Below are 57,671 nucleotides of genomic sequence, written 5' to 3'. Positions count from 1 at the left end.
ATGCTCAGATTAACTATCAAACTTTTGGCAATAATACAAAGCCAACCTTGATATTTTCAAACTCATTAGGCACCAATTTTTCGATGTGGAAACCGCAAGTTGATGTGCTGAAAAAACTATTTTATATCATTTGTTATGACACCCGTGGTCATGGTGAATCAACTGCACCCAAAGGCCCATATACATTGGCGCAACTCGGCCAAGATGTTATTCACTTGATGGATCATCTCTCCATTAAAACGGCATCATTTTGCGGTATTTCTATGGGTGGGCTTACAGGCCAATGGTTAGCCATCCATCATCCTGAACGTTTTAATCATGTGATTGTATGTAATACGGCAGCCAAAATTGGGCAAGAACACGCATGGACTGAACGCGCAAAACTCGTGCGTGAACAAGGCCTAGAACCGATAGCTAGTACAGCTGCATCGCGCTGGTTTAGTGAACCCTTTATCCAAAGTAACACAGCAGTGATTGCAAAACTTTCTAACGACTTAGGTGCTGGCAGCCCTGAAGGTTATGCAAGTTGTTGTGAAGCTTTGGCTAAAGCGGATCTAACGACAGAGATTTCACAAATACGAATCCCACTTTTAGTCATCGCGGGTACGCTCGACCCCGTAACAACTGTTGCAGATGGACAATATTTAGTGAATCAAATTCGTAGTAGCGCACTATTTGAAATTGAAGCTTCACATATTTCAAATATTGAACAAGCACAGATCTTTACTCAAACAATTTCAGAATTTTTAGAGCAAAGTTAAATACAAGTTCATCTAAACACAATATAAAATGCCTGCTTAAAACAGGCATTTTTTTAATAAAAAATTAGATTAGAAAGTACTAAATGCGTTGTAACTCATTAACAGATGTACCACTTTGCGCTAACCATGTTGCACGGCGTTTAAACAGTTTAGGTGCAGCCATATTTACGTCATCAATCAATTTTTGTAAATCTGCATTCAATAACTGGCCATTTTTAACCAATGTTTGCCCTGCTACCATCGTCATGACAACATCTTGACCTTGTACAGCATGAACCAAATTGTGATGTAGGTTAAATAATTGACCTTCTTTAATCAGTGGCGTCATACGTGGTGTTGCCGTATTTACCACAATCATATCTGCCTGTTTTCCCGTCTCTAAAGAGCCAATTTTGTCTTGCATACCTAAGGCTTTCGCTCCTAAAGAAGTGGCCATTTTGCACACAGACCATGCGTCTAAAGATGCCGCATTTAAATTGGAGAATTTTGCCAATAAAGACGCTGTTTTCATTTCTTCAAACATGTCTAAATTATTATTCTCTTTTTCACCGTCTGTGCCTAAGCCCACGGCCAAACCTTTGGCCAGCATTTGCGTAATAGGTGCTGCACCAGAAGCCAACTTCATGTTTGAAATTGGGTTATGTGCCACACCTACACGGTAATTTTTTAAAATATCTATTTCTGTCACATCTGCCCAAACACAGTGTGCAAGTAAGCACTTAGGTACATCAAATAAGCCTAACTGCTCCAGAGTTTGGATGGGGCGCACACCATAACGCTTCAAATTTTCTTGCACATCAAACTGACTTTCATTGCTATGGGTATGAAATCCCGTTTGATAATCCTGACAGAGCTTTTGTATGCGATCTAATGCTGGTTCTTGTGCATAAAATAAATGCTCTAGCCCCACCCACACCTCTATACGACCTTGTGCGCTTTGGTGCCAACGGTTGAGTAAAGCCTCATTACTTTTGAGCGTTTCAAAGTAGTTGTGGTCAGGGTGCTCTGCCACATAAGGCACCAATACCGCTCGAATGCCGAGTTCTTTAGCCGCTTCTGCACTACCATCCATAAAACGCCACATATCAACTATTGTGGTCGTACCCGACAGAAGTGCCTCTGCATAACACAAGTAAGAGGCAATTTTGGCATCTTCAGGCAGAAGTACGCGGTGCATTGGATCAATAAACTGTTGCAACCAATCCCATACGGCCAAGCCTTCTGCAGTCCCTCGTAAAAAACCAGAGTGACAATGTGTATTCACTAAACCTGGCATGAGTAAGCCATTTGCATAATGTTCAACTATTGCGTCTGGATACTGCGCTTGAAGTATTGCTAATGTCCCAACTTGCTGAATGATTTGACCATCGATGAGCACTGCCCCTTGTTCAATACAGTCTAATTGCTCATTCATAGTCAGAACATAATCTGCACTGATAATTTTCATTCGTATCTCTATTGTTATAGCTGTGGGAGTTATGGCGTAAATGTCTTACCTAATGATGCAGGTAAGTTCATTTTCAATAATTTTTTGTCACGTGAAATTATGACGAGCACGACAATCGTAGCCACATAAGGCAATGCAGAAAGCAGCTCATTTGGCACGTTTAAACCCAATGCTTGCGCATGAAATTGTAAAATTGTGACGCCACCAAATAGGTATGCACCCAACATAAGACGTGTAGGTTTCCATGTCGCAAATACGACTAAGGCAATTGCAATCCAACCACGTCCTGCCACCATGTTTTCAATCCACATTGGTGTATATACCGTTGATAAAAACGCACCGCCAACGCCTGCCATTGCACCACCAAACAACACGGCACAATAACGAATGGCCAAGACGTTATAACCCATTGCATGTGCACTTTCTGGTGACTCACCCACTGCTTTTAATAGCAAGCCTAAACGTGTTTTTGCCAATACCCACCAAATCACGACAAAGGCCAAAATCGACAAATACACCACATAGTTTTGCTGAAATAGCACAGGGCCTATAAATGGAATATCTGCTAATCCAGGAATATTCATATTTTGTAAGCCGGGTAAAGCCATGCTCACGTAGTTTTGACCAATAAATGCCGAAATACCAATCCCAAAAATGGTCAGTGCCAAGCCACAAGCCGACTGGTTTGTACTTAAGGACAGGGTAAAAAATGCGAAGATGAGTGACATAAACATGCCCGCCAAAGCCCCAACCAATAAGGCACTGGCAACGCTTGCTTCATAGTGCGCAGCAAATGCAAAACCTGCGATTGCACCTACTAACATCATGCCTTCTACACCAAGGTTAATTACCCCTGTACGCTCAGCAACTAATTCACCTAAACCTGCAAAAATCAGAGGTGTTGCAGCTGCAATCGTTCCCGCTAAAATCGCGGTCATTTCAATACTCATGATTTATTCCTTTTGATTTAAGCCACGCCAGCATTTGGTACGGGTGCAGTTTTCTTTTTGGCAAAACGGTAGCGCTTTTCAATTAGCACATCCGACGCCAATAAGAAAAAGAGTAATAAGCCTTGGAAAATACCGGTAATTGCGACAGACAGTTGTAATTGCATTTGTGCCATTTCACCTCCAAGGTAAAGTAGTGCCATCAATAGCCCTGCAAGTACAATTCCGATCGGGTTTAAACGGCCTAAATACGCCACAATAATGGCTGCATAGCCATAACCTGGGGAAATATTTGGATTTAACTGACCAATTGGGCCTGCAACTTCACAAATACCTGCAATACCTGCCATCAGTCCAGAGATCCCTAAACTTAACCACACGGCTTTTTTAGATGAAAACCCTGCATATTGTGCAGCCAAAGGCGCCTGACCACTGACTTCAAGTTTGTAAGCCGTCATGCTTTTTTTAATAAAAAACCAAAATACAATCACGGCTAAAAGCGTTAAAAAGATAGAGACATTGACACGTGTGCCTTCCACAATAAAAGGCAAAGTGGCACTTTCACCAAACATCACAGACTGTGGAAAGTTCATGCCATCTGGGTCACGCCATGGTCCATTCACCAAATACAATAAAACAAACAAAGCCACGTAATTCATCATGAGCGTAGTCAATGTTTCTTCTGCATTAAAATGTGTTTTTAAAAATGCAGGAATGAGCCCCCAAAATGCACCACCAATCGCACCCATCACAATCATGAGGGGTAAAATCCACCAGCCCATTTGGTCATGAAATAAAATGGCAATACCACCACCAAAAATGGCGCCCATGGTGAGCTGTCCTTCGGCACCAATATTGAAGAGCTTGGCGCGAAAGCCAATGGCAAGGCCGAGCGCAATTAATATGAGCGGGCTGGCTTTAATCACCAATTCACTTAAGCTATAGAGCGAAGTTAAAGGCTCAATAAAAAAGATATACAACGCTTTAGCGGGGTCTACCCCCAAAATAAAAAACAACAAACTTCCAACAACCAGCATGGCAATGAGTGCGATGAGTGGTGACAACCATCTCATCAGTTGTGAGGGCTTTTCCCTCGGTTTTAATAAATACATGGATTCACCTCTATGCCTTGCTAAGCATGTAATTCTGGCTGTTTGCCATCATGTACATCGGATTGTTCTGATGCAATGCCCGACATGAGCAAGCCAATTTGTTCCGCATTTGTGCTTGTAGTTGCTTGTGGCGCCGAAAGCTTGCCTGAAGCAAGCACACAAATTTGGTCACTAATTTCGAATAACTCTTCCAATTCTTCTGAAATCACTAAAATAGCCACGCCAGTGCGCGACAGATCGATTAAAGTTTGTCGAATAAACATGGATGCACCAACATCTACGCCCCAAGTTGGCTGAGAAATAATTAAAAAATTGGGTTGTTGTAAAATTTCACGACCGACAATAAATTTTTGTAAATTACCACCAGACAGTGATCGTGCTTCTGCATGTGCACCAGCAGCCTTGACGCCAAATTTTTGAATACAATGCTCTGCAAATGCTTTAGTTTTCGAAAAATTAATAAAGTTAAAACGCGTCAACCCATGACGAAATGCCGTGAGTAAAGCATTTTCCGCTAAGGTCATCGCAGGGACTGCACCTCGGCCTAAACGCTCTTCTGGAACAAAGCCCAAGCCTAAATCACGGCGCTCACCCGCATTTAATTTGGTAATATTTTGACCCTTTAGCCATATCTCACCTTGCTCAGAAAATGATTCGCCAGAAAGCAAAGCCAAAAGCTCAGCCTGACCATTGCCCGATATTCCCGCAATCCCCATGATTTCGCCTGCTTGAATATTCAGGTTAATTCCAGCTAAAGACACGCCAAAAGGATCATCAGAAGTTTTGGATAAATTAGAAACCTCAAAGCAAGTAACTTTCTTACCTTCATAATCAGCATGTACATAGGTCGGCAATTCACGCCCAATCATCAGTTTGGCTAAATCACTGGTCGAGTTATTTTCGGGTAAAACATGACCTGTCACTTGACCATTTTGGAGAATGGTCGCTTCGTCACAAAGTTCTTTAATTTCATGTAACTTATGACTGATATAAAGAATAGATACACCTTGAGATGCTAAGAGTTTTAGCGTTTTAAATAACTGCTGTACGGCTTGTGGTGTCAGGACAGAAGTTGGTTCATCCAAAATAATTAACGATGGGTTTTGCAGTAGGCATCGGATAATTTCTACACGTTGTCGCTCACCTACAGATAAAGAATGGACTTCACGTCTTGGATCTACAGGTAGGCCATATTGCTTGGAAACCTCTAGAATTTTTTGATGTAGGTCGTCCAAATCAATTTTATCGTCCAGACCTAACAAAATATTTTGTGCAACGGTTAAGGTTTCAAACAAAGAAAAATGTTGATAGACCATGCCAATACCTAGCTTACGGGCCATCGATGGATTATCAATTTTTACTTCTTTACCATTCCAAATGATTTGCCCTTGATCAGCTTTGGTCGCACCATAAATAATCTTCATCAAGGTACTTTTTCCAGCACCATTTTCACCCAATATTGCGTGAATATGTCCTGCTTGTACTTTCAAGTTAATGTTGTCATTGGCTTTCAATGAATTGTAATTTTTACAAATATTGAGGAGCTCAAGACGAGGAATGGCTGTACTTGGTGCTCGATTTAGTTTTATGTCAGGTTCATGTTGAAATGCATTCATACCTCAAGCTCTCATTTTTAAAATCTAGGGTGTATGGCTTGAGCCTAGATACTGCGTATCTAGGCTAAATTCGGCTTTATTTAGGTAGAGCGCCTTCTACACCTTTAACATAAAAGTTCATTTTGCCAAGTTCAGCATCAGTCATAGACTTACCTTTAGCCACGACTAGACTGCCATCTTGTTTATAAATAGGGCCTGTAAATGGGTGCAATGTGCCTTTCTGAATCGCACTTTGTACGTTAAGCGCTTTTTGTTTTACATTGGCTGGGACAAAAGGTGCAAAGTTTTCAATTTTTACAGCATCTTGTTTTACGCCATACCAAATTGCGCTCGGTTTCCATGTTTTATTCGCCACTTGTTGCATGACAGGCGTATAAATTTTTTCCCAATGTAAAACCGATGCTGCCAGTTGCGCTTTGGCACCAAATTTACTCATGTCCGAATCCCAACCAAAGGCATAAACACCTTTTTGTTCGGCAGCTTGCACCACCGCTGGTGAATCTGTGTTTTGCATGAGTACATCTGCATTTTGCGCAATGAGCGCCAAAGCGGCATCACGCTCTTTACCAGGATTAAACCAAGAGTTCACCCAAATCACTTTGGTTTTAATTTTTGGATTGACACTTTGAGCACCTAAGGTATAGGCATTAATGTTGCGTACCACTTCTGGAATTGGGAAAGACCCCACTACGCCTAGGGTATTCTTTTTAGTTTGTTGACCGGCAACCACACCTAACATATAGGCACCTTCATAGGTACGTACGTCATATACCCCTAAATTTTTGCCTTGCTTATAGCCAGTTGCATGCATAAATACAGTATTAGGAAATTGTTTCGCCACTTTCTCCATTTGGTTCATATAACCAAAGGACGTCCCAAAAATCACTTTATTCCCTTGCTGTGCCAAATTTCGAATAACACGTTCTGCATCAGCAGTTTCAGGAACATTTTCAATATGAGAGGTTTTATATTTTCCAGCCAATGCTTTTTCAGCTTTAATACGGCCTTGGTCATGTGAATATGTCCAGCCATGATCACTGGTTGGACCAATATAAACAAAGGCTGCTTTATCCGTAGCATTGGCAGCAGTAATAAACGAAGTCCCCAAAAGCGTCGCTGTACTGAGTGTTAGAACGATTTTTTTTAACTGTGTTTTAAAGCTATATTCTTTTGGCATGAAGCTGCTCCTACTCATTAAATGCATTTCTAAATTGATGTAATTACAAGGCATTAGAAATATAAAAATTGAACATCGGTTTAAATGTCTGTGTTCACTTTCTGTTAATTAGCAAGTTCCATTCCAAAGTTAATAAAAATTAGAACATAGACACTTTGTTCGATTTTTTAGAACGCATATATGAATTTTTAAACAATAAATACAATGACTTATGATTTTATAGACAATGTAATTTGTGAGTTTTTCGTATCCATTTCAAAACACTTTTTTTAAATTTTAACGATTAAAACAAAAGTGCATTTTTTTAGCGCAAGTGCTTTTTTGTATGCACCCAAAATAAAAAAAGCCCTGTACCATCAATCGTACGGGGCTGTTTTTAAAAATTTTTAGTTAGATTTGTTCTAGTATTTTCTGTTCATCTTGGCTTAAGTCATAAGCTTTCATATACATTTCTTCCATGTGTTCACCTGCCGTACATGGGCGGTATCGATATACCTCGCCATCATTCAATGTGCCGGGTAGCGCATTAATCGCAGTCATATAATTTGGCCCATAAAAAAATGGAATTGAATAACGAGACTGCCCACCAGCATATACATTACGCACCCGATGTGGATTAGATTTAAATAAATCATTACTCCAACGCGGAATAAGATCTCCTAAATTCACCACAAATGTTCCATCAATGGGCGGTGCTGTCACCCATGTGCCATCAGGTAAACATACTTCTAAACCACCACAACTGTCTTGCGCTAAAATGGTAATTGAACCCCAATCTGTATGTGCCCCCACACCATAACTATCAATATCAGCATCTGCAGGATGTGGCGGATAACGGAGCATTTTTAGCGTGATCATTGGATCATGATAGCTTTCATCAAAATAATGCTCATCTAAATTTAATGCTAAGGCCAAAAGTTGCATAATGCGTTTGGCTAATTCGCTTAGTGCCTGAATATATTCCTGACAATGTTGCTCCATTTCTGGCACTTCGGCATGTGGCCATTGGTTAATTCCATAACCTTGATAATGTGCCAAAACGTAGGGATGATCACTGGCATAATTTTTCCCGCAGTAAAATCCTTCCTTAAGATCAGGTTTACCACTGTAATCGGACTTTTGCGCAGCGAATTGTTCGAATCCCAAATGACTAGCATTTAAACTTTGGTCATATTTCAGTTTTGTAGCTAAGGGTAAATCGAATATTTTTTGACAGAGTACAAATTGGCGCTGAATAATTTCAGCAGAAATGCCATGATTTTTAACATAAAAAAAACCGGAATGCGTGGCTGCTTCACGTAGTAAAGCGACAACTGCATGGGCCTGATTTGAATCAGATACAAGCGCTTCACTCAAATCTAAAACTGGAATACTGGTCATGTTTTTATTACCTGTAAAAATCAATGTGCGCTTGGAACAGCGCACAAAACAATATTGAAATTACGCCCGAATAGCTGATCTATTTGTTTTATTTAGGAAATGTTCCTTCTACACCTTTAACGTAATAATTGGTTTTCGCTAAATCTGCATCTGTTAAAGACTTCCCTTTTGCAATCAACAAACTGCCATCTTGCTTATAGATTGGGCCACTAAATGGATGTAATGTCCCTTTTGCAATCGCATCGCGTACAGCCAAAGCTTTAGCTTTCATTTCAGGTGTGGTATTTGGGCCAAAGTTTTCAATATTCACAGCGCCTTGTTGAGCACCATATTTTATAGCACTACTTTTCCATTTATTTGCGAGTACATCTTTCATCACAGGCTCATAAATTTTTTCCCAATGTAGTACTGCGGCTGCCAAGTGTGCTTTAGGGCCAAACTTAGTCATATCGGAATTCCAGCCAAAGGCATACACGCCTTTTTGCTCTGCCGCTTGGACCACTGCAGGCGAGTCCGTATTTTGCATGAGTACATCTGCTTTTTGAGCAATCAGTGCCAAAGCAGCTTCTCGCTCCTTACCAGGGTTAAACCACGTATTGGCCCAAATCACTTTGGTTTTTACTTTCGGGTTTACGCTTTGTGCACCTAAAGTATAGGCATTAATATTACGTACAACCTCAGGAATAGGAAAAGAAGCCACCACACCAATGGTATTGGTTTTGGTTTTTTGCCCAGCCACTACGCCTAACATATAAGCGCCTTCATAGGTACGTGTTTCATACACACCTAAGTTTTTGCCCTGCTTATAGCCCGTTGCATGCATAAATACAGTATTTGGAAATTGCTTTGCGACTTTTTCCATCGCATTCATATAGCCAAAGGAAGTACCAAAAATAATTTTATTGCCTTTTTGTGCCAAATTTCGAATCACACGTTCTGCATCTGCAGTTTCAGGTACATTTTCGATATAACTGGTTTGGTATTTACCCGCCAAGGCTTTGTCTGCTTTTATACGTCCTTGTTCATGTGAATAAGACCAGCCATGATCACTGGTTGGACCTAAATAAACAAAAGCTGCTTGCTCTTTGGCTTGGGTTAAACTCGAAATGCCAATAGCTAAAATAGTTAAAGCCCCCACAAACACTTTCTTGTTAAATTGCATACAGACCCCCCTCACCTTTTATGATTGATCACTTGATTTTTGACTTTCTAGACATTTTTTAAATATGCAATTAGCATTCCAAATACAATTAGGTTTGATTATTTTATTAAAATATTAAAAGTTACCAATAAAATAATTTAGTTCTATTATATTTAAGTGATTAAAACCCATTAAAAATATGAATAATATAAAATTAAAATAAACCTATTTAACGATTTGACCAAAATTCAGCTTGTACTTGTATTATTTCTGGCTCTAATTCTTCCATAGGACCAATCAATTCAATGTCTTTTTGACCATGTGCAAATACATAAGATGCAGGAATGCTCAGGGTTGGATTTTCATGATGATTTCCAGTGCATGCCAAAAGTTTTTCTTCAGTCATGGCAAAAACCACACGCCCAATATTGGCCCAATAAATGGTTCCTGCACACATACAGCACGGTTCTACGCTGGTGTACAAAGTACAATTCCATAAATATTCAGCTGTATAATTAGTGCTGGCGATACGTGCTAAAGTTGATTCCGCATGATTAACACTGTCAATATTACACTGAGTGAAAAGCACCGTTTCGTGATCTGGCGCAACCAATACTGCACCAAATGGGTGATGCCCTAAAGATATTGCACGCTCAGCGACATCATTAGAAAGTTTTAAAAAATTAATCATCTGTTCATGAGTCGGTTTATTCATCAAAATGACCCCAAATAAATATATTTAAATTTAATAAATAATCAAAAATACTGTCTAAAAATAAAAAAGCACTTTTAAATAAAAGTGCTTCATATAATCAAATTAAACAGTATATCGTTTACTCAATCCCCATTCGGCTAATATACGGCGATATGTTGTCGATGAGCGATCAGCTTCAAAATGCGCCTCCATACTAATGTCAAGCGGAAGCTCCTCAGGTTTTTGACTTTCAACCATGTCTTGATCTTCAGCAAAAATCTGTGCATTAAAGTCATATACCGCTTGCAAGTCGCCTGTGGTGTCAAAATTACGTGTAAGTGGTACAAATAATCGGGTTTGATTATGTGAAACAGGACAGCAAGCATTTAAAATTTTCAAAATGCCATCATTTGGAAAATACACCGTCAACGTTGCTGAAAATGGCGGATAGACATCAAATTCACGCGTCCATAAAAAGTCTTCTGGCGCTAAATGTTGCATCCCATGCGGATAATTGCTGACATCAGAAATATAGATGCTTTTCAGTCCATAATCAGTTCGCTCAGTGTGATATTTGGGTACAACAGGATTATCACGCGTAGCAAAAGCTTCATGATGCACCCATGCAAAATGCGCTACATCAATAAAACCTTCTAATTGACGGCCACTTGAACCTGCAATATCAACATAAGGCGGCAAAATAGCTTGATGATCGGCATCATCCCAAGTTTCAAGAATTGGAAAATTGGCTTCGCTTTCATTTCGGCTAAATAAACTGGTCCAAATCAGGCCATATTTTTCTACAACTGGAAATTTCGTTAAGCTAAAACGATCTGATATTTTCGTTAGTTCTGGTTGCGCAGGAATTTTGCTGCATTTACCATCGGTGTTATAGCGTAAGCCATGATATGGGCAAACAATCTCTTCACCTTCAACCCAGCCTTTACTGAGCGGTACACCACGATGTGGACAAATATTTCGTACCAGATGAATTTGACCACTTTCGGTTTTGTATAAGGCCATTTTCACATCAAGCAAAATAACTTGTTGAGGCTCAATCGTGACATCTTGAACACGTGCAACAGGATACCAGTGCTGTGCCAAAATATTCCAATCCGATGCTTCAAATTGGCTACATTGCGGTTGGCTAAATAAATTGAGGACTGGAATAGCGTTCATAATAGACTCACGAATAGCATTAATTTTGCAGAAATTCTGATGTAAAACGAAACATACTGACTTCTGCCTGATGCTTTTAAATTAATGTTTTTATTAATTTTCTGTCTATTAGAATGTTTCTAACATTTTGTTCTAATAATTAGAACATCTGAGTATTCACTTCATTTTCTGCAACATTGCTTCAGATACATTTTTAGCTGTGAAAAAAATTGCTCATTCCAAATAATAAGTTGTTCTATTTTTGACAAATTTGAATGGCTGGTACAAAAATTGTATGCATGCACGTCATAATGATTTGTGTATGGTTACTTTATGACAACGCTTTGGATTAAAAACCCCATGGCTATTTTTACCGCCAATGATCAAGATGCACGTGGCGGTCTGCTTATTTCAAACGGTAAGATAACTGAACTGGTTGCGCTTGGACAAAGCCCTAAACAACCTTATGACACTTTTTTTGATGCATCACAGTTGGTAATTACTCCGGGTTTAATTAACAGCCATCATCATTTTTATCAAACCCTAACACGTGCTTGGGCACCCGTGGTCAACGCGCCACTTTTCCCTTGGTTAACCACTTTATACCCAGTGTGGGCCAAGCTAAATCCTGAACAACTCCATTTAGCCACTCAAATTGCCCTTTCAGAGCTTTTGCTTTCTGGCTGTACATTTGCAGCTGATCATCATTATTTATTTCCACAGCAATTAACAGATGCCATAGACATACAAGTCACTGCCGCTAAAGAAATTGGCCTTCGCGTGATGCTCACGCGCGGTTCAATGAGTTTAGGTCAAGATGCAGGTGGTTTACCACCACAACATACTGTGCAAGATATTGATATTATTTTAAAAGACTCAGAACGCTTGGTGAAAAAGTATCATCAGCGTAGCCCTGATGCGATGGTGAATATTGCGCTGGCACCGTGTTCGCCTTTTTCAGTCACGCAAGACATAATGAAAGAAAGTGCCCAATTAGCACAGAATTTAGATGTCCGCTTACATACGCACTTGGCTGAAACCATAGATGAAGAAAATTTCTGCTTAAATATGTTTGGCATGCGCACGGTAGATTATTTGGAAAGCGTCGGTTGGCTGAGTGATCGTACTTGGTTAGCACATGGCATTCATTTTAATGCTGATGAAATACGGCGTTTAGGACAAGCCAAAGTAGGCATTTGTCATTGCCCACATTCCAATATGCGTCTTGCTTCTGGTATTTGCCCAACCATGGACTTATTACACGCTGGTAGCCCAATTGGTTTAGGCGTAGATGGCTCGGCGTCGGGTGATGCGTCTAATTTAATCCTTGAAACACGCCAAGCAATGTATTTACAGCGCCTCAAATATGGTGCAGAAAATATCACACCTGAGCTTGCATTGAGCTGGGCAACCACAGGTTCCGCACAGCTTCTTGGTCGTGAGCAACATTTAGGGCAATTACAAGTAGGCTTTCAGGCGGACTTAGCCTGCTATGCATTGAATGATGTGAAATTTTCAGGTGCACATGATCCAATCGCTGCTTTGCTACTGTGTGGTGCAGACCGTGCTGAACATGTCATGGTAAACGGTGAATGGGTCGTCAAAGACCAAAGCTTAGTCAATGTTAATATTGATGAACTGCAAGCTAAACACCGCGTTGCTGCCAAAGCCTTACTGGCAGCATGATCAAAAAGACCGAAGTCATGTGCTTCGGTCTAAATTTTAATTCTAGCGATACTTTTAAAGCCCATATATTTCAAGATTAAATGAGGAGATATTAAGCTACAGGATGATTGAGTTGATCAATGATACCTTGTGCGGCCAATTCATTTAATTCAGATTCAGTTCTAAATTGGGACAAAATTTCTGTCGTGTGCTGCCCTAACTGTGGTGGTGCATGACGGTATTCCACTGGTGTATCAGATAATTTCATCGGTGATCCAATCACTTTAAAATCATGATTTAAAGCATGTGGAATATTTACCACCATTTGACGATGTTGAATTTGCGGTTCATTTAATGCGTCTTCTACAGAGTTGATTACACCCACTGGCACTTTTACCGCATGAATCGCATCAACCCAAACTTGAGCATCTTGAGTGAGAAAATAAGCACTCAATAATGGAATTAATTCTTCACGGTGTTTCACTCGATCTTGATTACGTAAATAGTTCGGCTGATCTAGCAGTTCTGTATAGCCAATCGCAATACACAAGTCTTTAAATTGTTTGTCATTACCACAGGCAATAATAAATTCCTTATCTTTGGCTTTAAAAGTTTGATACGGCACAATATTCGGGTGATTATTTCCCATACGCTTAGGTGCTTTACCTGAGGTCAAATAGTTCATACCTTGATTGGCTAAAGTCGCCACCTGTACATCGAGTAAAGACATATCGATATATTGACCACGTCCAGTATGCTGCCGCGCCAACAATGCCGCCTGAATAGCAATGGTTGAGTACAATCCCGTTTGAATATCGACCACAGCGACCCCCACCTTTTGTGCTCCGCCACCCATCATATCATCAGCTTCACCAGTAATACTCATCAGACCTGACATGCCTTGAATAATAAAGTCATAGCCTGGTTCTTCTGCGCGAGGCCCATCCTGACCAAAACCTGTAATTGAGCAATATACGATATTTGGATTTAGCGCACTAAGCGATGCATAGTCCAAACCATATTTGGCAAGTGAGCCTGCTTTGTAGTTTTCAATCACGACATCTGCCGTTTTAGCAATTTCACGGACTAGGGCTTGCCCTTCTTCACTAGCAATATCAATGGCTACAGAATATTTATTACGGTTCGCACATTGGTAATAGCCTGATTCTCTCGTCGCTTGACCTTGCTGATTTGGCATCCAAGGTGGTCCCCACATACGGGTATCATCCCCGACTTTAGGACGCTCAATTTTGATTACCTCTGCACCTAAATCAGCCAATATTTGACCGCACCAAGGACCCGCCAAAACACGGCTTAAGTCTAATACTCGAATTCCTTTTAATGCACCCATAGTTCACTCCAGATGTGCCATAGTATTGAGCTATGGCACAGATCTTTTTATTTATTTTGCTGTTGCAGTTTTTGCATTAGTTTTTTGCGCTGCATCAGCAGCATGTGTATCTAAACTTAAACTGGTCAGTTTTTCTTTTTCCGCATCTGAAGAAAACGATGCTTGCTGCGGGTCATATTGGCGTTCACGGATAAACAAGCCAGGAATAACACCTGCAATAAAGTACGCAGCTCCCATTACAATAAAGGCCATGGTGAACGATCCGCCAGCGGCAATCATACCAATGGTTGCTGGTGCAATGGCTGCGCCCAAACGTCCCATATTGTAAGCCCCACCAATAGCTGTACCGCGTACATCCGTAGAGAAACTTTCTGCCATATAAGTTGCATTTACCCCGTATGGAATACCGTATAAGAAACCGAAAGTTACGAGTAAATAGGCGATATTGGCTGGTGTGTTATAGAAAATGATGATTGGTAAGAAGGCTGCCGTGGCTACCGTACCAAACACAAAGGTAATACGACGTCCGAACTTATCAGCAGCATAGCCTGCTAAAATTTTGCCCAGAATCATGGCGGTATATGCACCTACCATATAGCCAGTCATGGCTTTAAAGTTCATGCTGAGTTCGGTTTCTAAATACGTCGGCATCCAGTTGTTAACACCGTAATAACCGAATTGTAGAAATGCAGCGGTCGACATCCAAAGGAAGAACATTTTGCGATGATTGGTATGGCCAAAAATACGTTTGTAAATACTTTCAGAAGGCGCGTTTTGAGTGGCTGCAGCATGTTGCTGTACAGGCTCAAGTTTTAATTCACGGCGTTTTAGCTGCTCAATTTTTGCTTCCTGCCAAGATTTTGGTTCAGGAACAAAACGCATAAAGATAAGAGCAAAAGCAGCAGGAATAATGGTGACATAAAATAGCATGCGCCAGCCATGATCTGGAATAATGGCACCCGCCATCAGCGTTGCAACGATATACCCCACGGTTTGACCCGTTTGCAAAGTCCCGAGTACTGTTGTGCGGTATTTGGTTGGTACATATTCTGCCATCAGCGTATTACACGCCATATAAAGTGAGCCCAAACCAAATGCGCCAATAAAACGTAAAATTAAAAATTGTTCATAGCTTTGGGTAAAGCCTAAAATACAGGTCATGATTGAGAAAAATACTACCGACCAAGCAATAGTTTTCACACGGCCGAATTTATCGCAGGCCCATCCACCAGAAATACCACCCAGCGCCATCCCTGCTAAAGAAGAGCTACCAAGCATTCCTGCTTGAAATGTACTTAAACCAAACTCAGCCTTTAAACTGGTGAGGCTGAATGACAGCAACATAATGTCTACACCATCAATCACCAAAGAAATAAAGGCAAAAATAAAGGCCATTTTCCAAGTGTTGCTGGTAATACGATGCATCGTGCCCACGTTAGAAGGCAATTTGAGCGTTCCTTCTCCGTTTTGCATTTCGTTATTCATTTCCTTGTTCCTCATTTTCCCAAATGAGTCATCGGCATTCCTATGTCTGCACATTTGCCTTTTTTATTCTTTTTATTTCATCACTGCTCAGGCTATTGCACAGAGTTACAAGAGTGTTTCACGATGAATCCTTTATTGATTAAGTTTATTTTTGCACAAAAAGTCTCTAAGGCACTCTATGTAGAGCACCTTATGAATATATAATTCAATTAGTTACAAAAAGACGCGATGCCTGTTTGCGCACGACCAAGGATCAGCGCATGTACATCATGCGTTCCTTCATAAGTGTTGACGACTTCGAGGTTAACCAAATGGCGGGCAACACCAAACTCATCAGAAATGCCATTTCCGCCCATCATGTCACGCGCTACACGGGCAATATCTAAAGCCTTGCCACAGTTGTTACGTTTAAAAGGTCGGCCAAACTGTTTACGGTCCATGGTGTATTGGTGTGCTGTATGCCAACAGAACTCAGCTGCGCCCATTGCACCCCAAGCGATACCATAACGTGCACTATTTAGGCAGGTAAATGGACCTTTTAAACCACGTACTTCTGGAAAAGCGTTTTCTTCAGGGACAAAGACATTGTCCATGACAATTTCACCGGTAATCGAGGCACGTAAGCCAACTTTACCGTGAATTGCTGGAGCAGATAGACCATCCCAGCCTTTTTCCAAAATAAAACCGCGAATGTCACCCACATTGCCTTCAGCCGAAACCTCTTTCGCCCAAACCACAAAAACATCGGCAATTGGGCTGTTGGTAATCCACATTTTTGCGCCCGTTAGACGGTAGCCACCATCCACTTTTTTTGCACGCGTAATCATGCTGCCTGGGTCAGAGCCATGATCAGGTTCAGTCAGGCCGAAGCAGCCAATGTATTCACCCGTTGCCAGTTTTGGCAGGTATTTTTGTTTTTGCTCTTCCGAGCCAAATTCATTAATCGGCACCATCACCAAAGAACTTTGCACGCTGGCCATTGAACGGTAGCCAGAATCAACATATTCAATTTCACGTGCAACTAGTCCATAGCTAACATAGTTTAAACCTGCGCCGCCGTATTGCTCTGGAATGGTTGGGCCAAGTAAGCCCAGTTCACCCATTTCACGGAAAATTGAAACGTCTGTTTTTTCATGACGAAATTGTTCGAGTACACGTGGTTGCAAACGCTCTTGGCAATAAGCATGTGCAGTATCACGGATCATGCGTTCTTCTTCTGTTAATTGCTGTTCCAAAAGAAATGGGTCTTGCCAGTTAAATTGTACTTTTGCTTTTTTTACATTGACCATTTGATTCATCGCATCCTCTGCTTTTTCGGGTTTTCGTTGTTTTATTTGATGCTATGTGTGAAAAGTGATTCATTCAAACGATTAATTTGCATGTAGATATGCACCTTTCGCATACCTGAACTTGACCCACAGTGCGTTAAGCACTTTAGCCACTGATTTAAGCGATGGATTGTTTTATTTATAGACTATAGTGGTATATGAAAATCATTCTTATATGCCATTTTGTGATACCTATCGATAAAAAGGACTTTATCTATGCGGCGCAATATTCCGTCATTGCAAAGCTTAATTTGCTTTGAATCTGCTGCGAAACACGCAAGTTATACGCATGCTTCTCAAGAGTTATTTATTACGCAAAGTGCCGTGTCGCGCCAAATTCAACAGCTTGAAGAATATTTAGGTGTAATGCTATTTAGCCGAACACGTCACGGTGTAGATCTCACAGAAGCAGGCAAGCAATATGCAAAAAGTATTAAACCATTTTTGCAAGGCATCGAAAAAAGCACCTCAGATATCATGACGCACAAAGGCTTGGGCGGTACTTTAAAGCTGGGCGTTGTGCCAACCTTTGCCACACGTTGGCTGTTGCCAAAATTACATAAATTAAATGCGCAACATCCTGAAATTACAGTGCATTTGGAAACCAGTACCAAACCTTTTTTGTTTAATGAAAATGTCTTTGACGCGGCGATTTTTGCAGGAACGCAACAGCAAATTGAGCATTGGCCGGGCATTCAAGCACATTATTTAATGGATGAAGAAGTGGTTCCCGTTTGTTCCCCCAAATTGATTGAAAACAACTTTCCACATGCGGAAATGACGGATGATCACAGTTTTAATTTAAGCGATGAAGAGTTACTTCAATTGCCCTTATACAGCAAACCACCCGTCCAAGTATTTGGCAAGAATGGTTTCAAGCCCATCAGCTTCAGCATCCCAAACCATTTGATGGTCAGCGACATGAACTATTTTCTATGCTTTCTGTAGCAGCCAGTCATGGCATGGGTATGGCACTGATTCCACAAATGCTGATCGAAGCAGAACTGAGAAAAAAAGAATTGGTGATTGCATCAAATAAAAAACTGCACGGTAGCCGAAAATATTATTTAGTCCACTCGAGCCAAGACAGTTCACCGCAAATACAAAAATTTGTCGATTGGGTGCTACAAGAATTGAATCAGCTAAGTTGAAGTAGTCGCTATATTTTGAGTACAGTAAATTCGCTGAATCATCCATTCAATACATGCAACCGTACGCATTGGACTCATCAATTAAAATATAAGGCTAAATATCTATGCAAAAAATTGTGGTGTTTTCAGGTGCTGGCATGAGCGCAGAAAGCGGCATCAATACCTTCCGTGACAGTGATGGTCTTTGGGAACAGCATCGTATTGAAGATGTGGCCACACCTGAAGCTTGGGCACGCGATCCAGCTTTAGTACAGCGATTTTATAATGAACGCCGTAAACATATTTTAGCCGCAGAGCCAAATGCAGCGCATAAATTAATTGCTGAACTCGATGATTTTTTTGATGTTCAAGTCATTACACAAAATATTGATGATCTACATGAACGTGCAGGTAGTCACAATGTACTACATCTGCATGGCAATATTCGTTACGCAAAAAGCTCTGGCCCTCAGGCGCAATATACGCAGGAATTGTTTCCCATTGAATGTGCAGATTTAAACTTAGACATCGACAAATGCCCTGATGGATATCCTTTACGTCCACATGTGGTTTGGTTTGGCGAAGCAGTTCCTGCCTATGAAGATGCCAGTGTGAGTGTGCAAACAGCAGATATTTTTATTGTGATTGGCACAAGTCTGGCTGTCTATCCTGTGGCAGGATTGATTCACGAAATCCCTGCCAACTGCCGTGCATTTTATATCGATCCGAAAGCAGACTATCAACGCGTACCTGAGCAGTATCAATTGATTAAAGCAGGCGCGAGTGAAGGAATGAAAAAACTGTTTTTGCAATTGGTTGCGCCATAAAAAGACATTTTGGCATCAGTATCGATCAAAAAAACTAATATTGCCTGCTTCTTTTGCAGGCTTTTTGCTGTTTATAGCCTATCTAACTTGGCTTAAGTCCAATAAATCACGCCATACACGTGTTTGGCATTCAAATTGCTTAATAGTATTACGTTTTATTAAAAAAGTAATATTGGGGCTTGGTCAGTATGGGTTATGTCGCAAGAGAGCTCAGTCCGAAAAGCAAGCTATTGCTCGGCTTCGGATCATTTTTAATTCCTGTGCTTATTTGGTGTGCAGTGAGTTATTTGCCATTTTTATGGCATCCACAGGTGCAAATTACTCAGTCTGGCAGTGTGTCGTATTTGCAAGTCGATAGCCGTGTAGACAAAGCGGTGTTTTATGCCGAAGCGCAATCTGCGGTCAATGCAGGTGCAGAACCACCGCAAGGTAAACTGGTCAATCCAATCTATCTACCTGCACCGCATGAAGTGGCAAAAGCGCTGGTCACAGCCTTTATTACCCCGCCAGCCCAACCAGATGCCCCATGGTTTCATCAAAGCTTATGGCACAGTATTAAAATTGTGTTCAGCGCTTTTTTTATCGCCTCTCTCATCGGTATTCCGCTGGGTATTCTTTGCGGTTTTTCTCAAAAAATATCTCAACTGACAGAACCCTTTGTTGAGTTTTTCCGCTACTTGCCCGCTCCTGCTTTTGGTGCCTTAGCCGTTGCGATTTTAGGCATTAATGATGCACCTAAAATCGCCATTATTGTGATTGGTACGCTATTTCAGCAAATTCTAATTATTGCGAATACCACACGGATGGTAGACCGTGGCCTGATTGAAGCAGGTTTTACGCTAGGTACCAATAAATTAAAAAGCTTATTTCATGTGGTGATTCCAGCGGCGCTTCCCGACATTTACCGCGATTTACGTGTATTGTTGGGCTGGGCTTGGACTTATCTGATCGTATCTGAACTGATTGGCACAACCTCTGGGATTACGTGGTTTATTACTCAACAAGCGCGTTACCAAAACTTTGACAATGTCTATGCCGCGATCCTCATCATTGGAGTGATTGGTTTGGTGTGCGATGTGGTGCTAATGAAACTCGGTCAACGTCTATTTAAATGGAAAGCAGGAGCAAAATAATGAACAGCACAGAGTTTAATGCCACCACTTATTTCGATGCAATTTATGCACGCCCTGTCATTTTAGAAGCAAAAAAACTTACACAAAGTTTTAAACACGGCAAGACTGAGCGCACTATTTTAAATCAGTTGGATTTAAAGATTCATAAACGTGAATTTATCTGCGTGATTGGCCCATCGGGTTGCGGTAAATCGACCTTTAGCCGAATTGTGGCTGGACTTGACCCTTACAGTAGCGGTGAATTGCTGATCGATGGCCAAGTCATTGAAGGACCAAGCCCTGAGCGTGGCATGGTGTTTCAAGGCTACACGCTTTTTCCATGGAAAACGGTCAAAGAAAATGTGATGTTTGGCCCTTTAATGAAAGGTGCCAGCAATGCCTCGGCTGAATCCAACGCCCGCGAATGGATTGATATTATTGGTCTAGAAAAATACCAAGATCAGTACCCGCATCAGCTGTCTGGCGGAATGAAACAGCGCGTTGCTATTGCCCGCGCATTGGTCAATGAACCAAAAATATTATTGATGGATGAACCGTTTGGCGCGCTTGACCCGCATACCCGTCAAAAAATGCAAAAACATTTAATGGATCTTTGGCAAAACATTGATATCACCATCATTTTTGTGACCCACGACATGGATGAAGCCATTTTATTAGCGGATCGTATTGTGGCGCTCAAAGCCAATCCTGGTGAAATTAAAGAAATAATTGAGGTCGATTTACCCCGTCCTCGTAATCCTGAACTCATGCTGAGTCCTGAATTTAAACAACTGCGCGAACGGGTGGATTTCTTGGTGCATGCGCAGGAAGACGAGCTCGACCCAGCGATGGAAAACCTACCGAAAATTCCGCGTATGACCCAAGTCAGTACGCAAAAATAACTGGATTAATCCCTCTTCATCTTTAGGACGGCCTAAATGATGTACTACAGCGTTGGACGGCCAACATTATAGGAATTGAAGATGAATGAATCTTATGTTTTGCCACTTGTTGATATTTCAAAAATGCAAAGCACGGAATTGTCAGAACGTTTAGAAGTAGCCAAGGCACTAGATCAAGCCTGTAAAGATGTTGGTTTTCTATATTTAAAAGGTGATCAGTTCAATTTTGATTTTGCTACATCACTGATTCAGGTGGCAAAGCGCTATTTCCAACAAGATACCGCCAGTAAAATGCAACACTATATTGGACTGTCGAAAAATCACAGTGGCTATGTGCCAATTGGTGAAGAACAATTTGCAGGTAACAGCTACGACTTAAAAGAAGCCTATGACGTTAATTATGATTACCACGGCGAAACGACGGCATTTCCCTTGCTGGGCCCTACGTTATGGCCAGATGATGCCACATTTAAAAGTACGGTCAGTGATTATTATTGCCATTTACGCAATATTAGCGAGCAGATTTTTCAGGCCTTTGCTTTAGCATTGAATGTAGATGAGCATTTTTTTGATCGCAAAATTACCCATGCGACCAGTCAACTGCGTTTAATCCATTACCCGTATAACCCTGAAGTGAAAGATGCTGAAGGTATTGGCGCACATACAGACTATGAATGTTTTACACTGCTCTTGCCGACGGCACCGGGTTTACAGGTACTCAATAAACAAGGTGAATGGATGGATATTCCATTGATTGAAAATACTTTGGTGATGAATATTGGCGACATGATGGAAATTTTGTCGAATGGCAAATATTTGGCCACCAAGCACCGTGTTAAAAAAGTCTCTGAAGAGCGCTACTCTTTCCCTCTGTTCTGTGCCTGTAATTACGACACGATCATTGAGCCTGTACATTCTACTGAAGCGCCCAAATATCAGCCCCTAATTGGTGGCGAACATTTATTTAATCAAACCGCGCAAACCTTTAGTTATCTCAAAAAACGTATCGCTTCAGGAGAGCTGAGTCTAAGAAATGCTGTGCCATTGTCATCATTTGGTATGGATGAAAATACAGAAGCACAAGGAGCAAGCGCATGAATCTATTTCAGGCTTTAGCACAGCTTCCAGCCAGCCAAGAGGTTTCAGGTCCTATTCCAGACTATTTATATGGTGCTTTTCGCCGTAAAAGCATTAGTTTTTCGAATGGATTAACGGATGAAAAAACCATTGTGTATTGGTTTCAGTCTCGTAGTTTCACCATCGATCTACGTTTTAAAAGCCGTGAAAATACGCCAGTGAATGAACGTCAAGGCTGGATTGGCAACACTCTTTGGGATGCTGAACAGCAATTATTGTCTTGGGATGTTGAAGCACACTCAAATTATCAAAATCATGTGCAATGGCCAGAGCCTGCCAAGTTGCATGCGATTGGCAACTGTATTTTAGAATTCTCTCCAAGCAATGCGTATGTCGAAGACTGGCGTCAGCAAGTTCATGAAGGGCTATTTTTAGGCCTGCGTTTGAAGTCAGCCCTCGATGTAGAAAGTCATCAACCATTGCCGATGGATGGCGGTTTAATTATTTGTGATAAGCATGTGGCCTTCGCACTGAGCCGTTTACCTACAGATCAGCAAACAGTTGCCAGCATCAACATATCATCTGCACCTACTATATATGAAAAGGTGATTGAAAGCTTTGAAGTATCCATCGCTGTAGATGGTCTGCATAAGTACTATACAACGACTTCCTCTCAGCAAGATCAATCACTTAATTTTGATCATTTTGAATTTATTGATGAAACACATTTAAAGCAAAACCTAATTATTAACGGTCAAGCAATACAGCTGATATTTGAGGTGGATATTTATGTTCCACATTATGCATTTCAGCATCACACTGATACCACGACAGAAAGTACAGATTGGTTACGAAATGAAAAACAGCATCTCATGCACCATGCAATAGAATGTCTATAGGAAATCAATGTCGTTTATATATTTGCTCATTGCAATCATTGCCGAAGTGATTGCTACATCCGCCTTAAAAGCCAGTAATGGCTTTACTGAACTTGTGCCGATTATTTTTACCGTATTGGGCTATGCCATTGCGCTCTTTTTTTTAGGTTTGACCTTTAAATCGATTCCTATGGGATTGGCCTACGCCATGTGGTCCGCTGCAGGCATTGTGCTTATTTCATGCGTGGGCTGGGTTGTGTTTAAACAAAATTTAGACCTACCTGCCATGATTGGTTTGGCCTTTATTTTATTGGGCATTGTGATTATCAATGTTTTTTCTAAAAGCACAGAGCTTTGAGATGTCAGTTTTGAAATGTAATTTTTAAATAATATCTTTGAAATTTTAAAGACTTAAATTGCTATAGATAAAAATGCTCTCGCTTGCTGTTGCACACTAGAGCATACGTTTCGAATGAATTAACTGTGATCAGTCGGCTTCTATAAAATGCCTTTCACTAGAAAAAAGCATCCAACAATACACAACAGCACCGCGAAACATTTTTTCAGTACTGCTGGTGAAAGCGCATGCGCAGTTTTCGCGCCATATTTAGCCGTAAAGAAACTCATCACACTAATGCCCAAAAAGGCATAAATATGAATAAAGCCAATGGTATTTGGAATTTCAACTTGCTGTTGCATACCAAAAAACATAAAGCCTAATGCACCAGCAATGGCAATAGGTAAACCGCAAGCGGCAGACGTCCCGACTGCTTTTTGCATCACCACGCCATTTGCCGTTAAATACGGCACTGTAATACTGCCACCACCAATACCGAAGATGGCAGATGCAACGCCAATACCCGAACCCGCCACAATTTGCTTGCCTGTAGATGGCAGTGTTTTGTTGGGATCGACTGGCTTTTTTGCACCCATAAACATGTTATAAGCCACCCAAAGTAAAAACACACCGACAATCATTTGCAGATGCAAACCTGACAGCCAGCCTGCAATGCCCGCGCCTGCAAAACAGCCAATCGCCATTGGCGGAGCTAAATTTTTAAATACAGGCCAAATCACAGCGCCATTTTTATTGTGCGCCATCAAGGAGCTGATCGATGTCACAACAATCGTAGCCAAAGATGTACCAAGCGCCAAATGCATAATCACATCAGGGCTATAGCCCATTTGGCTAAAAACAATATAGAGCAAAGGCACAATGATGGTGCCACCACCGACACCAAACAGCCCTGCAGCAAAACCAGCAAATGCACCAATAATTAAGAAAGTAATGAGTTCCACAATATACCGATTTAAAATGAAGAGAAATCTTATATAAATCAAATATGTACTATCATTTGGTGAATAATGAATGTTCCCTCTCTTTTTTAAAGGATGAGGAACATGCTCCTCATCACAAAGGGAGAAGCAACTTTTAGTTACTCATTTAAAATCACATTCTGAATGTTTTTTGACTTTGGCAAGAAATCTAATATTGATTAAAAATAAATCACGAAGTGATTAAGCCAACTCCACTTGACCCACAGCATGATAAGCACGGTTGAAATACACCAAGCTTTCCTCCTGCTGACTTTGCTTGATTGCGACCACACGGCACATAAACACGCTGTGCGTACCCACTTCTTGAATCTGTTCAATCTGACAGTCAAAACTGACCAAAGCATCTTTGAGTATTGGTGAACCTGTTTCTAATGTGGTCCAAGAACCCAATTTAAAACGCTCTTCCGAATTGAATTTGCTTGAAGCAAAAGCATTGGAAATTTGCTCATGCTGTGCGCCTAAAACATTAACAGACAGAACTTTATTTTCAAGAAAATGCGCATGAGAACGAGATGATTGATTCATACAAACCAGCAAAGTTGGCGGTGTATCTGTCACACTGCATACTGCTGATGCTGTAAATCCATGCATGCCTGCTTCACCCTCAGTCGTAATCACGTTGACTGCAGTCGTCAATAAAGACATTGCATTTCTAAAATCAGTTGCTTCAATCATCTCTTCAATCTCAATGGTCTATATGGCTTATCTCTTTCTCAGGTTTGGGCAATAGCAAATTTAATTTCCTTATTGCCCTTACATGAAATTGAGTCAGCTCGAATTTATGCGGTCAATTCTTGGCGAATAATGGCAGCGCCTGCGCTTAACGCATTTAGTTTGCCTTGCGCCACTTGGCGAGGTAAAGGCGCCATACCGCAGTTTGTTGAAGGATATAGCTTGTCGGCATCTACAAACTGCAATGCTTTGCGTAATGTATTAGCTACTTCTTCTGCTGTTTCAACCTGATTGGTTGCTACATCAATTGCGCCAACCATCACTTTTTTACCGCGAATCAGTTCGATTAAATCCATCGGTACACGAGAGTTTTGGCATTCAAGCGAGATAATATCGAGCTTAGATTGCTGCAGTTTCGGGAATGATTCTTCGTATTGGCGCCATTCATTACCCAAAGTCTGTTTCCAATCGGTATTGGCTTTGATGCCATAACCATAGCAAATGTGAACAGCAGTTTCACATTTCAAACCTTCAAGCGCACGCTCTAAGGTCGCAATACCCCAGTCATTGACTTCATCAAAAAATACGTTAAACGCAGGCTCATCAAATTGAATGATATCTACGCCTGCCGCTTCAAGCTCTAACGCTTCTTGATTCAGGATTTTAGCAAATTCCCAAGCCAATTTTTCACGGCTTTTGTAGTGACCATCATACAAAGTATCAATCATCGTCATTGGGCCAGGCAGTGCCCATTTGATCGGCTGATTGGTTTGGCTGCGTAGGAATTTTGCATCATCAACAAACACTGCTTTCTTACGCGATACTTCGCCCACCACAGACGGGACACTTGCATCGTAACGATTACGAATACGCATCGTTTCACGCTTTTCGAAATCTACCCCTTCAAGATGTTCAATAAATGTGGTCACAAAATGCTGACGGGTTTGTTCGCCATCGCTGACAATATCAATGCCTGCATGGATTTGTTCATGCAAAGATAATTTCAACGCATCACGTTTTGCATCTAATAATCCTTCACCTTCAAGTTTCCATGCTGACCACAGTTTTTCAGGTTCAGCCAGCCAAGATGGTTTAGGTAAGCTACCAGCAGTTGAAGTTGGGAGTAAAATGGCCATATTCGATCTTCTATCTCTATTTTCTTTAAAACGAGTGTTTTAACTCACCCGTGTTTCATCTATTTGCGTGATTTAAAATTAAGCTGCGTCTGCATTTTCAATACTGAAATTAGCCGCCCACTCATTCAGAATGTCTTTATATGGCTGGATAAAGTTTTCTTCCGTCCATTTGCCCTGTTTAACCGCCAACTGACCACGTTCAACACGGTCATACACAATACGGGTTAATGAGTAATCGCCAAAGCTTAAGCTTGGTTGATAAACTAAACCTGCTGTCGCATTGGTATTGTAAATTTCAGGACGGTAGATTTTTTGGAAACTTTCCATGGTGCTGATCGCGCTGATCAGTTCGAAATCTGTATAGTCGCTGAGCAAGTTATTTGCTGAATAAAATGCCAATGGCGCAGTCGCATTTTCAGGTTTGAAGTAACGAACGCTTAAGCCCATTTTTGCAAAATAATCATCGGTACGTGAATAGTCATCATTGGTATATTCCACACCTAAGATCGGATGCACATTTGCAGTACGGTAATAGGTTTTTGTCGTCGAAACACTTAAACAGATGACAGGCTGTTTTTTAAATTCAGCTTTGAATACGTCTGAATTGATCAAATGTTGATACAGCTTGCCATGTAAATCGCCAAAATCTTCAGGTTTTTCATTGAACTTGCAGCCGAGTGCCGGTAATACCACACTGAAGTCATAGTCACGTACATACGATGAAAAACTGTTGCCGATCATGCCTTCAATGCGTTCATTGGTTTTATGGTCGATGATGGTGCTTTTTAAAGTTTCAATAAACGGGAAAGTTTGACCATTGCCTTCTACATCGAGTTCAGCAGAAATAATGTCAATTTCAAGTGAATAACGATCCGCATTTGGGTTATCACAGCTGGCCAAAGTGTTGAAGCGGTTATTAATCATTGCCAAGGTACGGCGTAAATTTTCTTCACGGTGCTCGCCGCGCGCCAAGTTAGCAAAGTTCGTTGTTAGACGTGTATTGTCAGCTGGTTTATAGTTTTCATCAAAGCGGATTCGTTTGATTGAACATGCAAATTTATTACTCATGGAGATTCACGACCCTAAAATTAAAATAATCAAAATTTCTGTATGGAGTAATTTATACGTGAATCTTAAGATGAATAAAAATGATTTAACCTCAATACAAAGTGAGTGAAATTCATGTTTGGTAATTTTATAGGATGAATCTATTTCAATTTAGGTCAATGCGCGCATTTTAAAACTGACTAACCCATAGAATAATCTCAAATTAATATAAGTATAAACAACACTTTATGATTTTATTAAATGCATATTCATATCAGCATTCTGCTGATTTTTTGATGTAAAAATGAAGCTGATTGATAAGAATGTCCACTTTTAGAATGTGGCTATTTATTATTCTAAGTGAATTAAACTCAGCTTAAACTGAGAAAAGATCAAATTATTAACTGGATTTTCATTTCTTATATTTAGGTCCAAGTATCCAAATTTATCATTTAGATACTTGCCCTATATTTGTAAATTGCTATGCCAATACTTTAAAAAATAAAAGATTTATGCACGACAATCCCTGTCATTGCTCCATCACCCACGGATAAAGCAACTGAACCGCCTGAACGTGTGACATCACCGCAAGCATAAATTCCTTTAACATTTGTTTCTTTTGCAGGCGAAGTTTTAATGGCCTCGCCATATTCATTGCAGTCTATCTCTAAACCTAAATGATGAATCCAGTTCGATTGCAGACGAGTAACGGTTGAAACAAATAAACCATTCAATTGAATTCGTTCACCATCTGCCATTACAACGTCACAATGACCTTCAATATGGTCAATTTTACGCGTTTCGATCTGAATTTGACGTTTAGAAAGCTTCGCTAATAACTCATCATCCAATTGATCTACAGCAATTGCATCATTTAAAAATAAAGTAGTATTTCCCCAATCTGGCAACATCAACGCCATGTGCAATGAATGCATACCCGAAGCCAACATGCCAATTTCACCTAAGTTCAGTTCATAGCCATCACAATATGGGCAGTGATAAATAGATTGCCCCCAACGTTCAGCCAAACCATTCACTTGAGGCAATTCGTCACGTACGCCAGTGGCAATAATCATTTTTTCAGCCTGAATGTGCTGATTACCTGCAACAATTAAATATTTTCCATCAAGCACTTTTACATCAGTAACCGTTTCAGCAAGCCATGAAATCGTGGAATACTTTTCTAATTGTGCTTTGGCTTCTTCTGCAATAGCACTAGGTGATCGGCCATCTTGCGTCAAAAAATTATGTGAATGTTCAGCAAAACGATTACGACGTTGCCCAGCATCAATAATTAAAATACGGCGGCGCGCACGTGCTAAAGGTAAAGCAGCAGAAAGTCCTGCATAACTACCACCAATAATCACAACTTCATAATTCATATTCATAATGCCTATATGTAACTTTGAAAGTTACTATATCACTTAACATGTTTATAAGAAACTTTTAATGTTACAATCTATCAATTGCCCTAATCATCTATTTCCTCATGCGTAAAGACAGTAAACTTTCAAGAATGCTACATGTTCTGTTGCACATGGCACGTGAAAACAAGCCTTTTACTTCCGAGCAAATCGCTGAAATGCTGGAAACAAATCCAGTTGTAGTGCGTAGAACCATGTCAGGATTAAAAAAGCATGGATTTGTTGATTCTGAGAAAGGCCCTGGTGGCGGCTGGAGTTTGATTAAACCTTTGCATGACATTTCGCTGTATGACATTTACCTTGCTGTCGGTGAACCTTCAATTTTTGCGATTGGCAATGAAAATATGCAGCCAGATTGCTTGGTAGAACTGGTGGTCAATCGGGCGCTTGATCATGCCTTTTTTGAAGCGCAAGAAGTGCTGATTAAAAACCTTAAAGCAACTCAATTAGACCAATTGGCACATGATTTTCAGATTGAATGGAATCAGCAGATTAATGCGAAATAAAATAAATGCATCTTCAAATCTGTTTCAATTTTAAGTCTCTGTACTGAATCTGTCTCAGCTCAAACTTAGAAAAAATCAGCATATTCGAAATTTGATATTTCCATGAATCGCTAAAATATAAAGTTTATATTTATAGCTTATGATTATGTCAAACAAACTTGACCGTCAGAAACTGATGCTCCCAACAGGTCATGACAAGCTTTTATTGCATTCTTGCTGTGCACCCTGTTCTGGCGAAGTCATGGAAACTTTAATTGAATCTAGTATTGAATTTTCGATCTTTTTTTACAATCCAAATATTCATCCAGTCAAAGAATATGAAATCCGTAAAGAGGAAAATATCCGCTTTGCAGAAAAACACAATATTCCGTTTATCGACTGTGATTACGACACAGACAACTGGTTTGAACGTGCCAAAGGCATGGAAAATGAGCCTGAAAAAGGTATCCGCTGTACCATGTGTTTTGATATGCGCTTTGAACGTACAGCATTATATGCAGCAGAACATGGCTTTAGCCTGATCAGCAGTTCACTGGGAATTTCACGCTGGAAAAACATGCAGCAGATTAATGACTGCGGGCATCGTTCGGCTTCACATTATGACGGAATTACATATTGGGACTATAACTGGCGTAAAAATGGCGGCGCTGTACGCATGCTGGAAATCAGTAAGAAAGAAGAATTTTATCAGCAGTAATACTGTGGCTGCGTCTATTCACTGCGCGATACCAATCGCTGGCGCATGAGCCAAGGCCGTGACCGAATCAAATTAGGGGTGAAGTTTTATTCCAATGCGATGGATGAAGGAGATTAATTCCTTTTATGAATTGATGTTACGCAGTAACATTTATAAATTTTAAACTTTGTAATAAAAATTGATACACGAAAACGTCATCCGCAATTGTTTGAGACAGGACTACATCTAATTGATAAGGTTTCTGTGATTTATTGGTTATTTTGATGAAAGTGAACGAGTTCTGTCGGTGAGGAGTAACGCTCCGCAAGATGGTTTCCTTGCGCAGTTTCACTGCTCATTTTGCCGAAACAAAAGTACTTCGAGCCTGAGCAAGTTAAAGCAAGGCTTTAACGAAGCGCAAGACGCAGTGGCTATTCCCTAAATTTAAACTTTTGATGTAAGACTCCAAAGAGCAAGCCTATATTTTCGTCATTGGTAAATTAAATCCATACTCAGTGCGTAACATCAGTTATTAAGCTTCTGCCGCTAAATACCAATTTTTCCAAGAACTAGTGCCACGAACCTCAATAGGTACAGTGGGTATCAGCTTTTCTTTCAATACTTGTGTTTGCTGCACTGCTTTGGCAAGGCGCGCTTTCACAGAATGAATGCATTCGCGGTCACCAAATTCACAGCGGTCTAAACTTGTGCCACCACATGGCCCATTGGCGAGGCCTTTGGGGCATGTTTCTGGGCAAATATACAAAGTATCGCCCAAACGGCATTGTCCACAGCTTTCACAGCCTACAACACCATGTTTACTGATGTATTCAGTTTTTAACAAAGTTTTTGCAGCCGTGGCTTTTTGCCAAATTTGCGCTTTAAAAATAAAACGCCCTACACCTTTGCCAAGCTTTGAATCAAACAACGCATCATGCATTAAATGCAATTGATGATATTTAAAAAGCTGTCTGGATGATGGCGGACGGGAAAAATAGCTCAATTCAGGCTGAAACTCTGCGCCAGTGTGTATCTGCCAAAGTTCATTCCACAATTTCTCAAGTGCATCCAAATTTAAATGTCGATATTGCTCTATATAGCTTTCCAGCAGTGCCTGCTCTGCAGGTTTATGGCATGCAGATAAATCAACACCCGCAAAACCTAATTGTTTACAGATGAGTATCTGCAAAGCACAGCGCAAATACACCCGTTCTGAAAGCCCTGCTTGTTTTTCTTCCTCTAAAACCTTGAGCATATATGGCGTAATAACTATACCTGCCACTTGATTCTTCAGCATAAATTTAGCCCGCGCCAAACTAAGTGGCATTACGCAGGCAAGAATTTTTTGACTATAGTGATGCTGTGTTAAAAATGCCTTTGCTTGCTTGAGCGCCTGAATGTCGTAGCCCAATTGGGTAATAATAAAGTCTGCGCCAGCTTTTATTTTTTTATGCAGTTTTAAATACTGTGCATCACGTTCAGCTTCGGTATATTTGAACGGATTAAAGGCAACACCAATACAAAAACCGCCTGCTTTTTTGGCAGCCATGACCGCATTGACCGACTCTAAATATCGGCTACGCGCTGTGCCGTTTTCTCCGTTGCTGTGCTCTTTTAACTTATCACCTGTCAGTAAGAGTAAATTTTGAATATCTGCCTTTCGTGCTTGCTTTAAAAAGTTTTCAAAATCATGAATATCTCTGCCTTTACCAGCAAAATGCAATACTTTTTCTAGGTCTTGTGGATACAATTTACTGGCTTCAAGCGGTGACGTATCATGATCTGAATGCACACGGTCAGCTAAAGTCATTACGGCGGGATAGCCTGCGAATTGCTTTTTTACTGGAAAAATCTCATTCAACGACGTGAGATATTCCACCAAAATACAAAACTGGTTTTGCTGAAAATAGGAAGAGAGCAAAGACATAAAACAGTAAAATAAAATAGAAATATTTAGAAGCTCGCTATTATAGTTCTATGCTCACAACTATTCATATTACTTTTTTATAATTTAACTAAAGGCTTTAAATCAATATACATTTTGAGTAATGTACGGGCCTATATCATTTTAGAGTCAAATTTTTATATTTAGAACTAGTCGTATAAGCTCACCATTTCAAAAATAATCAAAAGCCCTACATCTGTAGAGCTTTGAATAGAAAATACTTAAATATCAGATCCAAAATGCAATTATTTTAGCTCTTGCACCAAGGCTGGATAAATCGAGCCATCTACATCCATTTCAGTTTTATAAATGCCATTGGTAACATTGAATTTATTTACGTGATAGCTCGACCCGTACAAGGAGTCAAAGCCTTCACCTTTGGTAAATACTTTTTTATTGGCATCTAAATCTAATAAATGTGTACCACCAATAAATTGTTCATATTGTGCAGGTTCTACACCTACACGGGTGGACATAATTTTAACTGCATCTGCATGTGTTGCTGGATCATTAATATATTTAACTGTTTTATCCCATACTTGAATGATTTTTTTCCATTCTTCTTTGTTGGCAGATAAATGCGTCATATTGACCGTCAAAGTGTCATAAATCAGGCCGGGCTTATCTTTAGAGCTGTAGATGATTTTTGAACCCGCAACTGCTTTCAATGCCTGATTTGCAACAGGTTGCCATACTGCAATGGCTGCAATATCTGGACTGGCGAATACTTGAGGTAATTCATTGGTCATAGTATTGATCAATTTAATATCAGATGCCTTAACCTTGGCATCTTCTAAAGCTGTGGCTAAAAGCAAATGATCGACCAAGCCTTTTTCAGTTGCTACGCTTTTGCCTTTCAGATCAGCAATCGACTCAATACCAGGTTTTGCAATAATGACATCATTTCCAGCAGAATAATCTGTCGCCATAATCATAACGCCTTTGGTACCACCCGAGCCTGTGACTAAGTTATCTCCATTGGTCACCAAAACAGCATCCAACTGGTTGGCAGCAAAAGCTGACAGTGAGGCTGAATAATCAAACCATTTAAAATCTACATTTACACCAGCTTCTTTGAGCCAACCTTTTTCAATCGCAACTTGCCAAGCAACAAAGCCAGGCCAATCACTGTAGCCAATCGTAATGGGCTTTGTGACAGCAGTTGTTTCGGTTTTATTTTGTGGTTCTGGCACTTTCGCCGTGTTATCACAACCCGCAAGTAGTATGACGCTCAGTATAGACGTCGATAAAAAAGCTGTTTTCATCATAGTGTGATTGCCCCAATTGCATTGCAGTTAAATTTTGTATTGGTACTTAAAAACGGTTGTGTAAATTGTGAATGACCCAATTTTGCTAGGTCATTTGCGCCTTTAAATGCATTAGGTTTGGCACTCCCGTTGCTTTGCTGATTTTCCTGTAGGGTTAGCGTGCCTGCTTTGCTATGTGAATGATTGAATTGGCCCATTTTTAAACTCCTTTATTATTTTTCGTTTTGCGGAATTGGCGGCATAACTGCATTCATCAATTCCAGATGCCCTTTGGTAACACCTTTTAAGGCAATAAAATGTTGACTAATGGCTTTTAGCTCAGTGCTTAGACCTTGCAAAATCATGACTTCTAAAATTTTATGATCATCCAGCTGAATATGCAGCGAACTCACCACTTGCTCTAAAAACTGCTGCTGTAAATCCAAAAGCTGAATACGTAGCGCCGTAACACTGGCGTCATACAGCAAGGTAAATGTGCCAACCATTACTTCATTGCGTTGCTCTTGATCTGCAATCAAATGCTTATTGATCATGTCTACAATGGCTTGTGAACGGCTTTCATAATGCTGATCCACAATCTTTTGATCTAAAGCATCTACCGTATTTTGTGGCACAGTAATGCTGATACGTGCCAGCTTTTGTTTAGGCATTACCTTATCCTTTATCAGCCTGATTTTGCTTGATATATAACCCTGCACGTGCACTGAACAGTTCCACCATAAATTGCTTGAATAACGGCAGTATTTTGATCATTAAGCGTAGATACGTATTTTTCATGCGCTGCTCCTTTTGGTATTACCAAAATTATTTTTCGTAATACCCGATTAAATGCAGAATACATGCCAAGTTTTTTATTCTTGTAATGGCTGTTTTTTGTCTTTAATTGATGAATAATTGCGCAGTTTTAATGCGTATGCGCAAACTTAGGGCTTAGTTAACATTTTTGCTGTGCATACTGCCAAAGCTGTGCATGATTTCAGGCAAGTAAATAGTATCGGAATACAGCTAGAGTAAATCCCGTCAATTTTTTAGCTTGCTGTTCACGCTAAGCTGACAAAATACTGCTGTCGTACACTTTTGATTATGTAAAAATATCAAGTAGATCGCTTGTACTTCGCTTTAGGTCATATCATGAGGACGGCTGTTATTTATGAAGTATTTTGCATGTACTACTTGTGGCAATCAGGTGTTTTTTGCCAACTCGCACTGCGTAAATTGCAAAACAACCTTAGGTTATAGTGCCTCAGAAAAAGAAATGTGTGGTTTTACGAAGCACAGCGACACACTTTGGCTTGCACTCAATCCATCTATTGCAGGTAAACGCTTCAAACCTTGCTATAACTATCAGCACCATCAAGTCTGTAACTGGGTTATTCCTGCCGAAAGTAGTGAAATTTACTGTGAATCTTGCCTGCTTACACATACCATTCCCTCCTTAGACAATCCAGATCATCTTGTCTATTGGGCACGTCTAGAACATGCCAAACGTCGTTTCTTATATTTAATGCAACGTTTAAATATCATGCCTCGCCCTAAACGATCCGATAACGATCGCTTTGGTCTCAGATTTGATTTTTTGATGCCACAAGCAGATTTCCCGGTGATGACCGGACACGCTCAAGGTGTGATTACACTCAATGCGAGTGAAGCAGATGTGATTTACCGTGAAACAACACGGGTCAAAATGGGTGAAAACTACCGTACGCTTCTGGGACATTTCCGCCATGAAAGTGGTCATTATTATTTTGACTTAATGCAACACTTACACCCAGAGTTAATAGACGAATTCCGTGAACTATTTGGTGATGAGCGTCAAGATTACAACGAAGCGCTTAAACGCCATTATAACGATGGCGCACCACAAAACTGGGCCGATTTTTATGTAAGCTCTTATGCCAGTACGCATCCATGGGAAGATTGGGCAGAAACTTGGGCACATTATTTACACATGATGGATACTTTAGAAACAGCCTACTATGCTGGCTTAGTGGTTAAAACCAATAAATCAGATTTAAACAATTTAGAACTTAAAGAAAATCCAATTGGCGCGCAGGATTTTGACCTTTTGCTACAACATTGGATGACATTAACTTTTAATTTAAATGCATTAAACCGCAGCATGGGCTTAGATGATGCATATCCGTTTACGCTGTCAAATCCGGTATTGGATAAATTGCGGTTTATTCATCATAAACTGCTCAATATGACACTTAAAAATCAGGCTTAGGCGACAGTCACAAGTTGCTACCACATTTAACAAATATGTATTTAGCAATATTTGGCAAATGCAGAAATGAATGAAGCAAATAACAAAGCCCCACTATGGGGCTTTGTTATTACCACTGTACTTAATGAATATCCGTTACAAACTCATCACGCGATATGCGGAATTTTTTCAAACCGAGTAACCAGTCTTTTTCAGGATTACGGCGCCCTAAAGCCAATAGCACAACAGATTTAAGTCCTTTTTCTTTTAAGCCTAGTAACTCATCTAAACCTTCTTTATCAAAGCCCTCCATAGGCGTTGCATCAATACCCAATTCAGCAGCCGCTGCAATGGCCACACCAAAGCCAATATGTGCTTGCTTTGCAGTATGGTGATATTGCTGCTCCTCAGTAAAACCAGCAAATAGATTTTTTAGGTTTTGCACCACATCCATTGTGGTATCAAGCGGTAAGTTGCGCTCTGTATTCATTGAATTATAACGCTCGTCAATTCGTTCATCTGGAATGCTATCCCATGCAGTAAAGACCAATAGATGTGAAGACTGAGTAATTTGCGGTTGATTCAACGCAACAGGTGAAATTTGCTCTTTCAGTGCTTGATTGCTAATTGAAATAATATGATATGGCTGTAAACCAGCAGAAGTTGGCGCTAAACGTGCAGCTTCTAATATTAAATCAACATCGGCTTGATCGAGCTTTTCACCCGTCCATTTGCTTGGTTGCATAACGTCTGCAACCGTGCCATGCGTTAAATAAACTATAAAGTCTGGCAAACCGATGCTATGCAACATATCTCGATAACTAGCATCATCTAAATTTTGATAATTCACTTTTTGCTTTGAAATTTCTGACAGCAAATCTGCAATATCCTGATAGCTGTACGTACGACTACCCACCAGCGAGTAGATTTTATTTTCATGCCCATCCTGCATTAATGCATTTGCAGCAGCTTCACCAAATTCTGCACGTAATGCATAAGGCACTTTGCCTGCTCCGCCTGCCAAAGCTAAACCTGTTGCAATCGCCTGTTCACCAATAATTTGCGGAATGGCTTCTGCGTACATGCTGTTACGCAAAATGGTGTATTTCAAACCGCTCGCTTTAAGATAGTCCTCGGTTTGAAAATGACTAATCATCAAATCTTTAACCGCAGAAGTTTCAATATTTTGAATTGCCAAGCTGGTATAAAATATGTGTTTTACGCCTGCTTTTTTGCAGCATCAATAACATTTTTATGCTGTTCAAATCGGTTTTGCTCCATTGTTGAAATCAGCAACAGTTTTTTTATGCCTCGAAAAGCTTCCTCTAAAGTTTGTGGCTGATCAAAATCGCCATAGATCACTTTCATCCCTTGATTCAAATATTGCTGTGCCTTGTTTTGGCTTCTGGCCAAAACAGAAAATTCATTTAAAGGTAAATGTTGCTGTAATTGTTTAACGGCGCTTTGTCCTAAGTTTCCTGTGGCACCTGTGACTAAAATCATCTGCTGTCCTATATTTCTTGTTTCGTTGTATAAAGTTATACGGCAGGCAAAATTTAAGTTCACTATACTGTTGTATAGTGATTATTATGGGAAATCCTCTTAGATTGAGCGCAAGATAGGATTTGTTTATGAGTGATTTTATGACCAAAGATGCGGATACCTTGAGCGAAGCCGATCAATGTAATGTGAAGTTTATTGTGGCGCTGAAAAATGCCATGAATGTGATCAATGGTAAATGGAAACTGGCTATTGTGGCGACTATGATTAAGCAACCACGACGTTTTAATGAAATTGAACGTCTGCTACAAGGCATCACGCCAAGGATGATTTCGAAAGAACTGAAAGAATTAGAACTAAATAATGTAATACATAAAATTGAAAGTATTGACCCCGAATCAGGCCGAATGACGACAATGTATGATTTAACGGAATCGGGTCGTAAGCTTGAAAAATTAATGGTGCAAATGGCGGTTTGGGGGCAAGAACATAGAGACCATCTCCAACTATAATATGAGCATCCCAAGCTCACATCCCACTAAGTTATAAAGTTCAATCTTTAAGCTAAAATTATAAATTAATGAATAATATTTAACTCTAAGTCTTTCAATATACGATTATTTTCCAGTGCTATTATTTTTTAAAATTGGATTTGATTCCTTTAAATGAATGAAGAAAAAAGACCGCTTTCAAAGCAGTCTAATCATAATCTTTGATCTTAAATTGAATTGCTATTTGCGCTTGGTTTTTTTGCGGGTTAAATAATTCATAGCCTGCGCATAACGTGTAGGCGCAATGCGCTGAATTAAATCTAATATTTTTGCATCATTACCAATTAATACACGCGCCTGATTGTGCTGAACCGCTTTTAAAATCACTTTGGCAGCGTCTTCTGGCGGTGTTTTTAAAACTTTATTAAATGAACGGCTGGCCTTTTCAGGGTTTAAGCCTAGTGAGCGGATACTGTCACTCATTTTAGCATTGTTGGCGATATTGGTACGGATACCGCCCGGATGCACACAAGTTGCACTCACATTACAAGCTTCAATATCCAGCTCTTGTCTCAGCGCTTCGGTAAAACCGCGAACCGCAAATTTTGTTGCATTGTATGCGCTCTGTGTTGGCTGCGCCGTAAGGCCAAAGAGGCTTGAAGTATTGATGATATGCCCTTCACCGCTTTGTTTTAAATACGGTAAAAAGGCTTTGGTGCCATATACCACGCCCCAAAAATTGATATTGAAGATCCACTCCATTTCATCGTAAGTCATACCTTCTACACTGCTGGCCAAAGCAACGCCTGCATTGTTAAATATCAAATTGATACGGCCAAAACGCTGAAAGCTTTCTTCAGCCCATGCATACACCTGATCTTTATTGGCCACATCTACACGTGACAAGCTGACTTCAACTGGATATTGCTTAAGTAAGGCTAAAGTTTCTGCCAAGCCTTGTTCATTCATATCTGACAAAGCTAAATGACAGCCTTGCGCAGCCAGCTGCAATGCCAATTGCTGCCCAATGCCAGAGCCTGCACCCGTAATGGCTGCAACTTTATCTTTAAAATTTTTCATTTCTATATTCACCATTAACCATATGTATTTAAGTCTTTTTTAAATCCATCTTATAAAATGCGATGGCATTATCCCGCATCATTTTTTGCAAATTTTCTGCCCCATAAGGCGACAGCATGTGTATATATGCTTTTATCAAATCGGTCAGTTTGGCATTGGGTTTATCCATGGGATAATTTGATGCATATACAATCCGATATGTACCAAACACTGCCACAGCATGTTCAATCATAGGACTTAATAGCTCGACCATTTCATTGACAGTTGCTGTCCGCTTAGCCCGAAAATAACCATGACCTAGCACTGGCATCATTAAGCCTGAAATTTTGGCATGTACATTTTTCTGCTCTGCCAAATGGCTAATGTCATCTTTCCATTGCTGAAAAATAGCCTTCCGCTGTGAAGGTTTGTATCCCGTGGATTTCCCGACTTTTCCAAACAGCCCTACAGGTGTTGCCAAGTGGTCAAGCATAATCGGTGTATTTGGGAAATTTTGCGCTAAGCTTTTGATATCATTTATTTGGTTTGCATAACCCCATGCATCAAAACTGAGCTGCATATCCGCCAGATGTTCGAAGCCTTTTAAGAATGATTTCTGCGTATATAAATTCGACTGATCACACCAGCGGTGAATTCCAGCATCGGGGTGCCAGGATGCCATTTTTCGAATACCGCGAAATAACGGACTGGCCTGCTGATGTGCCTCTAAGATTTTTTTAAATTTACGGTCGCGCGGATCGGCCGTGGCAACGATAGCGCCAAGTTTTAACTGTTGTGTATGGAATGGCAGCTGTTTGATCCACTGGGTTTCTTCCACCACACCAAATCCTTTGTGATGATGCCAACTGGCTTCTATATGCGCCACGGCTTCCACCATATAGTTCCCGCAATCTTTTTTATAATCCTGCGGTAAATACGGTTTTAATATATGTTCTGGGTGGCCGACGGTTTCTAATAAAGGTTTAGGCTTTACCGCATGAATCAAGGCATGCATAAGTTTGGGATGTTTACCCAATAGCTTTACGAGGCGTCCTGCTGTATGCGGTGTGGTATATGGGTCCCATTGGTGAATATGCGGATCGACGATCGCGAAATTAAGTTGGCTCATATTGTTCTATCCATGCCTTGAGCTTGTAACGGGAAATACAGAAGTTGTATTTAGCGTAATGGATAGTGCTATATGAATGAAATGATTTATTTTAATGGTATTTCATGTATGAAATTCATAGTGACAAACTTTGTAAAGCTAAGACCTATTGTAATTTAACAAGAGGATAGATTGTATCTCGCCTTTATTTAGTGACTTTAAATTTGTGCTTGTTCAAAATTTCTTGAATTGCTTTGAAAAGCAAAACACTACTGCTAAATTAGCTCCTATATTTAGGGGGCTTTATGACAGAAAAATTATATTATTGGGCTGAAAATTTAGAAAACTATAGTTCTGACAATGATGTTTCATATGATGAAATCATAGAAATCAAACGTCTTAACTTTTTTATTGGTAAAAATAATGCGGGTAAGAGTAGGTTTTTAAGAAAACTATTTATGACTCGACAACATTTTAAATATTACCAAAAATTTGACCTATCAAAAGAATTAAAAGACTTAATTGATTTTATTAATGCAAATAATTTCCGACGACCTAGAGTCTACGACAATGACCGTCAATGGTATACAGATGGTAAAACTGACGTAACAGTTCGTGATAAATTTGGTATTGAGAGCAAACTTTCTGAATTGAACTCCTTGTCTTTTCAGTTTGATAGAGTTTATGAAATTGTGCGTGACACTAAAAGTGTATTAAATAATTACGAACTTAATCCAATCAATCAAAACCATAATCTCAAAGACTTAGTTCAACGGTTAGAAAATAAGATTACTCGTATTGAATTACAACCTTTCTTCTCAAATGAGAAACTATATATTCCAATTCTACGTGGTATGCGTCCTGTCACAGAGCAACAAAATAGACAGCCATACATCGAACGAGCCCAAAAAGATTATTTTTCAGATACAAATAAATTCAACTCTAATAATATTATTACTGGTGAGTGCTTATACCATGAACTTAAGATTCATCTTTTAGGTGAACCCGAGCAACGTGAACTAATTAAAGATTATGAAGAAAAATTAAGTCAGTATTTTTTTGACAATGAAACTGTTTCACTAATCCCTAAACATGATCAAGATGTTGTAAATATTAAAATTGGTCAAGATCAACAATTCCCTATTTCACAGTTGGGTGATGGCTTACAACAAGCGATAATCTTAACTTATGAAGCTTATATAAAAAGTAAAGACAAAGAAGGCAAACCAGAAACGCATGCCTTTTTCATAGAAGAACCAGAACTGCACATGCATGCAGGTATGGTTCGTCAATTAATGAATTTCTACTTAAACGAAACACCTCATTACTATTTCTTTACTACACATTCAAATCACTTACTTGATATGGCGGATGAATCAGATCAAGTGATGATACAAAAGTTTGTTAAACAACCTAAAGCTGGCTCATCAAACGAATTTGATTTTAAAATTTATCGCTGTGACCGGGATCGTGACTTACTTGCTTCATTAGGTGTGCGTCCGTCTTCTGTCTATTTGGCAAACTGTACGATTTGGGTAGAAGGCATTACCGATCGGCTTTATATCACTAAATATATGGAAAAATATTTAGCTGAATTAGAAAACTCAGATGAACAACTTTATAAAAATTATCGTCGTTTCATGCCTAATTATCACTATACATTCGTGGAATATGCTGGGAGCAATTTAACACATTGGTCTTTTGATGATAATTATGCCGATCAATTAGAAGATAAAGGGTTAAGTGCTAAAGCTGTCGCAAGTGAAATGTTACTGATTGCAGATGGTGATATTCAAGGTAAAGCTGACCGTGTTCAAATATTAAAATCAGAACTGAATAAAGAAAATTATTTTATTCTTAGTTGTAAGGAAACAGAAAATACCTTACCTCAAGATTCTCTTATTAGAGTAGCGATTCAAAGATTTAATCGCATGAAATCTAAAACTAAAGATAGCTATGATATTTCTTTAATTAACAATATTACTGAGGAAAATTACTTCGATCATAAAGAATTTGGTATTGGTAAGCTTTTGGATAGTAAATTAAAAAAAACCTCATCTAAAACTCAACAAACTTTGTTTTCTGATGGGCAAGGTGTTGGAACGATCAAATATAAACTAGATTTCTGTCGTGAAATTATCAAAGATTTTGATGAAAATCCTGATTGGCAACTCACTCCAAAAGGTAAAGATCTATGTGAACGAATTTTCAAACATATTGAAAAATGTAATTCAAATTAGAAAAAGACCGCTCTTACTGATGGTCTTTTAATTATTATTTATCAAACCATTGGTGATAACTTAAACCACCACCCCATGTTCACCGTTTGCCAACTTTCAATTGTAATTTCTAAAACCACCATACATTAGGCGTAATAATCGCAATCTCAATTTTAATGGCTTCAATCACGGCTAAACCTGCCTAAGAAGGTTTTTATTTATAATCGAGTATTCATTAAAGAATCCATATTGGATGGTTTTCCCAATGATTTGGAAAACCCATTGCCATACGCCAATTTTCATCCCTTAAAATCGGTTTAAGTATAGTATTCATTTGACTACACCACTCTGCGTCAAAACCTGTTGGGCGTAACATCGTTTTTAATATGAGCAATACATAAAAAATGCGTTTATTGGTTGGTGTGATGGGTGACTGCCAATTTTCATCTTTATCCAATTTCGCTTTAATGGCCAACTCTCTATTCCAAAGCCGTCCATGGTGGGCACATACATTTCGGACATACGTTAATATGTGTAGCCAATCTGCTAATTTCTCGTGATGAATATTAAAATGCTGTGAAATAGCTTTTTTATCTTCTTTATTTAATTTTTGGTTATTTTCCAGTCCATGATATAAAAATGACAATGAACCTAAGCTTAAAATTTCAGTCAGCATCCATATTGGAATGTGTGGATAGCCCTTATAATTCTGTTCAAAATGCTGAATAAACGTATCTTTAGAGCGTTCAACTTCTTTGTCACAATTTTTAATAAATGCCTTATGATTAAATTTTGGATGAAAATTTCCCTCACAATACACACCAAATGCACCATATTGATGAGCCATAAAATAAGTGATTTTTGTACGTAAGAAAGTTTCTATGACTTCAATTGCACTAAAAATATGTAATCTTAATTCTGTATCAAACTCATAAATTTGAACAACTTTTTCTAAATATGTTCCTGACCTAAAATGATCGGTAATTTGACCATCGATATAAATTCGATCAGGATGCCAATATGCACTCAATCGATAATAACCATATTTCGAAAGTACAGTTTCAGCCCAAGCATGATTATGAATAATCATTCCTTTGGCTTTCAGGTGATTGACCTGTTCCGTATAAGATAGTGGATTTTTATTATAGGTTTTCAGCATAATTCATTATATTTGAGCATAAAAAACCGCCAAGGTTGCGCGGACTTCCAAAGAAGAACTAAGCGTGGCGGCTGTATTAAATTTATCATATCGACAATTGTCGTTATAAGCAAGCACTAATCAAAAACCGCCCTTATGGACGGTCTTAAAATTGCCTCCATTTTCAAAGGAGGGTTAAGGAGGATTTTTTATGCCACTGGCGACAACGTAAACAACACCTGCCCTGTTTTCACCGTCTGCCCTTTTTCAATGGTAATTTCCGAAACTATCATGCGCTCAGGTGCAATAATTGGAATCTCAATTTTCATCGCTTCAATTACCGCTAAGGTTGCACCTTCTTCCACAATATCACCCGATTTACATTCAATTTTCCAAATACTTCCCGGCATGTGAGATTCTACCGCACAACCACCTTCTGGAATTTGAATATCACTATCATCAGTCACCGCATCCAAACTTTCAGAAACATACTCTGCAAGTCCTGCTTCATGCCAACGGCGGCGTTCTTCATCAAAATTGGCTTGTTGCACAGACTTAAACGCAGAAATAGATTCTGCATTTTCAGTCAGGAATTCGTTATATTCTTTCAGGTTCAGTATGCCTTCTTCCACACGCAGTTTTAAGCGGCCTGCTTTAAAGTCCTCACGCATTTGCATAAGCTCAGACTCAGAGACTTCATAAAACTTAATTTGGTCAAAGAAGCGCAATAACCACGGCATACCTTGTTCAAAGTCAGGGTTTTTACGGTAACGAGACCACATTTGCGTGGTACGACCGACAAACTGATAACCACCGGGGCCTTCCATGCCATAGACACACATATACGCACCGCCAATACCCACGGCATTTTCAGGCGTCCACGTACGTGCAGGGTTATATTTGGTGGTCACGAGGCGATGGCGTGGATCAAGCGGTGTGGCTACAGGTGCGCCTAAGTACACATCACCCAAGCCCATCACTAAATAGTTGGTGCTATACACCACATCTTTAACGGCTTGTTTAGATTTTAAACCATTGATACGGCGAATAAACTCAACGTTATCAGGGCACCACGGCGCATCTGGACGCACAGTTTGCATATAGCGTTCAGTCGCCAATTGCGTTTGCGAATCTTCCCATGCCAGCGGTAAATAAACCGTACGTGATGGCACTTCCATTTCCGTCACATCTGGCAATTCGCTTTCTGCTTGTTGTAATAATGCCAACAAAGCTTTTTGATCTAAAACCAAAGAATCAAAATGGATTTGTAGCGAACGAATGCCCGGTGTAAGGTCAATAATCCCTGCAATATTTTGATCTTTCACCCATTGCATCAATGCATGAATACGGAAACGCAGGTTTAGATCTAAAACCAATTCGCCATATTCTACCAGCATGTAGCTATTACCCGCAGGACGATACACTACATCAGGCGCAGCATTTTCACCTGCTTGGGTTGCTAAAATTGCATCCTCTAAGGTATCCATTTCTGCGCTAAAACTTGCAGAAAAATCGACCTGTGCAAGCTCAGTGTCTTTAAATCCTGCGCTGTATTTTTGATTCAGTATCTGCGCTTGATCATACGAAATCGGCACAAATTTCACTTTATCGCCGGCTTTAAGCTGTCCGACTTTCCACAGTTCAGAGCTGACAATCACCGCAGGACAAACAAAGCCTCCTAAACTTGGACCATCTGGACCCAAGATAATCGGCATATCGCCCGTGAAATCAATCGCACCAATCGCGTATGCATTGTCATGAATATTGGATGGATGCAGACCTGCTTCACCACCATCCTCACGTGCCCATTCAGGTTTTGGACCAATCAAACGAATACCTGTACGGCTTGAGTTAAAGTGAATCTCAAAAGTATTGGCAAAGAAGGTATCAATATCTTTTTTAGTGAAGAAGTCTGGTGCACCATGCGGGCCGTACATCACCGCAATTTCCCATTCATGACTAAACGTTGGCACTTGTTCAGGCGCTAAGGCTTTCACTTCATCCGATGTAAATATAGTGATCGGCAACATATCGCCAATCAATAAATTACGACCGGCATGACCACCAAACTGACCAAGGGTAAAGGTCGCTTGTGAACCTAAATATTCAGGCACATTCAAACCACCTTTAATCCCGATATAAGTACGACAACCTGTGGCGATTTTTCCACATTTTAGAATCTGACCTTTACGCACATTCACAGTTTGCCACATTGGCACAGCCACACCATCAAGGGTTGATGGCATATCACCACCCGCCAATACAATTTGGCTATCACAGTGGAATTTTAAGCTTGGTCCTTGCAAAGTACATTCAAGCCCTGCCGTGTTATATGCATTGCCTAACAATTGATTCGCAACATTAAGTGACAGCGGATCAATCGCACCTGATGGTGGCACACCCACATCCCAATAGCCCAAACGACCTGTGACATCTTGCACAGAAGTTTGAATGCCTGATTGCAACACTTCAATTTTTTGAGTTTTCCACTCGAATGTATTTAAGAATCGTGTGGTTTGCGTACCGGCTTTAAATACATCACAGTCGATAATATTTTGTAGATATTCAAGATTAGTTTCGATGCCTGCAACCGATGTTTTCGCGAGTGTTGCGGTCATTGCAACGATTGCAGAGTCACGATCGCCCGAAGTCACAATAATTTTAGCAATCATCGGGTCATAAAATGATGAGACATTAGAACCCGTTTCCACCCACGTTTCATTACGGGCATGGCTATCAAACTCGACATGTGTAAGTAAACCTGCACTTGGCTGGAAGTTCTTGATAGGGTCTTCAGCATATAAACGTACTTGAATCGAATGACCTTTCGATTCAAGTGGTGCTGTTGGTGCAATCCAATCCCCACTACCGAGAGTCACCATCCATTCCACAAGGTCTACACCAAAGACTTGTTCCGTCACGCCATGTTCGACTTGCAGGCGGGTATTCACTTCTAAGAAGTAGAATTCTTGCGTGTCGGTATCCATCACAAATTCAACTGTGCCTGCCGAGCGGTAACTCACCGACTGCATCAGCCCAATCGCAACCGATTGAATATAGGCACGTTGCTCATCATTGATATGTGGTGCTGGGGTTTCTTCCACCACTTTTTGGTTACGACGTTGTACCGAACAATCACGCTCGCCAAGTGCCAAGATTAAGCCATTACCATCACCAAAAATCTGCACTTCGATATGACGGGCATTCTGTACAAATTTCTCTAAATATAAACCTGCGTCTTTAAAGTTGGCTTGGGCAAGATATGACACTGTAGAATAAGCATCTTTCAGCTCTTCTTCATTCCACACCAAACGCATACCAATACCGCCACCGCCCGCGGTACTTTTCAGCATCACAGGATAACCAATACGATTGGCTTCAAGCAGTGCTTCGGCTTCATCAGCCAAAAGCTGACTGCCCGGAAGAAGTGGTACATTGGCTTGAATCGCGAGTTCACGTGCGGTATGTTTTAAGCCAAAGGATTTCATTTGCGCCGAATTTGGCCCTAAAAATACAATGCCTTGCGCTTCACAGAGATCACAAAATTCAGCATTTTCAGACAAGAAACCATAGCCCGGATGAATCGCTTCAGCACCTGTTTGTTTTGCGACTTCTAAAATTTTATCGACATTTAAATAGCTTTGGCTGGCAGGACTATCGCCAATAAATACAGCTTCATCCGCCAAGGTCACATGCAAAGAATCACGGTCTGCTTCTGAATACACTGCAACGGACTGAATGCCTAATTTTTTCAGTGTACGGATCACACGGCAAGCAATTGCACCACGGTTGGCAATGAGGACTTTATTGAACATGGTATTACTCCTCACCGTCACGGATGATCAATTGAATTTTTGTTGGGTTATAGGCATTACATGGATTATTCAGTTGTGGGCAATTGGAAATGAGGACGATTAAATCCATTTCGGCTTTAATCTCGACATATTTACCCGGTGCAGAAATACCGTCATCAAATTTCAAATGTCCCTCAGCGGTCACAGGCACATTCATAAAGAAGTTAATATTTGGGCCGATATGGCGCACATTTAAGCCATGTTTTTTGGCAATCGGATGCTGAGAAAGTGCAATCATGAAATTATTACGGCAACTGTGCATTGGGAATTTGTCATGTGCATAGCGAACAGTGTTGCTTTCACATGAACATGCACCGCCTAAGGTGTCATGACGGCCACAGTTATCGTCATGGATGGTGGCAATTTTGTTGCCAAAGTTAGTGTATAGCGCTGTGCCTTTTTCTAAATAAATCTGTTGGTTAATGGCTAAGGTATCCGTTGCACTATAACGTTCCTCAGGGTTATGGCTTGAGATAAATAGCGTATCCACCGCTTGATTGCCTTCGAGGTCAACGATACGGAAATACTGCCCTTTTTTGACTTCGCACATCCAAGCTTCGCCAGCAGGACATACCTGATCTAATACTGTTTTTTCTAATGTATGAAATACAGACATTTTAATTCTCCCCAAAATTAAAGTGCGCTAAGTGCGTAGTAACGATTGTTGTTTTGGAACGCACGCTGATTTTGCGGACATGAATCTCGGCATACATCTGTTTCATCTAAAGGATTGGCTTTAAATAAGCTTAGTTGTACATCAGCAGGTTTATATTCTTCTGCTTGAGATAATCCATGTGGTGTACTGGATAAAAAGACCAAACAATCCATTTCAAAACGCAGTTCAATGACTTGATTTGTATTGTCCGATGCAACATAACTTAAGTTGCCATTGTCATCAGGTTGAACTTTAGAGAATAAATTTAAGGTACTGCTGAGGTCTGTTGCAGATAAGCCAAACTTGGTCATTTCAAGCAATAAGCTATCTTTGCCATTACGGTACATATCATTACGGGCATCTTGGAAAGTTTTGTTGCCGAATTGGTTTTCAATTTGCGATGCCGTACTTGGTGCACAAAAAGCATCATTCCAAGCGTGATCATCTTTCACAATCGAGATCATGGCACGGCCTAAATCCGATGCCAAAATATGACCTGTACTTAAATATGCCGTGTGCTGCCCTTTAAGGCTATCTGGCATGTTGTAGCGTTCGAGCTTATCTTCACTATTTACACAGTAAAGCGCCACATTGGCATTTTGCCCTAGCGATTTAAGCTGTAATACAGCGCCACGCTGAATACGCGCTGACCAGTGGTGTCCACCCGGTAAAAGTTCAGTCCATAGTGCTTTATCGTCATGATAATGTTTTGTGCTCATTGCAGCCTCTGCCTAATTCTTAACTGTTTACCTCCCGGGCTTTTATCCCTCCGTGCAGCTTTGCTTTGAATTAAAACGAAGCCGTGAACTCTCGGTCGCGGTCATACATATAAATGCATCGGAACCCTAGATCACTTTATGATGTAAGTAGAAATGCAAAGGCTGTGCCAATTTAGTAATACGATTTAAATAAATCGTATTACTAAGGTTTTAGGGTTCGTTTTGATGCTTAAGCTACAGTATTGATTTTAAATTGCGCTATTTTTGAACTGTGCATCTGCTTAGGTATGCATCATCCTTGTGCATGTGCAATCATGGTTAAGTATTTTTGAATTTATCTTTTTTAGATTTCTTCAAAATAAAAAGGCCCAATGTCAGCATTGGGCCTTTCCTGTGATGTTTGCAAACAGCTGCTGTCGCTTTTAATCTGCTGCTTTATAAAATGGTATCGAGCCATTCACAGTTGCACGATGCATAATGCGGTGCGCATCGCCATAGTCAAACAGCGCTTTGTGCTGCGTACAGCGGTTGTCCCAAATGGCAACATCACCTTCTTGCCATTTCCAGCGTAAGTGAAATTCTTCCTTCACCGCATGTTCAAACAAGAATGTCAGCAACGCATCGCTCTCTTGTGCATTCAGTTCGTTAATATGCGTCGTAAAACCTTCATTCACAAACAACACTTCAGCACCAGTTTCAGGGTGTGTACGCACAACTGGATGCACTACTGGCGGGTTTTTACGGAAACTATTTTCAAGCCTTTCGCGGTCTACTGCTGTTGCGCCAAAGCGCTCTAATGGAAAAGATTTACGAATATCATGTGTTGCTGTTAAACCGCGTAGTTGCTGTTTTAAATCTTCACTGAGCGCATTAAAAGCAGCTGTACCGCTGGCCCACAGCGTATCTCCGCCAAATTCAGGGATTTTAATGGCTTGCAGCACACAGCCCAATGGCGGTGTTTGACTAAATGTCACATCAGTATGCCAAAGATCATTGTCTCTTAAATCTTGTCTATGGCTATCCAATACAATCACTTCCGGTGCATCATCCATCGCAGGGTAAATCGGATGAATATGCAAAGTACCAAAGGTTTTTGCCAACCTCACTTGCGACTGTGCGCTAAGCGCCTGCTTTCTAAAAAAGATTACTTGACGCTGCAATAGTGCCTGTTTTATTTTTAGCAACAACGGTGTATCGGCATGGTTTAAATCAATACCTTCAATAACAGCGCCAATGTTTGGATTAATTTGCTTTGCTTGCAATGACATAATTAAATCTTCTTCAATCTCTAAATCTGTTTACAGCTGTTGGCCATACCAAGGCGCCAACTGCTTTTGCAGCCAACGTAAAAATAACTCAAAACTTACTGCGACAATCGCGATCACAATAATTCCAAGAATCACAGTATCTGTAATTAAGAACTGAGCAGCTGACTGCACCATAAAACCAATACCGCGATCAGCAGCAACTAATTCTGCAGCCACTAGTGTTGACCAGCCCACGCCCAAGCCAATGCGCACACCCGTTAATATGTGCGGCAAAGCTGTAGGTAAAATCACATATTGCAAAACCTGCAAGCGCGTTGCGCCTAAAGATAATGCTGCACGTTCACGGTTTTTTTGGTGGCTGATCACACCATGGGCACTGCTGATAATAATTGGCGCCAAAATTGAAAAGAAAATCAGCAACACTTTGGTGGTTTCACCAATACCAAACCAAATCACCAAAAGCGGTAAGTATGCAAGCGGTGGAATGGGACGGAGTAGCTCCACTAGTGGATCAAATACAGCGCGTACCCATTTGTTCAGTCCCATCCATAAACCCAAAGGTACACCAATCACAATGGCAGCAATGAGTGCGCTAAACACACGGCCAATACTTTCAGCCAAATGCTGCCAAAGCGTGGCTTTCATAAAACCTTGCTGGCTGACTTCAATAAACTTCTGCCATACCGCTGCTGGGCTTGGTAAAAACAGCTCAGGAATAATTTTCAAAGTTGTTACGACAAACCAAAGTACCAGTAAGCTCAGTACACTGCCGATGCTCACAATAAGTGGCAGATTTTTTCTAAATATAGAAATAGAAGAGCTTCTGTTTAATGTTGCTACTTCTGCACGATTTTCGCTGAGATGAGCCTTATTTAATTTTTGAATTTGCGTATTCATATTAAGACTCCACCGCATGTAATTTTTGCGCTTTTAAGCGTTCAAACAACATTTCACGCAGCTGAATAAACTGCGGATCAGATTTAATCACACGTATAGATTCACCTTTTCTATAGCGCTCAGCAAAATCCAGCTTGAGCGTTTCAACAATTGTCCCCGGGCGCGCTGTCATCAGTACCAATTGATTGCTTAACAAAAGCGCCTCTTCAATATCATGGGTAATTAAAAAGAAGCCCTTCTTCTCTTTAATCCATAAATTCAGCACAAACTCCTGCATGCTTTCTCGAGTAAATGCATCGAGTGCTGCAAAGGGTTCATCCAGCAAAATAAATGGTGCATGACTAATCAAAGCACGTGCAATACCGACGCGCTGTTTCATACCGCCTGAAAGTTCCCAAATATTGGCATTTGCCACATGCGACAAGCCCACAGTCCCTAAAATTGATGTGACTTGTGACTTTATCTCTGCACTTTTTAAGCCTTTTAATTTCAAGGAAAATGCTACGTTATCTGACACGTTGAGCCAAGGCAGTAAGGCATGTTCTTGGAAGACCACCGCACGTCTAGCATCTGGGCCAGTTAAAACTTCATCATCAATTTTGACTTGGCCTGCGCTCACCTGCTGAAAACCCGCCAAAATATTTAAAAGCGTCGTTTTACCGCAGCCAGACTCGCCAAGTACAACCGTTAAAGTCGATTCAGGCACGTCCAAATTGATATTTTTTAGTACAGCCACCTCTTGTTCAGGATAGGTCAGGCTAATATTTTCCGCTTTTAAGATACTCATTTTCACATCCTTAAGGCTGAACAAATAAGGCGGTCACATTGCCCTTATAATCGGCTTTGACTTTATCTACTTTGCCTTGGGCTTTTAAAAAGGTCGCTGTATCTAAAATATTCTTGGCAAAATCTGTGCTGAAGCTTTGAGCTTGCTGCTGCTGGTTCAAATAAATATTGCCTGATAGAAGTAATGGAATATCTTTCGCATCAGAACCGGTTAATTGCGCAATGCTATTGATATAAGCAGTATTCGTTTCAAACGCTTTCGGATCTTGATTGTATTCATCTATTTTCTTTAAAGAAGTTTGAACGAAGGACTTTAAAAACTCAGGATTTTGCTCTGCAAAGTCTTTACGAACTACCCAAACATCAAAGGTTGGCGCACCCCATTCTGCAACTTGCTTAGAATCGGTCAGAACTTTACCTGTGGCACTCGCCTTGCTTAAAGCAGGTTCCCAAACATAAGTCGCGTCAATATCGCCACGTTCCCATGCTGCAGAAATTTCAGGCGGGCGCAAATTAATAATTTTGACCTCAGCCTCAGATAAATTCCAATGCTTCAATGCAGAAAGCAGGCTGTAATGTGCTGTAGAAACAAAAGGCACAGCAATGGTTTTACCCTTTAAGTCTTCAGGTTTTTGAATGCCTGATTTATTGCTCACCACTAAGGCTTCTGAAGCACCAAGTTTGGCTGCCACAAAAAATACCTCTATAGGTAAATCACGGCTGGCTGCAGCCGCTAAAGGACTGGTACCAATATTGCCAATACTGACATCACCTGATGCCAAAGCATTTACAACATCGGCACCCGTATCAAATTTTTTCCACTCAATTTTTTGTTGGCTGTCTTTTTCATAGTCGCCATTGGCCTGCGCCACTTTGCTCGGATCAATACCCGTTTGATATGCAATAACCACCGCTTTTTGATCTTTTTGCGCAATTGCAGCCGTTGAAGTGTCAGGAGTAGATTTTTTAGTTTGAAAATAAACAAAAGCAGCAATCGCCACAATGACGATCGCCGTAATAATTAAAGGTTTTGATTTGCTGCTCATATTTTTTCATTAAAAGTGATTACTAATTCACATATTAATGAGTCAGTCTTATGATGAAAAATAAGTTAATTGACAATGTTTAGCACAAATTTGCATTTATCTATTAGTGGAATACTTATTCTTTTATTCACTAAACGTCTAGCAATCAATTTTCTGCGCGGGATCTTTTAATCGTATTTTCACTTCACTAAGATTTCATGGAACATATTACGTAACCATTGATGGCTCGCTTTATGATGACAAGACATGTGCCAATATTGCTTCACACCATAGCTTGGAAAAACAATCGGAGCATCAAAAATTTTTAAATTACCACGTGACAGTAAGACTTCACTGAGATAATACGGCACTGTAGCAATCGCATCTGTATCTTGCACCACCAGCCCAACACCCAAATAACTCGGCAAACGCATTAATATGTCACGCTTAAGGCCCAGACTCATTAATTCATTTTCAATATGATAGTGCCCCATCCCTGCATCAATATCTATATGGGATTCTGCCAAATACTGCTCTGTTGTTAGATGTTCACCTGTTAAACGTGGATGATCCTTGGCAGCAATAACCACATAATATTGCTCGAATAATTTTTGTTGATAAAAACCATTTTCCAAATGAGGCAAAAAGCCCAATGCCAAATCAATCTCACCATTGGCCATTTGATAACTGGTTTCTGTGGTAATTGGGCGAACATTGAGCCTGATATGTGAGGCATTTTTTTTTAAATATTGCGAAATTTTAGGCAATAAGACCAAATGTGATACATCGGTCATAGCTAGAGTAAATTGCTGATCTGAAATCGCTTGATCAAAATCAATACTAAAATTATTGATCGCCTCAATCTTACTTAAAGCTTCACTCACGAGTGGAAAAAGTTGCTTAGACAATTCTGTTGGCAACATTTCATTACCAATGCGCAAAAAAAGTGGGTCCTTATAATGCTGACGTATTTTATTTAAAATATTACTCACGGTCGGCTGACTCATGTCTAAATGCTCAGCAGCCAAAGAAACACTTTTAAATTTGTAAATATATAAAAATACACTTAGAAGCTTACAGTCCAATTCAAACACGTCAGCTTTTTTCCTCAGATTAAATCAGGTTAAACAATACATCCCTGTATTGTTGGTTTAAAGAATCTGCTGAAATAGTACTGCGAATAACCTGCTTTTTCTAGCATTGTTACACATGCTTTGGGCGTAATACATCCTCATCTACATGCGGATTACAAATTTATGTCTATCATGTGAAGCCAACAAAAAACCAGCTAAATAATTCATTCAAATCATTTTAAAATACATTAGCTTTTATTGTTATTTATTCCATGTACACGAGATAATAGCGACAAATACAATAGGATGGATACGTGCTAAAAGGTAAAAAATTAGTCTGTTTTGATTTAGATGGGACTTTAATTGACTCCGTCGGGATATGGAATCAGGTTGATGCCCAATTAATTCAACAATTTTCTCAGCAACAAATCGACTTACACAGCATACAAAAACAACGTGACCAGCAATTAAAAAGCTATAAACATTGTTTAGACTCTTACTTAGAATACTGTAACTTCCTTAAAGAAAGTTATGAGATTTCACAGCTAAGTGCAGAGCAAATTAAAGTACAGCGTTATGCGATTTCTCAGCATTTTCTAGATCATATTGTTCGACTGAAGCCACAAGCAGATCAATTTGTGAAAAGCTTAAAAGCCTGTGGCATAGCAGTTGCATTAACCACCACAACCAGTTTGAATAATGTGAAGCGCTATGCTCATAATAATCAGGCAATTTACAGCAAACTTAACTTTTTACACGATTTTGACTTAGTCTTAACTCGAGAAAGTGTCACCAATATCAAGCCACATCCAGAAATGTATTTGAAGGCGCTACAGCATTTTGGTATCAGCGCTGCAGAATGCTTAATTGTAGAAGACTCACTAATTGGGGTTGAAGCTGCAAATGTTGCTGGTATTGATGTAATTGCAATTCAGGATGAGTATTCGATCCATGAAGCCACCGCAATAAAACAGCGCGTCAATTATTATGCCCCTCATTTTAAGGCTCTGTTGCAGTTCGTTGACATAAATGCCATTCATCTAGACCATAAAAAAGACATCTACTTTTAAAGCAGATGTCTTTGAATGCAATATTTATCTTTTACGCAATGCATTCATATTTGAAACAAAGCGCAACTTATAAATGAAACGGCTGAGTTAAATGACAGCTGCATTATTTCGAATATTATTCATTGCGTTATACACTTCAGTTTTGCCGACCAAAATCTGCTGATTAATAAAGCGATGTATTCCGTCTAAGTCATCAAGTTGCTTAAAGTTATCTCGAATCATCTGATGAATCGTAACACCATGAATGGTTTCATCTAAAGAAATAAGGTTATGGAAGGTATGAATATTTTGCGCTTCCAAATCTTTACTGCTGGTTTTAACCAAATGTAAATACCATGCTTTCGGATAATTGTAGTGATATTTTAGATTCACTTTTTCCGCAATAATGCCAATATCTACAGGCTTATTCACCGACTTCAAATACGCCACAATATCTTGATGAAGTTTATGAATGTCCACATTTTTATAGGCTTTTTGCGGTGTGGTGTATTCCAATGCGGCTACACGTACTACAGAACCTGCTTGCATAAGCTCATTTAAATATAAAGATGCATGGTTTTGTGAGCCACTACGGATTTTTTTAGCAATATCATCACGTGTGAGTGGACGGCTACTTTGTTCCAGCCAATTCAAAATGGTTTGTAATTGACTTTGAGGCTTAACTGCTTCATTTAAGCTAATCGTGTCGGCACCCGATTTACCTGTAAAGTAAATGCCATGCTCCACCCCCCAGTTACGAATAAGGTGGCGAATTTTAAAATAATCATATTGTTTTAAAGTATCACTTACTTCATACGCTTCCATACGTAAATGCATAGACTGTTGCTGCGTTTGCTGTGACAAAATCGCTAATACTTCTTTAAAGATCAGTTCTTGATCCGCAAAACTGATATTAAATTCATTAATATGGCAGTACGCACCACGGTCAGACTGGTAGAGATAGTTTTCTTCAACATCCTCATTAATTGAATGATCGAGGCGATGTGTGCTTAATTCAACTTTGCTATAGCCTTCTTGGTTCGCACGTTCCAAAATTTCTTTAAAATTTGCACCATCTTTAAAATGCAATGCAGCATGTACAACCGCATACATTTTATTTAAGTTCTTCGGGTAAATCCCTGGTGTTTTAGTTTGGTCAGAAAACAGAATATCTGCATTTTCTGCTGCATTATGTATTGCATTTTTTGCAACGCGTTCCGTACAACCTGCTAAATCTACAATCTGATGAATTGCGGTATCCCACGGCATAGGTGCCTTGTGATGAAGAAACCACTCTTGAAGTAGACTGTTTACATTAATGTTTGGCTTGATAATGTGTACCAGCTCATTTTTATCAAATGAACACAGAAGCTCTAAAAAGTTAAGTAAATCATTTTGATTAGAAAAATGCGAAGCTAATTTAGGATATAACTGCATAAATTCGCTGTCTGCATTTTGGTTTAAATTTTCCCAAATCACATCCACCGAGATACGAACTCGTTCACGTAAGTTCTGAAATGCATTTTTTTCGACTTGGCGAATTCGTTCACGTGTAAGGTCTAAGCTTTGCCCCACTTGTTCTAAAGTCTGCCCCACCACACCGTCGATCCCACAGCGTGCTTTAATAATCGTTACTGAGCGCTCTTCTGCATGGTTAAGAAATGCTTCTAAATCACGATTAATAAAATCATCCATTTCAAAGGACGTTAAATTGCTCGCATCATCTATCATGAAATAACCACTTTGATAAGCTTGCGGAAGTAAATCTTTCGTCTTATCAAAAGCATTGGTTACATCAAGCAATTGCATAATAATAGAGGCTTTGATTGAGTCGGCAGGTTGGCTATTCACTTTGGTGTTAAATGCATGATGCATCACCACATTCATCATAAATTTAAGATCAATGCTTTCATTTTCTACATTTAACCAAACACCCAGTTTATCTAAAAATTTAATTTGATCAGATGAAAAACGTGCCTTAGATAATTTGAGCGCCCCCAGTTCTGGATAGTCAAAAACAGAATTATTCACTGGTTTGACGTCAAGTAAGTTACGCAGTTTAGTACAAATTTTTTCTCGACGTTGCTGACAGAACCATTCAAATTGATTTAAATCTTGTGGAATTTGATCAATTAACTGACTAGTTAAATAAAGTTGCTGCGAACTGAGATTGCCCATAAAAAAGCTTTCGAGCCATTGAGCTGGTTGAGTCGCATTTTTTTGAATATTGACCGATTCAGGAATTAACTGCAAATTCACCACTGTATTGGCTAGGTTCTGTAGCTTATTACTCCCATCATTTACAATTTTTAACTTCTGCATTTTTTTAGGTGTAAAAATGCTTTTTGGATAAATATGATCGATATGTGTTCGTACAAGTTGACTATCAGGAAACACTAATAACAATAAGGCTTTAATTTCATTATCTTTGCCGTATCGTAACTGACATAAATTCTGCACATCTTCTTCGTTAAAGCTTAAGGCTTTATCTTTTTCTAACATAGCCTGTTTTACAGCTTCGTATGGGAATACTGTAGCAGTTTTTCCAATTGCCTTACGGATATGTAAAAGTAGACTCTCAAGATTACTCGACCAAATGCCTTTTTTAAGCAGACTTTCAATCAGCCAGCGCTTCATTAACTGAATATCATTGCTATCAATTTTGATTTTTGCTTTATCTAAATCCAAATTGACACAATATTTATGATAAACAAAATATACGATAGGCAATATCGCAACATCATGAATCAACGCTTTATGATCAAAGCCAAATTCTTTGAGTAATTCCGAACTGCTAATAAAGCCCAGTTTAATTTGTTCCCAATTATTTTCCATTACCCGCATATTGTCTTTATTAAAGTTGGATAATTTAAAGCTTAAATTATTGACTTCAGACAACATAATTCCTGCACGTAAAATTAAATCTTTACTAAATTCAAATTCAGTATTTTCTTCAATCTCTTTTAACAGCTCATTTATTTCATCTCGCGCATTGAGAGTTGACCACTGGGTAACGGCTTTGTTGCATAGAGTCTTTAAAGGTAGAGTTATCCTAAGTCACTAAAATTTAAGGCATAACTTGGGTATGTGGTCGGCCAATTTCCGTAAATTTATTTAATAGGGCTACACGAGCATGAATTTCATTTACTTGACTGGGAAAGCTTCTTGCCATTAATTTTTCGCCTAATAATTTGATGCAATGCATCTTGGTTTCAACCAAACTGCGACGGTGATAGCCTGACCATTTTTTCCATAGTGTCCTGCCTAAACGTTTAACGGTTCGAAGTAATTCATTTCGCTCTAGTGAGCTAATCTTTGTATCTTTCCAAGGTCTCGCATTTTTTCTTGGTGGAATCACCGCATGCGCTTGTCGGTCTGCGATTAGCTGACGGCATTGCTTGGTGTCATAAGCCCCATCAGTATA

General features: G+C 39.8%; 48 protein-coding genes, 3 pseudogenes and 1 riboswitch (1 of these 52 running past the window's edge). Of the genes and pseudogenes, 15 read left to right on the top strand and 36 right to left on the bottom strand.

Annotated features, from left to right (window positions below; translation table 11 throughout):
• On the top strand, window positions 1-761 hold the 3' portion of the coding sequence (pcaD, locus tag HYG93_RS07945; RefSeq protein ID WP_106984384.1) for a 3-oxoadipate enol-lactonase. 22 nt of this gene lie to the left of the window's left edge; only the last 761 of its 783 coding nucleotides appear in the window; its start codon lies off the left edge, out of view; its stop codon occupies window positions 759-761.
• A gap of 79 nt (window positions 762-840) precedes the next feature.
• Here the strand turns inward: pcaD and HYG93_RS07940 are convergent, their stop codons facing one another.
• The 9 genes from HYG93_RS07940 to HYG93_RS07900 form a co-directional block, all read right to left on the bottom strand.
• Entirely contained in the window at window positions 841-2,208 is a 1,368-nt protein-coding gene (locus tag HYG93_RS07940) for an amidohydrolase family protein (RefSeq protein ID WP_120363712.1), read from the bottom strand.
• Window positions 2,209-2,237: 29 nt separating this feature from the next.
• Window positions 2,238-3,158 carry an ABC transporter permease gene (locus tag HYG93_RS07935; protein ID WP_120363711.1) on the bottom strand — a complete coding sequence of 307 codons (921 nt, stop codon included), beginning with the start codon at window positions 3,156-3,158 and terminating at the stop codon, window positions 2,238-2,240.
• 17 nt (window positions 3,159-3,175) lie between these two features.
• A complete protein-coding gene (locus HYG93_RS07930) occupies window positions 3,176-4,267 on the bottom strand; it encodes an ABC transporter permease (protein WP_106984387.1) in 1,092 nt (363 codons plus the stop codon).
• A 20-nt stretch (window positions 4,268-4,287) separates the two neighbouring features.
• Window positions 4,288-5,883, bottom strand: coding sequence for an ABC transporter ATP-binding protein (locus HYG93_RS07925; protein WP_106984388.1), 1,596 nt, complete (start codon window positions 5,881-5,883; stop codon window positions 4,288-4,290).
• A 76-nt stretch (window positions 5,884-5,959) separates the two neighbouring features.
• Window positions 5,960-7,060 (bottom strand): BMP family ABC transporter substrate-binding protein, encoded by a 1,101-nt coding sequence (locus HYG93_RS07920; RefSeq protein ID WP_106984389.1) that lies wholly within the window; start codon window positions 7,058-7,060, stop codon window positions 5,960-5,962.
• Window positions 7,061-7,450: 390 nt separating this feature from the next.
• Window positions 7,451-8,440, bottom strand: a complete 990-nt coding sequence (locus tag HYG93_RS07915) for an isopenicillin N synthase family oxygenase (protein ID WP_106984390.1) — start codon at window positions 8,438-8,440, stop codon at window positions 7,451-7,453.
• A gap of 88 nt (window positions 8,441-8,528) precedes the next feature.
• Window positions 8,529-9,602, bottom strand: coding sequence for a BMP family ABC transporter substrate-binding protein (locus HYG93_RS07910; protein WP_106984391.1), 1,074 nt, complete (start codon window positions 9,600-9,602; stop codon window positions 8,529-8,531).
• A 208-nt stretch (window positions 9,603-9,810) separates the two neighbouring features.
• Window positions 9,811-10,296 (bottom strand): nucleoside deaminase, encoded by a 486-nt coding sequence (locus HYG93_RS07905; RefSeq protein WP_106984392.1) that lies wholly within the window; start codon window positions 10,294-10,296, stop codon window positions 9,811-9,813.
• Between the two features lie 102 nt (window positions 10,297-10,398).
• Entirely contained in the window at window positions 10,399-11,454 is a 1,056-nt protein-coding gene (locus HYG93_RS07900; RefSeq protein ID WP_106984393.1) for an aromatic ring-hydroxylating dioxygenase subunit alpha, read from the bottom strand.
• Between the two features lie 312 nt (window positions 11,455-11,766).
• Between HYG93_RS07900 and HYG93_RS07895 the strand changes: the two genes are divergently transcribed.
• On the top strand, window positions 11,767-13,119 hold the full coding sequence (locus HYG93_RS07895) for an 8-oxoguanine deaminase (protein WP_178962280.1): 1,353 nt from the start codon (window positions 11,767-11,769) through the stop codon (window positions 13,117-13,119).
• Window positions 13,120-13,210: 91 nt separating this feature from the next.
• Here the strand turns inward: HYG93_RS07895 and HYG93_RS07890 are convergent, their stop codons facing one another.
• The 3 genes from HYG93_RS07890 to HYG93_RS07880 form a co-directional block, all read right to left on the bottom strand.
• Window positions 13,211-14,449, bottom strand: coding sequence for a CaiB/BaiF CoA-transferase family protein (locus tag HYG93_RS07890; protein WP_178962278.1), 1,239 nt, complete (start codon window positions 14,447-14,449; stop codon window positions 13,211-13,213).
• Window positions 14,450-14,500: 51 nt separating this feature from the next.
• The gene (locus HYG93_RS07885) at window positions 14,501-15,934 is read right to left on the bottom strand and encodes an MFS transporter (protein ID WP_178962276.1); all 1,434 of its coding nucleotides are present in this window, start codon (window positions 15,932-15,934) and stop codon (window positions 14,501-14,503) included.
• A 209-nt stretch (window positions 15,935-16,143) separates the two neighbouring features.
• The gene (locus HYG93_RS07880) at window positions 16,144-17,232 is read right to left on the bottom strand and encodes an acyl-CoA dehydrogenase (RefSeq protein WP_178962274.1); all 1,089 of its coding nucleotides are present in this window, start codon (window positions 17,230-17,232) and stop codon (window positions 16,144-16,146) included.
• Between the two features lie 246 nt (window positions 17,233-17,478).
• Between HYG93_RS07880 and HYG93_RS07875 the strand changes: the two are divergent.
• From HYG93_RS07875 to HYG93_RS07845, 7 genes and pseudogenes are all read left to right on the top strand, one after another.
• Window positions 17,479-18,413 (top strand): annotated as a pseudogene (locus HYG93_RS07875) (LysR substrate-binding domain-containing protein).
• A 104-nt stretch (window positions 18,414-18,517) separates the two neighbouring features.
• Window positions 18,518-19,219: a Sir2 family NAD-dependent protein deacetylase gene (locus HYG93_RS07870; RefSeq protein WP_106984396.1), complete on the top strand. Its 702-nt coding sequence runs from the start codon at window positions 18,518-18,520 to the stop codon at window positions 19,217-19,219.
• Window positions 19,220-19,407: 188 nt separating this feature from the next.
• Complete coding sequence (locus tag HYG93_RS07865) at window positions 19,408-20,352, top strand: ABC transporter permease (protein ID WP_106984397.1); 945 nt, start codon at window positions 19,408-19,410, stop codon at window positions 20,350-20,352.
• The gene (locus tag HYG93_RS07860; protein ID WP_106984398.1) at window positions 20,352-21,233 is read left to right on the top strand and encodes an ABC transporter ATP-binding protein; all 882 of its coding nucleotides are present in this window, start codon (window positions 20,352-20,354) and stop codon (window positions 21,231-21,233) included. Before HYG93_RS07865 ends, HYG93_RS07860 begins: the two co-directional genes overlap by 1 nt.
• 81 nt (window positions 21,234-21,314) lie before the next feature.
• Window positions 21,315-22,331: an isopenicillin N synthase family oxygenase gene (locus HYG93_RS07855; protein WP_178962272.1), complete on the top strand. Its 1,017-nt coding sequence runs from the start codon at window positions 21,315-21,317 to the stop codon at window positions 22,329-22,331.
• Window positions 22,328-23,209 carry a hypothetical protein gene (locus HYG93_RS07850; protein WP_178962270.1) on the top strand — a complete coding sequence of 294 codons (882 nt, stop codon included), beginning with the start codon at window positions 22,328-22,330 and terminating at the stop codon, window positions 23,207-23,209. Before HYG93_RS07855 ends, HYG93_RS07850 begins: the two co-directional genes overlap by 4 nt.
• A 7-nt stretch (window positions 23,210-23,216) precedes the next feature.
• A complete protein-coding gene (locus HYG93_RS07845) occupies window positions 23,217-23,546 on the top strand; it encodes a multidrug efflux SMR transporter (RefSeq protein ID WP_117007380.1) in 330 nt (109 codons plus the stop codon).
• A 140-nt stretch (window positions 23,547-23,686) separates the two neighbouring features.
• Here the strand turns inward: HYG93_RS07845 and HYG93_RS07840 are convergent, their stop codons facing one another.
• The 5 genes from HYG93_RS07840 to HYG93_RS07820 form a co-directional block, all read right to left on the bottom strand.
• Window positions 23,687-24,487, bottom strand: a complete 801-nt coding sequence (locus HYG93_RS07840; RefSeq protein WP_078193778.1) for a sulfite exporter TauE/SafE family protein — start codon at window positions 24,485-24,487, stop codon at window positions 23,687-23,689.
• A 219-nt stretch (window positions 24,488-24,706) separates the two neighbouring features.
• The gene (locus HYG93_RS07835) at window positions 24,707-25,201 is read right to left on the bottom strand and encodes a flavin reductase (protein WP_111884696.1); all 495 of its coding nucleotides are present in this window, start codon (window positions 25,199-25,201) and stop codon (window positions 24,707-24,709) included.
• 104 nt (window positions 25,202-25,305) lie between these two features.
• Complete coding sequence (locus HYG93_RS07830) at window positions 25,306-26,334, bottom strand: methionine synthase (RefSeq protein WP_178962268.1); 1,029 nt, start codon at window positions 26,332-26,334, stop codon at window positions 25,306-25,308.
• A gap of 78 nt (window positions 26,335-26,412) precedes the next feature.
• Window positions 26,413-27,402: a putative oxygenase MesX gene (locus HYG93_RS07825; RefSeq protein WP_120363698.1), complete on the bottom strand. Its 990-nt coding sequence runs from the start codon at window positions 27,400-27,402 to the stop codon at window positions 26,413-26,415.
• 473 nt (window positions 27,403-27,875) lie between these two features.
• Window positions 27,876-28,763, bottom strand: coding sequence for an NAD(P)/FAD-dependent oxidoreductase (locus tag HYG93_RS07820; protein ID WP_178962267.1), 888 nt, complete (start codon window positions 28,761-28,763; stop codon window positions 27,876-27,878).
• A gap of 107 nt (window positions 28,764-28,870) precedes the next feature.
• Between HYG93_RS07820 and HYG93_RS07815 the strand changes: the two genes are divergently transcribed.
• Together HYG93_RS07815 and HYG93_RS07810 are read left to right on the top strand one after the other, a co-directional pair.
• Window positions 28,871-29,311: an Rrf2 family transcriptional regulator gene (locus tag HYG93_RS07815; RefSeq protein WP_120365589.1), complete on the top strand. Its 441-nt coding sequence runs from the start codon at window positions 28,871-28,873 to the stop codon at window positions 29,309-29,311.
• A gap of 145 nt (window positions 29,312-29,456) precedes the next feature.
• Window positions 29,457-30,125: pseudogene (locus tag HYG93_RS07810) on the top strand (epoxyqueuosine reductase QueH).
• Window positions 30,126-30,519: 394 nt separating this feature from the next.
• Here the strand turns inward: HYG93_RS07810 and HYG93_RS07805 are convergent.
• From HYG93_RS07805 to HYG93_RS19370, 5 genes are all read right to left on the bottom strand, one after another.
• Window positions 30,520-31,914: a methylenetetrahydrofolate reductase C-terminal domain-containing protein gene (locus HYG93_RS07805; protein WP_106984408.1), complete on the bottom strand. Its 1,395-nt coding sequence runs from the start codon at window positions 31,912-31,914 to the stop codon at window positions 30,520-30,522.
• Between the two features lie 263 nt (window positions 31,915-32,177).
• Window positions 32,178-33,200 carry an ABC transporter substrate-binding protein gene (locus HYG93_RS07800; protein WP_106984409.1) on the bottom strand — a complete coding sequence of 341 codons (1,023 nt, stop codon included), beginning with the start codon at window positions 33,198-33,200 and terminating at the stop codon, window positions 32,178-32,180.
• Complete coding sequence (locus tag HYG93_RS07795; RefSeq protein ID WP_106984410.1) at window positions 33,197-33,397, bottom strand: hypothetical protein; 201 nt, start codon at window positions 33,395-33,397, stop codon at window positions 33,197-33,199. Before HYG93_RS07795 ends, HYG93_RS07800 begins: the two co-directional genes overlap by 4 nt.
• A gap of 15 nt (window positions 33,398-33,412) precedes the next feature.
• Window positions 33,413-33,850, bottom strand: coding sequence for a CopG family ribbon-helix-helix protein (locus tag HYG93_RS07790; RefSeq protein WP_106984411.1), 438 nt, complete (start codon window positions 33,848-33,850; stop codon window positions 33,413-33,415).
• Between the two features lie 4 nt (window positions 33,851-33,854).
• On the bottom strand, window positions 33,855-33,977 hold the full coding sequence (locus HYG93_RS19370; protein ID WP_227865904.1) for a hypothetical protein: 123 nt from the start codon (window positions 33,975-33,977) through the stop codon (window positions 33,855-33,857).
• 373 nt (window positions 33,978-34,350) lie between these two features.
• On the opposite strand from HYG93_RS19370, the gene HYG93_RS07785 reads away from it, so the two are divergent.
• Window positions 34,351-35,427: a putative zinc-binding metallopeptidase gene (locus HYG93_RS07785; protein WP_106984412.1), complete on the top strand. Its 1,077-nt coding sequence runs from the start codon at window positions 34,351-34,353 to the stop codon at window positions 35,425-35,427.
• A gap of 124 nt (window positions 35,428-35,551) precedes the next feature.
• Here HYG93_RS07785 and HYG93_RS19635 read toward each other — a convergent pair.
• A pseudogene (locus HYG93_RS19635) lies at window positions 35,552-36,940 on the bottom strand (NAD(P)H-binding protein); the annotation flags it as partial.
• 97 nt (window positions 36,941-37,037) lie between these two features.
• On the opposite strand from HYG93_RS19635, the gene HYG93_RS07770 reads away from it, so the two are divergent.
• Window positions 37,038-37,418, top strand: a complete 381-nt coding sequence (locus HYG93_RS07770) for a helix-turn-helix domain-containing protein (RefSeq protein WP_202981942.1) — start codon at window positions 37,038-37,040, stop codon at window positions 37,416-37,418.
• A 219-nt stretch (window positions 37,419-37,637) separates the two neighbouring features.
• On the opposite strand, the gene HYG93_RS07765 is transcribed toward HYG93_RS07770, so the two are convergent.
• Together HYG93_RS07765 and HYG93_RS07760 are read right to left on the bottom strand one after the other, a co-directional pair.
• Entirely contained in the window at window positions 37,638-38,477 is an 840-nt protein-coding gene (locus tag HYG93_RS07765; RefSeq protein ID WP_106984415.1) for an SDR family oxidoreductase, read from the bottom strand.
• Window positions 38,478-38,505: 28 nt separating this feature from the next.
• Entirely contained in the window at window positions 38,506-39,585 is a 1,080-nt protein-coding gene (locus HYG93_RS07760; RefSeq protein WP_120365593.1) for an amidohydrolase, read from the bottom strand.
• Window positions 39,586-39,869: 284 nt separating this feature from the next.
• On the opposite strand from HYG93_RS07760, the gene HYG93_RS07755 reads away from it, so the two are divergent.
• Window positions 39,870-41,804 (top strand): AAA family ATPase, encoded by a 1,935-nt coding sequence (locus tag HYG93_RS07755; protein WP_120365594.1) that lies wholly within the window; start codon window positions 39,870-39,872, stop codon window positions 41,802-41,804.
• Window positions 41,805-42,018: 214 nt separating this feature from the next.
• On the opposite strand, the gene HYG93_RS07750 is transcribed toward HYG93_RS07755, so the two are convergent.
• From HYG93_RS07750 to HYG93_RS07710, 9 genes are all read right to left on the bottom strand, one after another.
• Entirely contained in the window at window positions 42,019-42,942 is a 924-nt protein-coding gene (locus HYG93_RS07750; RefSeq protein WP_120363692.1) for an Abi family protein, read from the bottom strand.
• A gap of 188 nt (window positions 42,943-43,130) precedes the next feature.
• On the bottom strand, window positions 43,131-46,736 hold the full coding sequence (uca, locus tag HYG93_RS07745; protein WP_120365596.1) for an urea carboxylase: 3,606 nt from the start codon (window positions 46,734-46,736) through the stop codon (window positions 43,131-43,133).
• A gap of 4 nt (window positions 46,737-46,740) precedes the next feature.
• A complete protein-coding gene (locus HYG93_RS07740; RefSeq protein WP_120365597.1) occupies window positions 46,741-47,391 on the bottom strand; it encodes an urea amidolyase associated protein UAAP2 in 651 nt (216 codons plus the stop codon).
• A gap of 17 nt (window positions 47,392-47,408) precedes the next feature.
• A complete protein-coding gene (locus HYG93_RS07735) occupies window positions 47,409-48,149 on the bottom strand; it encodes an urea amidolyase associated protein UAAP1 (protein WP_120365598.1) in 741 nt (246 codons plus the stop codon).
• 29 nt (window positions 48,150-48,178) lie between these two features.
• Window positions 48,179-48,290, bottom strand: a riboswitch (guanidine-I (ykkC/yxkD leader).
• Window positions 48,291-48,571: 281 nt separating this feature from the next.
• Window positions 48,572-49,417 (bottom strand): taurine dioxygenase, encoded by an 846-nt coding sequence (gene tauD, locus HYG93_RS07730; RefSeq protein WP_120365599.1) that lies wholly within the window; start codon window positions 49,415-49,417, stop codon window positions 48,572-48,574.
• A 30-nt stretch (window positions 49,418-49,447) separates the two neighbouring features.
• Window positions 49,448-50,314: a taurine ABC transporter permease TauC gene (gene tauC, locus HYG93_RS07725; protein ID WP_120365600.1), complete on the bottom strand. Its 867-nt coding sequence runs from the start codon at window positions 50,312-50,314 to the stop codon at window positions 49,448-49,450.
• 1 nt (window position 50,315) lies between these two features.
• Window positions 50,316-51,101: a taurine ABC transporter ATP-binding protein gene (locus tag HYG93_RS07720; protein WP_106984425.1), complete on the bottom strand. Its 786-nt coding sequence runs from the start codon at window positions 51,099-51,101 to the stop codon at window positions 50,316-50,318.
• A gap of 10 nt (window positions 51,102-51,111) precedes the next feature.
• The gene (tauA, locus tag HYG93_RS07715; RefSeq protein WP_106984426.1) at window positions 51,112-52,146 is read right to left on the bottom strand and encodes a taurine ABC transporter substrate-binding protein; all 1,035 of its coding nucleotides are present in this window, start codon (window positions 52,144-52,146) and stop codon (window positions 51,112-51,114) included.
• Between the two features lie 179 nt (window positions 52,147-52,325).
• Window positions 52,326-53,219 carry a LysR family transcriptional regulator gene (locus HYG93_RS07710; RefSeq protein ID WP_106984427.1) on the bottom strand — a complete coding sequence of 298 codons (894 nt, stop codon included), beginning with the start codon at window positions 53,217-53,219 and terminating at the stop codon, window positions 52,326-52,328.
• A 293-nt stretch (window positions 53,220-53,512) separates the two neighbouring features.
• Here HYG93_RS07710 and HYG93_RS07705 point away from each other — a divergent pair, with 293 nt between their 5' ends.
• On the top strand, window positions 53,513-54,268 hold the full coding sequence (locus tag HYG93_RS07705) for an HAD family phosphatase (RefSeq protein ID WP_106984428.1): 756 nt from the start codon (window positions 53,513-53,515) through the stop codon (window positions 54,266-54,268).
• Between the two features lie 87 nt (window positions 54,269-54,355).
• Here the strand turns inward: HYG93_RS07705 and HYG93_RS07700 are convergent, their stop codons facing one another.
• Together HYG93_RS07700 and HYG93_RS07695 are read right to left on the bottom strand one after the other, a co-directional pair.
• On the bottom strand, window positions 54,356-57,148 hold the full coding sequence (locus HYG93_RS07700) for a sigma factor-like helix-turn-helix DNA-binding protein (protein ID WP_106984429.1): 2,793 nt from the start codon (window positions 57,146-57,148) through the stop codon (window positions 54,356-54,358).
• 166 nt (window positions 57,149-57,314) lie between these two features.
• A partial coding sequence (locus HYG93_RS07695; protein WP_178962265.1) for an IS5 family transposase occupies window positions 57,315-57,671 on the bottom strand: 357 nt, incomplete at its 5' end.

Source organism: Acinetobacter sp. SwsAc6, assembly GCF_013391565.1.
Lineage (GTDB): Bacteria > Pseudomonadota > Gammaproteobacteria > Pseudomonadales > Moraxellaceae > Acinetobacter > Acinetobacter cumulans.
Note: the sequence above shows the minus strand (reverse complement) of the source record. Positions and strands in the feature narration are given on the sequence as shown.

Excerpts from the sequence above, each read along its gene's own strand:
- HYG93_RS07940 (WP_120363712.1), bottom strand. The coding sequence starts at position 2,208 with ATGAAAATTATCAGTGCAGATTATGTTCTGACTATGAATGAGCAATTA.
- HYG93_RS07850 (WP_178962270.1), top strand. The coding sequence starts at position 22,328 with ATGAATCTATTTCAGGCTTTAGCACAGCTTCCAGCCAGCCAAGAGGTT.
- HYG93_RS07820 (WP_178962267.1), bottom strand. The coding sequence starts at position 28,763 with ATGAATTATGAAGTTGTGATTATTGGTGGTAGTTATGCAGGACTTTCT.
- HYG93_RS07825 (WP_120363698.1), bottom strand. The coding sequence starts at position 27,402 with ATGAGTAATAAATTTGCATGTTCAATCAAACGAATCCGCTTTGATGAA.
- HYG93_RS07735 (WP_120365598.1), bottom strand. The coding sequence starts at position 48,149 with ATGAGCACAAAACATTATCATGACGATAAAGCACTATGGACTGAACTT.
- HYG93_RS07855 (WP_178962272.1), top strand. The coding sequence starts at position 21,315 with ATGAATGAATCTTATGTTTTGCCACTTGTTGATATTTCAAAAATGCAA.
- HYG93_RS07905 (WP_106984392.1), bottom strand. The coding sequence starts at position 10,296 with ATGAATAAACCGACTCATGAACAGATGATTAATTTTTTAAAACTTTCT.
- HYG93_RS07720 (WP_106984425.1), bottom strand. The coding sequence starts at position 51,101 with ATGAGTATCTTAAAAGCGGAAAATATTAGCCTGACCTATCCTGAACAA.
- HYG93_RS19370 (WP_227865904.1), bottom strand. The coding sequence starts at position 33,977 with ATGAAAAATACGTATCTACGCTTAATGATCAAAATACTGCCGTTATTC.
- HYG93_RS07885 (WP_178962276.1), bottom strand. The coding sequence starts at position 15,934 with ATGAATAACGAAATGCAAAACGGAGAAGGAACGCTCAAATTGCCTTCT.
- HYG93_RS07700 (WP_106984429.1), bottom strand. The coding sequence starts at position 57,148 with ATGTTGTCTGAAGTCAATAATTTAAGCTTTAAATTATCCAACTTTAAT.
- uca (WP_120365596.1), bottom strand. The coding sequence starts at position 46,736 with ATGTTCAATAAAGTCCTCATTGCCAACCGTGGTGCAATTGCTTGCCGT.
- HYG93_RS07870 (WP_106984396.1), top strand. The coding sequence starts at position 18,518 with ATGCAAAAAATTGTGGTGTTTTCAGGTGCTGGCATGAGCGCAGAAAGC.
- HYG93_RS07790 (WP_106984411.1), bottom strand. The coding sequence starts at position 33,850 with ATGCCTAAACAAAAGCTGGCACGTATCAGCATTACTGTGCCACAAAAT.
- HYG93_RS07740 (WP_120365597.1), bottom strand. The coding sequence starts at position 47,391 with ATGTCTGTATTTCATACATTAGAAAAAACAGTATTAGATCAGGTATGT.
- HYG93_RS07830 (WP_178962268.1), bottom strand. The coding sequence starts at position 26,334 with ATGGCCATTTTACTCCCAACTTCAACTGCTGGTAGCTTACCTAAACCA.
- HYG93_RS07760 (WP_120365593.1), bottom strand. The coding sequence starts at position 39,585 with ATGAGCCAACTTAATTTCGCGATCGTCGATCCGCATATTCACCAATGG.
- HYG93_RS07935 (WP_120363711.1), bottom strand. The coding sequence starts at position 3,158 with ATGAGTATTGAAATGACCGCGATTTTAGCGGGAACGATTGCAGCTGCA.
- HYG93_RS07860 (WP_106984398.1), top strand. The coding sequence starts at position 20,352 with ATGAACAGCACAGAGTTTAATGCCACCACTTATTTCGATGCAATTTAT.
- tauC (WP_120365600.1), bottom strand. The coding sequence starts at position 50,314 with ATGAATACGCAAATTCAAAAATTAAATAAGGCTCATCTCAGCGAAAAT.
- HYG93_RS07755 (WP_120365594.1), top strand. The coding sequence starts at position 39,870 with ATGACAGAAAAATTATATTATTGGGCTGAAAATTTAGAAAACTATAGT.
- tauD (WP_120365599.1), bottom strand. The coding sequence starts at position 49,417 with ATGTCATTGCAAGCAAAGCAAATTAATCCAAACATTGGCGCTGTTATT.
- HYG93_RS07785 (WP_106984412.1), top strand. The coding sequence starts at position 34,351 with ATGAAGTATTTTGCATGTACTACTTGTGGCAATCAGGTGTTTTTTGCC.
- HYG93_RS07865 (WP_106984397.1), top strand. The coding sequence starts at position 19,408 with ATGGGTTATGTCGCAAGAGAGCTCAGTCCGAAAAGCAAGCTATTGCTC.
- HYG93_RS07890 (WP_178962278.1), bottom strand. The coding sequence starts at position 14,449 with ATGGGTGCATTAAAAGGAATTCGAGTATTAGACTTAAGCCGTGTTTTG.
- HYG93_RS07910 (WP_106984391.1), bottom strand. The coding sequence starts at position 9,602 with ATGCAATTTAACAAGAAAGTGTTTGTGGGGGCTTTAACTATTTTAGCT.
- tauA (WP_106984426.1), bottom strand. The coding sequence starts at position 52,146 with ATGAGCAGCAAATCAAAACCTTTAATTATTACGGCGATCGTCATTGTG.
- HYG93_RS07895 (WP_178962280.1), top strand. The coding sequence starts at position 11,767 with ATGACAACGCTTTGGATTAAAAACCCCATGGCTATTTTTACCGCCAAT.
- HYG93_RS07880 (WP_178962274.1), bottom strand. The coding sequence starts at position 17,232 with ATGAATCAAATGGTCAATGTAAAAAAAGCAAAAGTACAATTTAACTGG.
- HYG93_RS07845 (WP_117007380.1), top strand. The coding sequence starts at position 23,217 with ATGTCGTTTATATATTTGCTCATTGCAATCATTGCCGAAGTGATTGCT.
- HYG93_RS07920 (WP_106984389.1), bottom strand. The coding sequence starts at position 7,060 with ATGCCAAAAGAATATAGCTTTAAAACACAGTTAAAAAAAATCGTTCTA.
- HYG93_RS07765 (WP_106984415.1), bottom strand. The coding sequence starts at position 38,477 with ATGAAAAATTTTAAAGATAAAGTTGCAGCCATTACGGGTGCAGGCTCT.
- HYG93_RS07770 (WP_202981942.1), top strand. The coding sequence starts at position 37,038 with ATGAGTGATTTTATGACCAAAGATGCGGATACCTTGAGCGAAGCCGAT.
- HYG93_RS07835 (WP_111884696.1), bottom strand. The coding sequence starts at position 25,201 with ATGATTGAAGCAACTGATTTTAGAAATGCAATGTCTTTATTGACGACT.
- HYG93_RS07915 (WP_106984390.1), bottom strand. The coding sequence starts at position 8,440 with ATGACCAGTATTCCAGTTTTAGATTTGAGTGAAGCGCTTGTATCTGAT.
- HYG93_RS07805 (WP_106984408.1), bottom strand. The coding sequence starts at position 31,914 with ATGTCTTTGCTCTCTTCCTATTTTCAGCAAAACCAGTTTTGTATTTTG.
- HYG93_RS07795 (WP_106984410.1), bottom strand. The coding sequence starts at position 33,397 with ATGGGCCAATTCAATCATTCACATAGCAAAGCAGGCACGCTAACCCTA.
- HYG93_RS07815 (WP_120365589.1), top strand. The coding sequence starts at position 28,871 with ATGCGTAAAGACAGTAAACTTTCAAGAATGCTACATGTTCTGTTGCAC.
- HYG93_RS07750 (WP_120363692.1), bottom strand. The coding sequence starts at position 42,942 with ATGCTGAAAACCTATAATAAAAATCCACTATCTTATACGGAACAGGTC.
- HYG93_RS07900 (WP_106984393.1), bottom strand. The coding sequence starts at position 11,454 with ATGAACGCTATTCCAGTCCTCAATTTATTTAGCCAACCGCAATGTAGC.
- HYG93_RS07930 (WP_106984387.1), bottom strand. The coding sequence starts at position 4,267 with ATGTATTTATTAAAACCGAGGGAAAAGCCCTCACAACTGATGAGATGG.
- HYG93_RS07925 (WP_106984388.1), bottom strand. The coding sequence starts at position 5,883 with ATGAATGCATTTCAACATGAACCTGACATAAAACTAAATCGAGCACCA.
- HYG93_RS07800 (WP_106984409.1), bottom strand. The coding sequence starts at position 33,200 with ATGATGAAAACAGCTTTTTTATCGACGTCTATACTGAGCGTCATACTA.